At 63.4% G+C, this 55,015-nt stretch carries 57 protein-coding genes (1 of these 57 only partly in view); 35 read left to right on the top strand and 22 right to left on the bottom strand.

Going from position 1 to position 55,015, the window contains the following annotated elements:
- Positions 1 to 912: 912 nt before the first annotated feature.
- The 3 genes from CV770_RS03295 to CV770_RS03300 all read right to left on the bottom strand — a co-directional run bounded on the left by CV770_RS03295 (position 913) and on the right by CV770_RS03300 (position 1,482).
- Positions 913 to 1,095 (bottom strand): hypothetical protein, encoded by a 183-nt coding sequence (locus CV770_RS03295; protein WP_104461391.1) that lies wholly within the window; start codon positions 1,093 to 1,095, stop codon positions 913 to 915.
- A gap of 65 nt (positions 1,096 to 1,160) precedes the next feature.
- Positions 1,161 to 1,298, bottom strand: coding sequence for a hypothetical protein (locus tag CV770_RS42060; protein ID WP_161499973.1), 138 nt, complete (start codon positions 1,296 to 1,298; stop codon positions 1,161 to 1,163).
- Positions 1,291 to 1,482 (bottom strand): hypothetical protein, encoded by a 192-nt coding sequence (locus tag CV770_RS03300; RefSeq protein ID WP_104461301.1) that lies wholly within the window; start codon positions 1,480 to 1,482, stop codon positions 1,291 to 1,293. The genes CV770_RS42060 and CV770_RS03300 overlap by 8 nt, the downstream gene beginning before the upstream one ends.
- Positions 1,483 to 1,793: 311 nt before the next feature.
- Between CV770_RS03300 and CV770_RS03305 the strand changes: the two genes are divergently transcribed.
- Together CV770_RS03305 and CV770_RS03310 are read left to right on the top strand one after the other, a co-directional pair.
- Entirely contained in the window at positions 1,794 to 2,210 is a 417-nt protein-coding gene (locus CV770_RS03305) for a hypothetical protein (protein WP_245453660.1), read from the top strand.
- 250 nt (positions 2,211 to 2,460) lie between these two features.
- Positions 2,461 to 2,754: a hypothetical protein gene (locus CV770_RS03310; RefSeq protein WP_245453661.1), complete on the top strand. Its 294-nt coding sequence runs from the start codon at positions 2,461 to 2,463 to the stop codon at positions 2,752 to 2,754.
- A gap of 87 nt (positions 2,755 to 2,841) precedes the next feature.
- Here the strand turns inward: CV770_RS03310 and CV770_RS03315 are convergent, their stop codons facing one another.
- A complete protein-coding gene (locus CV770_RS03315; protein ID WP_104461302.1) occupies positions 2,842 to 3,306 on the bottom strand; it encodes a GNAT family N-acetyltransferase in 465 nt (154 codons plus the stop codon).
- Between the two features lie 210 nt (positions 3,307 to 3,516).
- On the opposite strand from CV770_RS03315, the gene CV770_RS03320 reads away from it, so the two are divergent.
- From CV770_RS03320 to CV770_RS03330, 3 genes are all read left to right on the top strand, one after another.
- Positions 3,517 to 4,254 (top strand): DUF4261 domain-containing protein, encoded by a 738-nt coding sequence (locus CV770_RS03320; protein WP_245453662.1) that lies wholly within the window; start codon positions 3,517 to 3,519, stop codon positions 4,252 to 4,254.
- A gap of 469 nt (positions 4,255 to 4,723) precedes the next feature.
- Entirely contained in the window at positions 4,724 to 5,359 is a 636-nt protein-coding gene (locus CV770_RS03325) for an imm11 family protein (RefSeq protein ID WP_104461304.1), read from the top strand.
- Between the two features lie 350 nt (positions 5,360 to 5,709).
- Positions 5,710 to 7,344 (top strand): AHH domain-containing protein, encoded by a 1,635-nt coding sequence (locus CV770_RS03330; protein WP_104461305.1) that lies wholly within the window; start codon positions 5,710 to 5,712, stop codon positions 7,342 to 7,344.
- 148 nt (positions 7,345 to 7,492) lie between these two features.
- Here the strand turns inward: CV770_RS03330 and CV770_RS03335 are convergent, their stop codons facing one another.
- The 3 genes from CV770_RS03335 to CV770_RS03345 form a co-directional block, all read right to left on the bottom strand.
- Complete coding sequence (locus CV770_RS03335) at positions 7,493 to 9,025, bottom strand: FAD-dependent monooxygenase (protein WP_104461306.1); 1,533 nt, start codon at positions 9,023 to 9,025, stop codon at positions 7,493 to 7,495.
- A gap of 241 nt (positions 9,026 to 9,266) precedes the next feature.
- Positions 9,267 to 9,611 (bottom strand): response regulator, encoded by a 345-nt coding sequence (locus tag CV770_RS03340; protein ID WP_104461307.1) that lies wholly within the window; start codon positions 9,609 to 9,611, stop codon positions 9,267 to 9,269.
- 150 nt (positions 9,612 to 9,761) lie between these two features.
- Positions 9,762 to 9,962: a hypothetical protein gene (locus tag CV770_RS03345; protein ID WP_104461308.1), complete on the bottom strand. Its 201-nt coding sequence runs from the start codon at positions 9,960 to 9,962 to the stop codon at positions 9,762 to 9,764.
- A gap of 579 nt (positions 9,963 to 10,541) precedes the next feature.
- Here CV770_RS03345 and CV770_RS03355 point away from each other — a divergent pair.
- From CV770_RS03355 to CV770_RS03390, 9 genes are all read left to right on the top strand, one after another.
- The gene (locus tag CV770_RS03355; protein ID WP_245453663.1) at positions 10,542 to 10,910 is read left to right on the top strand and encodes a hypothetical protein; all 369 of its coding nucleotides are present in this window, start codon (positions 10,542 to 10,544) and stop codon (positions 10,908 to 10,910) included.
- A gap of 2 nt (positions 10,911 to 10,912) precedes the next feature.
- Positions 10,913 to 11,062 carry a hypothetical protein gene (locus tag CV770_RS42405; RefSeq protein ID WP_201759679.1) on the top strand — a complete coding sequence of 50 codons (150 nt, stop codon included), beginning with the start codon at positions 10,913 to 10,915 and terminating at the stop codon, positions 11,060 to 11,062.
- The gene (locus CV770_RS03360) at positions 11,062 to 11,304 is read left to right on the top strand and encodes a hypothetical protein (protein WP_104461309.1); all 243 of its coding nucleotides are present in this window, start codon (positions 11,062 to 11,064) and stop codon (positions 11,302 to 11,304) included. Before CV770_RS42405 ends, CV770_RS03360 begins: the two co-directional genes overlap by 1 nt.
- Positions 11,304 to 11,687, top strand: coding sequence for a hypothetical protein (locus CV770_RS03365; protein ID WP_104461310.1), 384 nt, complete (start codon positions 11,304 to 11,306; stop codon positions 11,685 to 11,687). The genes CV770_RS03360 and CV770_RS03365 overlap by 1 nt, the downstream gene beginning before the upstream one ends.
- Entirely contained in the window at positions 11,684 to 11,983 is a 300-nt protein-coding gene (locus CV770_RS03370; RefSeq protein ID WP_104461311.1) for a hypothetical protein, read from the top strand. The genes CV770_RS03365 and CV770_RS03370 overlap by 4 nt, the downstream gene beginning before the upstream one ends.
- A gap of 61 nt (positions 11,984 to 12,044) precedes the next feature.
- On the top strand, positions 12,045 to 12,473 hold the full coding sequence (locus CV770_RS03375) for a GNAT family N-acetyltransferase (protein ID WP_104461312.1): 429 nt from the start codon (positions 12,045 to 12,047) through the stop codon (positions 12,471 to 12,473).
- A 240-nt stretch (positions 12,474 to 12,713) separates the two neighbouring features.
- Positions 12,714 to 13,982, top strand: coding sequence for a CaiB/BaiF CoA transferase family protein (locus tag CV770_RS03380; protein ID WP_201759680.1), 1,269 nt, complete (start codon positions 12,714 to 12,716; stop codon positions 13,980 to 13,982).
- Positions 13,983 to 14,134: 152 nt separating this feature from the next.
- Positions 14,135 to 15,340 carry an acyl-CoA dehydrogenase family protein gene (locus tag CV770_RS03385; protein ID WP_245453664.1) on the top strand — a complete coding sequence of 402 codons (1,206 nt, stop codon included), beginning with the start codon at positions 14,135 to 14,137 and terminating at the stop codon, positions 15,338 to 15,340.
- A 9-nt stretch (positions 15,341 to 15,349) separates the two neighbouring features.
- Positions 15,350 to 15,913, top strand: a complete 564-nt coding sequence (locus CV770_RS03390; RefSeq protein WP_104461314.1) for a flavin reductase family protein — start codon at positions 15,350 to 15,352, stop codon at positions 15,911 to 15,913.
- Positions 15,914 to 15,938: 25 nt separating this feature from the next.
- Here CV770_RS03390 and CV770_RS03395 read toward each other — a convergent pair whose 3' ends face one another.
- Positions 15,939 to 16,847 carry an NAD(P)-dependent oxidoreductase gene (locus tag CV770_RS03395; protein WP_201759681.1) on the bottom strand — a complete coding sequence of 303 codons (909 nt, stop codon included), beginning with the start codon at positions 16,845 to 16,847 and terminating at the stop codon, positions 15,939 to 15,941.
- Positions 16,848 to 17,015: 168 nt separating this feature from the next.
- Between CV770_RS03395 and CV770_RS03400 the strand changes: the two genes are divergently transcribed.
- The 6 genes from CV770_RS03400 to CV770_RS03425 all read left to right on the top strand — a co-directional run bounded on the left by CV770_RS03400 (position 17,016) and on the right by CV770_RS03425 (position 23,364).
- On the top strand, positions 17,016 to 17,996 hold the full coding sequence (locus CV770_RS03400; protein ID WP_091959605.1) for an ABC transporter substrate-binding protein: 981 nt from the start codon (positions 17,016 to 17,018) through the stop codon (positions 17,994 to 17,996).
- 74 nt (positions 17,997 to 18,070) lie between these two features.
- Positions 18,071 to 19,765, top strand: a complete 1,695-nt coding sequence (ilvD, locus tag CV770_RS03405) for a dihydroxy-acid dehydratase (RefSeq protein ID WP_104461316.1) — start codon at positions 18,071 to 18,073, stop codon at positions 19,763 to 19,765.
- Between the two features lie 123 nt (positions 19,766 to 19,888).
- Positions 19,889 to 20,734, top strand: coding sequence for an ABC transporter ATP-binding protein (locus CV770_RS03410; protein WP_104461317.1), 846 nt, complete (start codon positions 19,889 to 19,891; stop codon positions 20,732 to 20,734).
- Positions 20,731 to 21,516 (top strand): ABC transporter permease, encoded by a 786-nt coding sequence (locus CV770_RS03415; protein ID WP_104461318.1) that lies wholly within the window; start codon positions 20,731 to 20,733, stop codon positions 21,514 to 21,516. The genes CV770_RS03410 and CV770_RS03415 overlap by 4 nt, the downstream gene beginning before the upstream one ends.
- The gene (locus CV770_RS03420) at positions 21,516 to 22,280 is read left to right on the top strand and encodes an ABC transporter permease (protein WP_430649269.1); all 765 of its coding nucleotides are present in this window, start codon (positions 21,516 to 21,518) and stop codon (positions 22,278 to 22,280) included. Before CV770_RS03415 ends, CV770_RS03420 begins: the two co-directional genes overlap by 1 nt.
- Positions 22,281 to 22,317: 37 nt before the next feature.
- On the top strand, positions 22,318 to 23,364 hold the full coding sequence (locus CV770_RS03425; RefSeq protein ID WP_104461319.1) for a 2,5-dihydroxypyridine 5,6-dioxygenase NicX family protein: 1,047 nt from the start codon (positions 22,318 to 22,320) through the stop codon (positions 23,362 to 23,364).
- Here the strand turns inward: CV770_RS03425 and CV770_RS03430 are convergent.
- The 5 genes from CV770_RS03430 to CV770_RS03450 are packed head-to-tail and all read right to left on the bottom strand — an operon-like array spanning position 23,361 to position 29,097.
- Entirely contained in the window at positions 23,361 to 24,353 is a 993-nt protein-coding gene (locus tag CV770_RS03430) for a 3-hydroxybutyryl-CoA dehydrogenase (RefSeq protein ID WP_104461320.1), read from the bottom strand. The genes CV770_RS03425 and CV770_RS03430 overlap by 4 nt on opposite strands.
- 3 nt (positions 24,354 to 24,356) lie before the next feature.
- Positions 24,357 to 25,445, bottom strand: coding sequence for an NAD/NADP-dependent octopine/nopaline dehydrogenase family protein (locus tag CV770_RS03435; RefSeq protein ID WP_104461321.1), 1,089 nt, complete (start codon positions 25,443 to 25,445; stop codon positions 24,357 to 24,359).
- Positions 25,442 to 26,977, bottom strand: coding sequence for a class I adenylate-forming enzyme family protein (locus tag CV770_RS03440; protein ID WP_104461322.1), 1,536 nt, complete (start codon positions 26,975 to 26,977; stop codon positions 25,442 to 25,444). The genes CV770_RS03435 and CV770_RS03440 overlap by 4 nt, the downstream gene beginning before the upstream one ends.
- Positions 26,978 to 26,979: 2 nt before the next feature.
- Positions 26,980 to 28,269: an acyl-CoA dehydrogenase family protein gene (locus CV770_RS03445; RefSeq protein ID WP_104461323.1), complete on the bottom strand. Its 1,290-nt coding sequence runs from the start codon at positions 28,267 to 28,269 to the stop codon at positions 26,980 to 26,982.
- Between the two features lie 12 nt (positions 28,270 to 28,281).
- Entirely contained in the window at positions 28,282 to 29,097 is an 816-nt protein-coding gene (locus CV770_RS03450) for an alpha/beta fold hydrolase (RefSeq protein WP_104461324.1), read from the bottom strand.
- Positions 29,098 to 29,292: 195 nt separating this feature from the next.
- Here CV770_RS03450 and CV770_RS03455 point away from each other — a divergent pair, with 195 nt between their 5' ends.
- The 4 genes from CV770_RS03455 to CV770_RS03470 all read left to right on the top strand — a co-directional run bounded on the left by CV770_RS03455 (position 29,293) and on the right by CV770_RS03470 (position 34,690).
- Positions 29,293 to 30,054, top strand: coding sequence for an SDR family NAD(P)-dependent oxidoreductase (locus CV770_RS03455; protein WP_104461325.1), 762 nt, complete (start codon positions 29,293 to 29,295; stop codon positions 30,052 to 30,054).
- A 43-nt stretch (positions 30,055 to 30,097) separates the two neighbouring features.
- Positions 30,098 to 30,934 carry an enoyl-CoA hydratase family protein gene (locus CV770_RS03460; protein WP_091959430.1) on the top strand — a complete coding sequence of 279 codons (837 nt, stop codon included), beginning with the start codon at positions 30,098 to 30,100 and terminating at the stop codon, positions 30,932 to 30,934.
- Between the two features lie 98 nt (positions 30,935 to 31,032).
- Complete coding sequence (locus tag CV770_RS03465; protein WP_104461326.1) at positions 31,033 to 33,384, top strand: bifunctional salicylyl-CoA 5-hydroxylase/oxidoreductase; 2,352 nt, start codon at positions 31,033 to 31,035, stop codon at positions 33,382 to 33,384.
- Between the two features lie 55 nt (positions 33,385 to 33,439).
- Positions 33,440 to 34,690 carry a flavin-dependent oxidoreductase gene (locus CV770_RS03470; RefSeq protein WP_104461327.1) on the top strand — a complete coding sequence of 417 codons (1,251 nt, stop codon included), beginning with the start codon at positions 33,440 to 33,442 and terminating at the stop codon, positions 34,688 to 34,690.
- Between the two features lie 9 nt (positions 34,691 to 34,699).
- On the opposite strand, the gene CV770_RS03475 is transcribed toward CV770_RS03470, so the two are convergent.
- Together CV770_RS03475 and CV770_RS03480 are read right to left on the bottom strand one after the other, a co-directional pair.
- Positions 34,700 to 35,155 carry a cupin domain-containing protein gene (locus tag CV770_RS03475; RefSeq protein ID WP_091959420.1) on the bottom strand — a complete coding sequence of 152 codons (456 nt, stop codon included), beginning with the start codon at positions 35,153 to 35,155 and terminating at the stop codon, positions 34,700 to 34,702.
- 29 nt (positions 35,156 to 35,184) lie between these two features.
- Positions 35,185 to 36,360: an ABC transporter substrate-binding protein gene (locus CV770_RS03480; protein ID WP_104461328.1), complete on the bottom strand. Its 1,176-nt coding sequence runs from the start codon at positions 36,358 to 36,360 to the stop codon at positions 35,185 to 35,187.
- Between the two features lie 252 nt (positions 36,361 to 36,612).
- On the opposite strand from CV770_RS03480, the gene CV770_RS03485 reads away from it, so the two are divergent.
- The 3 genes from CV770_RS03485 to CV770_RS03495 all read left to right on the top strand — a co-directional run bounded on the left by CV770_RS03485 (position 36,613) and on the right by CV770_RS03495 (position 39,440).
- Entirely contained in the window at positions 36,613 to 37,131 is a 519-nt protein-coding gene (locus CV770_RS03485; protein ID WP_165637473.1) for a MarR family winged helix-turn-helix transcriptional regulator, read from the top strand.
- Between the two features lie 137 nt (positions 37,132 to 37,268).
- Complete coding sequence (locus tag CV770_RS03490; protein WP_104461329.1) at positions 37,269 to 38,960, top strand: benzoate-CoA ligase family protein; 1,692 nt, start codon at positions 37,269 to 37,271, stop codon at positions 38,958 to 38,960.
- Positions 38,961 to 38,981: 21 nt separating this feature from the next.
- Positions 38,982 to 39,440 carry a RidA family protein gene (locus CV770_RS03495; protein WP_091959599.1) on the top strand — a complete coding sequence of 153 codons (459 nt, stop codon included), beginning with the start codon at positions 38,982 to 38,984 and terminating at the stop codon, positions 39,438 to 39,440.
- A gap of 38 nt (positions 39,441 to 39,478) precedes the next feature.
- Here CV770_RS03495 and CV770_RS03500 read toward each other — a convergent pair whose 3' ends face one another.
- On the bottom strand, positions 39,479 to 40,207 hold the full coding sequence (locus CV770_RS03500; protein ID WP_104461330.1) for a CBS domain-containing protein: 729 nt from the start codon (positions 40,205 to 40,207) through the stop codon (positions 39,479 to 39,481).
- Positions 40,208 to 40,420: 213 nt separating this feature from the next.
- On the opposite strand from CV770_RS03500, the gene CV770_RS03505 reads away from it, so the two are divergent.
- Entirely contained in the window at positions 40,421 to 42,274 is a 1,854-nt protein-coding gene (locus CV770_RS03505; RefSeq protein WP_104461331.1) for a PHA/PHB synthase family protein, read from the top strand.
- Here CV770_RS03505 and CV770_RS03510 read toward each other — a convergent pair.
- Together CV770_RS03510 and CV770_RS03515 are read right to left on the bottom strand one after the other, a co-directional pair.
- A complete protein-coding gene (locus CV770_RS03510) occupies positions 42,271 to 43,242 on the bottom strand; it encodes a CHAD domain-containing protein (protein WP_104461332.1) in 972 nt (323 codons plus the stop codon). The two genes, CV770_RS03505 and CV770_RS03510, sit on opposite strands and share 4 nt — an antisense overlap.
- Before the next feature lie 25 nt (positions 43,243 to 43,267).
- Positions 43,268 to 44,800 (bottom strand): bifunctional aminoglycoside phosphotransferase/ATP-binding protein, encoded by a 1,533-nt coding sequence (locus CV770_RS03515; RefSeq protein ID WP_104461333.1) that lies wholly within the window; start codon positions 44,798 to 44,800, stop codon positions 43,268 to 43,270.
- A 194-nt stretch (positions 44,801 to 44,994) separates the two neighbouring features.
- Between CV770_RS03515 and CV770_RS03520 the strand changes: the two genes are divergently transcribed.
- Positions 44,995 to 45,834 (top strand): universal stress protein, encoded by an 840-nt coding sequence (locus tag CV770_RS03520; protein ID WP_104461334.1) that lies wholly within the window; start codon positions 44,995 to 44,997, stop codon positions 45,832 to 45,834.
- A gap of 66 nt (positions 45,835 to 45,900) precedes the next feature.
- Positions 45,901 to 48,594, top strand: coding sequence for a bifunctional acetate--CoA ligase family protein/GNAT family N-acetyltransferase (locus CV770_RS03525; RefSeq protein WP_104461335.1), 2,694 nt, complete (start codon positions 45,901 to 45,903; stop codon positions 48,592 to 48,594).
- 11 nt (positions 48,595 to 48,605) lie between these two features.
- Here CV770_RS03525 and CV770_RS03530 read toward each other — a convergent pair whose 3' ends face one another.
- A complete protein-coding gene (locus tag CV770_RS03530; protein WP_104461336.1) occupies positions 48,606 to 49,094 on the bottom strand; it encodes a hypothetical protein in 489 nt (162 codons plus the stop codon).
- Entirely contained in the window at positions 49,095 to 49,370 is a 276-nt protein-coding gene (locus CV770_RS03535; RefSeq protein WP_104461337.1) for a hypothetical protein, read from the bottom strand.
- A 174-nt stretch (positions 49,371 to 49,544) separates the two neighbouring features.
- Between CV770_RS03535 and CV770_RS03540 the strand changes: the two genes are divergently transcribed.
- From CV770_RS03540 to CV770_RS03550, 3 genes are read left to right on the top strand one after another with little or no spacing between them, the layout of a single operon-like run.
- Positions 49,545 to 50,681, top strand: a complete 1,137-nt coding sequence (locus CV770_RS03540; protein ID WP_091959388.1) for an ABC transporter permease — start codon at positions 49,545 to 49,547, stop codon at positions 50,679 to 50,681.
- 2 nt (positions 50,682 to 50,683) lie between these two features.
- Positions 50,684 to 51,451 (top strand): ABC transporter ATP-binding protein, encoded by a 768-nt coding sequence (locus CV770_RS03545; protein ID WP_201759683.1) that lies wholly within the window; start codon positions 50,684 to 50,686, stop codon positions 51,449 to 51,451.
- 3 nt (positions 51,452 to 51,454) lie between these two features.
- The gene (locus tag CV770_RS03550) at positions 51,455 to 52,558 is read left to right on the top strand and encodes an ABC-type transport auxiliary lipoprotein family protein (RefSeq protein WP_104461339.1); all 1,104 of its coding nucleotides are present in this window, start codon (positions 51,455 to 51,457) and stop codon (positions 52,556 to 52,558) included.
- 6 nt (positions 52,559 to 52,564) lie between these two features.
- Here the strand turns inward: CV770_RS03550 and CV770_RS03555 are convergent, their stop codons facing one another.
- On the bottom strand, positions 52,565 to 52,882 hold the full coding sequence (locus CV770_RS03555; protein ID WP_104461340.1) for a c-type cytochrome: 318 nt from the start codon (positions 52,880 to 52,882) through the stop codon (positions 52,565 to 52,567).
- A gap of 154 nt (positions 52,883 to 53,036) precedes the next feature.
- Between CV770_RS03555 and CV770_RS03560 the strand changes: the two genes are divergently transcribed.
- Positions 53,037 to 53,750: a helix-turn-helix domain-containing protein gene (locus CV770_RS03560; RefSeq protein WP_104461341.1), complete on the top strand. Its 714-nt coding sequence runs from the start codon at positions 53,037 to 53,039 to the stop codon at positions 53,748 to 53,750.
- Positions 53,751 to 54,013: 263 nt separating this feature from the next.
- Positions 54,014 to 54,742, top strand: coding sequence for a Crp/Fnr family transcriptional regulator (locus CV770_RS03565; RefSeq protein ID WP_091959373.1), 729 nt, complete (start codon positions 54,014 to 54,016; stop codon positions 54,740 to 54,742).
- Here CV770_RS03565 and CV770_RS03570 read toward each other — a convergent pair.
- Positions 54,739 to 55,015 carry the end of a cyclase family protein gene (locus tag CV770_RS03570; RefSeq protein ID WP_091959596.1) on the bottom strand. The gene runs 500 nt beyond the window's last position, so the window shows 277 of its 777 coding nt (coding positions 501-777); its start codon lies beyond the right edge, outside the window; its stop codon occupies positions 54,739 to 54,741. The two genes, CV770_RS03565 and CV770_RS03570, sit on opposite strands and share 4 nt — an antisense overlap.

A 55,015-nucleotide genomic window follows, 5' to 3' on the forward strand; every position in this document is an offset into this window, starting at 1 on the left:
GCCTGGTCATCGGCGAACGCCTCGCCGTTGACGAAGCCGCAGCGCCAGGCAGTGTGGAACGCTTTGCCAATTGCCAGGTTTTCCCGATGCCCTTCCCCAAGGGCTTACCCCGCTTGGCCCCAGTTCCACCGCCCCGTTGCCAAAGGAGCTGGGGCCTTTTTTCGTGCCTCGACCCAGACCTGACCACTGGGTTCGAACCAGCCCCTGGGGTTCGAAACGCGCCAGCGCGGGCGCCTGATTTAGCCACAGGACGGCAAGCACCCCGACGATGGCCAAACCAGCCCATGTGTGCGTTCAGGATTGCCCTCGGAATAGCAGAAGTGCGGCAACCAGTATCGCTAGCCATACCAGCGAAACGATAAAGGTGCGAATTGCTGATCCACGTCGCGGCGCCTGGGCGGCATCGCGTCTTGTGAGCGGTACTCTTCAGCAAGCTTGCGGCAATCGGCAGCGTTAAGAACTTCGCTGGCTCTTTTCAGGGCGCTGACCTCCCTCCCGTCAGGCGAGGAGTTGCTTGAGTCCATCTTCAATCGTTCGCAGATCATCGTGAAGAGCATGGCGGGCGTCGTGGTTCGGCGAGTTATGGAGGTCATCAAGCAGCCTGCGCCGGAGTTCTCTCATCTCCTCGAGCGCTCGCCGATTCTTCAAGCGCACGTAAATGGACACGAGCGATTCGAGGGAAGTTCGCACAGTAGCGGCTCCAAAAGCGCAGGCGCCCTTTAGGCCAACACCGCTGGACGGTCGACTGTTCCTGTCGCTGGCCTGGCGTGACTCGCAGCGGACACAGAAGGAACCTCTCTGTCCGCTCCCTCAGGAGCGTCACAACTTCTGCCGCAGCTTCATGATGATCTCGCGGAGGTCTGCGGCGTACTTCCTGATGACGCGCCGCGCCTCGTCCAAGCGCGATGTCGGTTAGCGCGCCAGTTCGGACGGGCTCGGGGCCGGCAGCCCATAGTCCTTTGCCCGTTTGGCGGCCAGCTTCCGATACGCCAGTGCCTGTGCAAGCAGTTGATTTTTGAAGCCCGCATCGCGTTCGGTCTCTGCCAAACGTTCAAGCTGAACAGCTCGCTCCAGATATTCGACCAGAAGCTTCATCGCGCCCTCCACGGGCTGGACTAACCTGTCGAGCGTCGCCTCGTTCCTATCCCGGAATCCCACGGTCAGCTTGGACGTTCCCGCGGTAACGGCTTCAGTGCCATCCGCCTTCGTTCGCGCGCGGCTTTGAGTTCGAAGAGGGCGACAATCGCCACCAGCAGCCCGCCGCCGGAGGCAAGCAACAATAGGATCATCTCAAGCACGGCGGGCGAGCCTCTTGGCTTCGTCCTCCATGGCCTTTTCGACCTCCGCTGCGAGAGTGTCGAGGTGCTCTGCCAATCGATTGAACAGCTCTCGCTTGTGCGGCTCGGTGGCAAGATCCCGAATGAGCGCGCATTCGGCGGCGTCGGTCCGTAGCTTTTCCGCCTGCGCTTTAAAGTCCTTCATGATGGGCCCTGTTTTTTGTTTTTCTGCCCGAAGATTGCATGTTTTCCCCGATCTTGCGAGTCGTCGGCCAGGCAGGTCGTTTATCCCCGCAGGGGGCACCGCGGCGTCGCTCTCAGGACTGTGTACGGAAGGTCGGATTTCCGTCGCGAGGACCTGACGCGGGTGCACTCGTAAAGTCAGCTCGGGGCCAAGAGGCGAAATTGACCTCGGGTCACGCGAAAAAGCAAAGCCCTGCCGATGAAGTGATGGCACCTTGAACCTTTGCGCGTTTTCGATGACCCACGCACGTGGGCAGGGAAACGGAGGTTTCCATGACCAGTTCCAATGGACGCCAGGTGCATCTTTATCGGTTGATGGTAGCGCGCACGGTGGGATTGTTTGCGATCACATCTTTCGGCATCAACACAGCCCATTCACATGACCTGATGCGACCAGAACTGAACGCTTGGTTCAAAAGTCTCAAGAACAAGGCAGGTGAGCCGTGCTGTGATGGAGGGGACGGCCAATATGCGGAGGCCGAGTGGGATACGGCAAAGAATGGCTATAGAGTCCTTCTGAAAAATCCGCAGCGGCCAAGCGAACGCGGGCAATGGTTTGACGTGCCAAACTCTGTCGTGCTCAACGGGCAGAACCTCAGCGGCAGGGCGATGGTTTGGTGGTGGCCATCCTACGCCGATGGAAGAATGACTCCTTTGTGGCGCTGCTTCATTCCCGGACCGGAGGGATGATCCTCCCTTGGAAAACAGCATCCTTAAGTCCGCTACGGGTTACAAGGCGCCCATGCCGCGATAGTCGCCACAGGTCCGCTAATGAGGGCGGAGCCGACCCGCCAATACCGGGTCGCCTCTCTAGGGGCTGCCGTCACTCCCTTCAGTTTTCAGCACATCAGGGGCAGGTCGTTGTTGCCGCGAAGGGAGCTGACCATGCGGGTTGTCAGACGTTCGGGAAAATGTGGCATCGGTCGGAACATCCGAGAAGTTGGCTGAGTTGAAAGTTTTTGCCGCGTGCTTCTGCTCTGCAGACATGCAATCGCAACACACTCGCGCCGAAGTCGTGATGGACCAGACTGCATTATTTGACGAGTTGAGGCGGATCGAGAGCGATGTGGTCGAGGGTGAACGGCGGCTTGCCGAGCAAGAGGCTCTGATTGTTGATTTGAAGCGCCAGGGCCAGGACACAGCCAAAGCCGAAGCCGAACTTGAACGGATGCGCCAAGATCAGCGACGTCGCGATCAGGATCGACAACGTCTCCTCTCGCGGATGCAACCCTGAACGTCTTCGGGCCAAGGAAACTTCCCAAGGAAACTTCCCAAGCAAACTTCGCCGGCCACTCCCGCAGAGTGGCGTCGGCGCGCCGGCTCAGGCGCGAAGCGCAAGGTGCAGGAATTGGTTGAAGGCGCTCGCCTGGTAATCGCCGAACGCCTCGCCGTTGACGAAGCCGCGCTTGCGGTACAGCGCCAGCGCCGGCTCGAACGCCGGGCCGCTTCCGGTCTCCAGGCTCAGCCGGGTCAGCCCGCGCGCCTTGGCTTCATGCACGATGTGGTCCAGCAGCAGCGCCGCAACGCCGCGGCGCAGATGATCGGGGTGGGTCCGCATCGACTTCACCTCGGCGCCGCCGCCCTCCAGCTCCTTCAGCGCGCCGATGCCGACCACGTCGTCACCCTCGCGCACCGACCACACGGTGACCCCGGGCACCTGCAGCCCCGACAGGTCGAGCGCGAACACCTGGCCCGGCGGCGAGCTTGCATGCATGCCGGCGAGATGCAGCGCGAGCAGGCGGCGGGTCGGTTCAGAGGTGAGATCATCGGGATGGATTGAGAACATGGGGGACCGTTTGGGGGCTGTGTCGGCACTCGGACTGCGCCAGCCCAATATGAAGCAAAAGACGCGCTGGTTGACAATGTTCCCGTTTTGTTCTAGTCTTCCCGAAGACTTCAACTGTTGGGCGAGCGCAGAGGATCGCGTCTCGTCCCAAAATTTCGCGGGCAGTCGATGAGTAGCTCCCTTCTCGCTTTGATCTTGTTGGATAATCCGGTGACGCCGGACATGTCTGCGGTTGCAGAGGTCCTTCACGCCCGACATCCGGAGTTGGCAACGGAGACGATGGATGACGGGCGTGCACCGCAGGCTCGAGCAAACTCGCCGCTCATTCGTTGCGGCAACGAGCTTGTCGCCGTCATGTCGATGCCGGCACCCATCCCGGACGATCAGGGACTGTGGGCACGCGCTGCGACGACGTGGCCGGAGAGCAAGGCGGTGGCCGCCCGGCATCGAGGTCATCTGATCGTCTCGATGCTCGGTAAGAGCGAACAGCCGCTGGTCGCCGCGCGGGTCACGACCGCGGTCATCGGTGCGTTGATTGCGACGATGCCTGAGTGTTGCGGCGTGGTGTGGGCGGGCCGGGTCGCGCGGCCTGCCCAACTGTGGCTGGAGATGTCCAACTGGTCGTTTGCGCAATTTCCGGACTATCCCTTCACGTTGTGGATCGACACGCTTCCGTTCCGATCAGACGCGAAGATCGGGGCAATCACGATGGGATTGTCCGCGTTCGTCGGCCGTGAGATCGAGTTTGTGACGGGTAAGCTCACGCTTGCCGCGATGATCGACAAAGTGGCTGGACTGTCCGTGTATCTGATCGAGCACGGAAACGTGGTCAAGGACGGCGACACGATCGGGGCAACTGAGAACGAGCGCATCGCTGTTCGTTATGAGAACTCCGATGTGCTTGGAGGTTTGCCGGTGTTCTACTGTACCGATGACTTCAAACATTGATCTCAATGAGCTGCTTCCGATCCGTATATGACGTTGCTGCACTGCTCGAGCTCGATCGTTTGACACGTCGGGCAAAACACTGGCAGAATGTCATCATCGACAGAGTTTGGATCGAGCCCGCGGGATGCCGCGGGCTTTATTGTTGCGCAGCTCATCGTGGTCTCCGCCCGGTGTCGTTGCAGGCGCGATGGTCAACGAGGCTCAATCATGAGTGACGAGAAAGCAAATTCCGTTGCCAGGCCACCCAGAGCACACAGCGCCGCGACTACGTGCGATTTTTACGGCGTCTCTAAGACTTTCTGAGCGTAACGAGATTAAACTACGTGAAGGCGTCAATGCATTGGCTGGACATTTTCAGAGTCGCTGGCGTTTGGGTGAGCTCCGATCAGGACGGTCGATTGCTGTTTTCGGCCGACGGTTGGGCAATGAGGGTGGTGAGCCCAGCGTAATTGGAAAGGAGCAATAATTCATGGCCGCGTCCGATAATAAAGGGCGAAAGCCAAAGGCGCCGAAACTCTATAGTGTCGGGCTGGATTTCAGAATTCACACGCCTCCCGGTTTGGAAATTGAGAATTTGCCCGCCCTTGGCGCCGGCCGCGTGCTGCTTTCACCGCGGGGCAAGCGAGGCTTTCCTCCGCTCGCTGAAACACCACGCTTTCTGATCGACAAATCTCTCGGCCGGCCGCCCGTCGATTGGGAGCTGTTTCATGATTTTTGGCTCGTGTCTGATCGGATGAAGAACCTTCTGGAGGCGGTCGACAGAGACGGTGTGTCGTTCTTGAGGTGCGAAACGCGGTCGTTGAAGGGGGGTGCGCCTGTTTATTGGCTTTGCGATATCGTGCGCCGGCTCGATGTCATCGACGAGGAAAAGTCGATCGTCGAAGTCCTGGATGATGGAACGGATTTCAGGCGGTACGATAACATGGCGATCTCCAGCTTTGTCTTTAGAGAGGAGGCCATTGGCTCCGCCCGTATTTTCCGGCCACGGTTTCTAGAGTCGCGCATTATTTGTGACCAGGCAATGAAGGACGCCTGTAAAGCTGCTGGTGTTAGAGGTCTGAGATTCGGAGATCCCTACGGCAACTACAAGAGGCTTCGTCCTTAGCTTCCTCACGTCGAGATTCGCGGAAGATCTGGCTTTGTCCGGCCGTGGGCTGGTCGCAGAATCGCTCTCTTACCGGAGACATTTCCACGACTCCAGTCGAGCGGCGGATGACCCGATTTTATTTCAGCAATGTGGAGCGCAGCCGTCGTTACGCCGACCTTAAGGCGGCGACCTTTTAGGCGCTGTTTCCCGAGCGGCGATGCCGGGCGCAGCAGCGGCACGGATATCTAGCGCGCACGCAAAGAGGCCGGCTCTCGCGGCCGGCCATCCACCAAGCATTTCAGACCAGATCCGCCGGCTGCGATTACCAGCAGCTCGGATGCGGTTCTGCGCCAGGAAGTAGCAGTCGCATGTTCCAAGATCATCATGTTTTGCCGCAGAAATTTCGAAGCCATCCGGTCATCGGTCTCTTGGGGGGACGGTTCAACCATGATGCGATTCGAAATCTAATAGCGATGCCGTCCAGGCAGCGGCTGGCAACGGAGCTTAGTGCGAGTCCGCATACGGGGGGACATCTCGGAACGTACTACGAGGGATTTTGCGAGTATCTGAAGAAGCTCAAAGAGTCTCCAAGGTTTGTCGCGGCCAGTGCAGGCGATGCACGTGCGCTGGATGAAATTGCCTCCGACGTGAACGCGCTTGTAGCCGCTGCCAAGTACGCGCTAGCGAACGGCCATCTGTTTCCGAATACTCCCAAGGGAATGACGCCTGAGGAGGCAAATGCTGAGAACTCCAATTGGTTCACAAACTGGAGGAAATATGCCGCGGACAATGCAGAAGAAATCCGGCATATGCAGGAAACGGTCGACCAGTTTGACCGCGCCGGTCAGCGGGAAGCGGCCTTGCGTTTTCCGCTTCTGTCCCCGACCAGTGGTCTCACCATGGCAGAGAGAATCAAGATTTTAGAGGGGCTTCCGGAAGGTTCTCCAATCTCGCTGCAGTCCACCGCTGTCGGCCCTGTTCCCAGTCTTCCGGGACTTATTCCCTCCCTGATCGACACTCGTTTGCGGGGCTACTCCCAACCAACTCACTCCGATCTAAGCGAGAAAGAAGGGCTAACACGGAGTGATCCGCGCCTCTCGGGCGGATTGCCGGCCTTCCCAACGCCGTCTCCAGATGAGCAGCGACTTGGTCAGTTGCCTCCCAGCACTGCCATGCCGCCGCCACCACAAGTTTTGCAATTCCATCCCGAGACGGGCGATCTGCTGAAGCTTTCGGATGGATCGCCTCTGATGGGACCGGACTCGTACAACATGCCGCATGATCCTGCAGACGGTCCAGCGGTTCTGCGCGGCATGGCATTGTTCGCGGCGGCCATGGCGACACCAGCATTGCTGCCGCTGTTGCCGGCCTTGGCCCCAATAGCGGCTCTAGGATTAGCGGGCGCAACGGCTGCTCGTGCGCAGCCAGCGGGCGACGGAAAAGGTGGTCCACGCGCCACAGAGGCGTCTCCTTATCCTCCATTCGATCCGAATGACGACAGGTCCAGGGGCGGCAACGATGGCCGCCCGGTGGGATCTCGCTCCGCTTCATCCGAAGCCGCGGGCAACCCGTTCGATCAAGGCCCGATAGACGTTGGCACCTTTGCAGATCGCTTCGGAAGTTGGACCGACAGGCCAAGCGGGACTGTGCCTGCCCGGGACGTACAAGCACCGACAGCTCCCGCCGCAGGAGCCGTTGCACCAGCCGAGGTTCGCCGTCTCATGCGCGTGAACGCGTTAAACGCGGACAGCGTCTTCACATCGGGAAGTGCGCCGGTCGCATATCTCCCTTCCACCGAATTCAACGAGCGGTTTGGCGACTGGACGAGGCCGACTGCTGATGGCCGGCCACCGAAGGCGAGCCGGCCGATCGGCGCGTTCGTGGATGAGCCGAGCTATCTCATTCCCCCGCCGATTTTCGGTATGGATGATCCGAGCAATCCGCGAAGTGATGCCGAAGAGTGGTTCTCGCGCTGGATACGACCGCTTCTTCGACCGGAGTGAGGGCGAGCGATGGAGTCTCGCAGGTGTTGCTCGAGCTCGATCGTTTGACACGTCGGGCAAAACACCAGCAGAATGGCATCATCGAAAGAGTTTGGATCGAGCCCGCGGGATGCCGCGGGCTTTCTTTCGGCGGGTAACGCTCCCTGCGTTACGCAGCAGCCGGTCCGAACCACTTCGTCAGCGCGTCCTCGAGTCCATGTTGGTTTTCGTTTCCCACCCATGCAACATGGCCATCTGGCCGTACCAGCACGGCTGTTGGCGCGGTGACCTGCCCGATGGAAGGTAACTCCCACGCGCCATCATACCCAGCGTTGATGCGTCTGACGCGATCAGCCCAGGGTGCGATGTCGGAATCCCGCGCGTCGCGGAAATCAATCAACAGCGCATGCGCGCCGTGCAGCAGCGTGAACAGTTTCAGCTTCCGTTCTTCGACCGTCAGATCGAGATCCGGCATGCGCCGCCCCAGCAGCGCGTGGCCTTCGCCGAGATCGTAGTGGATGTCGAGCCCGCTCATCATCGCGCCAAGACGTTTGCGCGGCTCGTCCATGCCGAGCAGCTCGGCGACGACGTCGCGCGCGGCCTTGAGGCCGTCGTCGCCGCGGCGGAGCAGGGCGATCTGCGCCATGGTGTTCTTCAGCACGCGCGCGCCGACGGGATGGCGCTCGGCGTGGTAGCTGTCGAGCAGGCTGTCCGGCGAGATGCGATGGACCACCTGCGCCAGCTTCCAGCCGAGATTGACGGCGTCCTGCACGCCAATGTTGAGGCCTTGCCCGCCGACGGAGTGATGGATATGCGCGGCATCGCCGGCGAGCAGCACGCGTCCCTTGCGATAAGTGGTGGCCTGCCGGGCCGCATCGGTGAAACGGGAGATCCAGGCGGGATTCTTGACACCGAAATCGGTGGCGTAGACCGCGACGAGGGCATCGCTGAGATCGCGCAAGGAGGGCTCGCCGGTGCGCGCGAGCGTTGCTTCCGTCACGACGACCAGCACGCGGCCGCTCTCGGTCTTGCTGAGGCCGTGAAAGCCGAGCGCATCATGACGCAGGCCGAATTCCGGCGCCTCGCGCATCTCGACCTCGGCCATGAGGTTGCTGAGCGTCGGTGAGGTGCCGGCGAAATCGATGCCGGCGGCCTTGCGCACCAGGCTGCGACCGCCGTCGCAGCCGACGAGATAGTCTGCGCGCAAGGTCTCGCCGCTGGAGAGCGCCACGTCGATGCCGGTTTTGTCCTGCGCAAAGCCCGTGACCTCGCGATTGCGATAGAAGGGGACCGCGAGCTCCGCGACCCAGTCGGCCAGGATGCGCTCGATGTGGGTCTGCCGCAGCGCGAGCCCGTAAGCGTGCCTTGTGGGGAGGTCGCTGATGTCGAGCCGCGTCCAGGCAAAGCCCGCGAGCTGGACGCGCTGCCCTTCGCGCAGGAAACGGTCGGCGACGCCGCGCTGATCGAGCAGCTCGATCGTGCGTGCGTGCAGTCCGCCGGCGCGCGTCTCGACCAGTGCCTGGTCGGCACGGCGCTCGACGATGGCAACGTCGACATCGGCGAGCGCGAGCTCCGCGGCCAGCATCAGCCCGGTCGGGCCGCCGCCGGCGATCACCACGGCATGGTCGGGCGGCATCCGGTTCCGCGCGTCGGCTCCCTGTGGCTGGCGGCGTGAACGGGACGTCGGAAGCAGTACAGGCATGTCGTGACCCCTCGGCTGGTTGCTTTGGATGTTTCCCGGGTCGGGGGTTCTACGGCAGAGGCGGGGACTTGAAGCAAGCCCGTTGCGCACCACATATTGAGTTGGGAGGAGGGACTTCCTCTTCCGCGTTCGCCGCGTTGACACGTCGGGCAAAACACCGGCATAAAGGCATCATCGAAAGAGTTTGGTTCGGCCCGCGCGGAGCAATCTGCGGCGGGTTTTCTTTTGCGGCATTGGATGGTCAGCTGAGGCCGGTGGTCCGCTGCATGATGTCGGCGAGCTCTTCGAACGAAAATGGCTTCCTGATCATCGGAAGGCCGCCGCGCCGGGGCTCGCGACCCGACAATTGCAGCATCTTCAGCTCCGGGCGGACGCGCTTGGCCAGCTCGGCCAGTTCATGACCATCCATGCCGGGCATGTTGATGTCAGTGATGAGGATGGAGATGTCCTGGTTCTGCTCGAGCCGTTCGAGTGCATCCAGGCCGCTTAGGGCGCTGATCACCTCGCAGCCGAGATCTTCCAGCATGCCCACGATCACGTCGAGGACGGCGGGATCGTCGTCAACAACCAGGACAGTGCGGCTCATCGCAGGAACGTTCCTTCTGACGAAGCATTCAACGCGCCTCTCGTCGGATAAGTTCCAGCAAAGGCCCGGCAGCGTGGACTGATGTTTGTGGCCTCGGGCAAGACACCGGCAGAACGGCGTCATCGAAACGGCCGCCGGGCGCCGGTCCGCCTAATCGTCCTTCGACAGATCGCCGGGTTTGGCGGGAACGTCGATGGTGCCGCCATCGCCGTGAACGAGATCGCGATCGCTCTCCTTTGCCTCGCCGGCGTCTTCGATGATCGCCTCCTGCGTCTCGCGCTCCTTGTCGATGCGCGGCTTGGCTCCGGGCAATTCTCGCGATGTCTCTGGTGACGTCATCTCGAATGTCATCTCACCGATCCTCCTGATCGGCTAACTTTCGCCGGGCCGGTAAGTTCGTTTGACGTGTCGGGCAAAACACTGGCAGAATGGCATCATCGAAAGAAGTTTGGTTCAGCCCGCGCGGAGAATATCTGCGGCGGGCTGTTTCATTTCAACGGGGCTTTGACACGTCGGGCAAAACACCGGCATAATGACATCATCGAGACGAGTTTGGTTCACCCGCGCGGAGCACATCCGCCGCGGGTTTTTTCGTCTCGATTTTCGAGATCGGACGGCGGCGGCGCATTACGGCCACGCACTCGTCACACCTGGAGCGCCGATCGGCGCGCCGCCGTCCGAACCATTGCCGGCCGTGCACGCGCGAACGTGCCGGCCCGCGGCGCTGGGGCCAGTTGCCCGCGCCGCTGCGGTCTCCGGAAGACACGGAGATAGGGTTCGCGCCCGAAACGATCGCGCCTCGCCTGGCGCGATCTGCCGCGCATTTTCTTTCTTATGGAGGGATGATGACTGCCTATCTGATATCGCTCGCGCTCGCGGGCCTCGTCGCAATCGTGCTGTGGGAGACGCTGTCGTGAGCGAGGACGTCGAATGCGAGCTTGCAAGCGAGCCGTCCCCCAAGCCCGCGGCCAGGAAGACGTCGAGGGCGCGGAGCCTGACCGATACGCGGCCCGTGGCCTGCCGTCGCCCTATCTCTGGTCCGGCACCAACCAATATCGCGCCGGAAAATATGTCCGGGACGGCGTTTTCGATCCAGGCAAGGTCGATCCGCAACTGGGATGCGCGGCGCTGATGATCGCCCTGATGGAGCTCGATCCCGACGTCAGCTTTGCGGAAGGGAAGATCGCAAAGAGTCCGTCTGCCGGCGCTTCAGCGAAGCCGTCACCGACGAACCCGTCGAAGGGCTCGATCGGCGCGTTCGTGATCGACCTGGTCAGAGCAATTCTTGGAAGGAAGTGAACATGCGGACGATGCTCGATATCATCCTCTTCTCTGCCGGTTTTGGCGTCTGCTGGTATTGCAAGGATCCCGTGCTCCGGCTTGTGACCGGCATCGACGCTCTGATCAAGTCGCTTGAGGCAAGACTTGCAGTGCTGCGAGGCAAATCGTGATGCTCGCAAGGATCAAGGCGGTCTGCCTGCACTCAGTAACCATTGCCTGGAGCTATTGCATAGCGCTCGCCGGCGCACTGGCTTCGATCATCGACGATCTCGCCGACACGCTCGGCGATCCCGGCGTCAAGGATCAGATCAGCGCGGCCATCGGCGACGTCAAGACAACGGGACGCATCCTGCTTGCGATCTCCGTGGTGACGATCATCGCACGGCTGCGAACTCTCCGGAGGACAAACTGATGTGGATGACCATCATCTCGTTTCTTGGCGGTCCCGTCGTCAAGGCGCTGATCGAAGCCTACAGCGCCAAGCTGAAGGCTGAGAATGTCGACAGCAAGATTGCGGCCGATCTCGCGGCGAGCGAGATCGCATCGCAGACGGCCGAGACCAAAGCCGTCATGCAGTACCGCATCGCCGAGATCGGGCATTGGTACGAGCCCGACAAGCTGATGGGCTATTGCGTGGCGCTGTACTTCGCAAAGCTGCTGGTCTGGGACAAGGTCCTTGGATTTGGCTCGACTGACGCTTTGGCTGGATTTGCGGCGATCACGGCCAATCTGGTCGTCTCTTTCTATTTCGCCAAGCGCGGTTTCGAGAATGTTGCGAGGATCATCAAGCGGTGAAGATTCAAGACGAGGAGATCCGGGCGATTGTCGCGGAGACACTGGCCGAGCAGCACCGAGTTCAGCAGGAGAGCGTCGATGCCATCGTATTGAAGGCGGTGGCATCGGTCCTGGCCTCGTTCGGGATCGAAGGCGATGACCGGAAAGAGCTCAGAGCTGACTTCCAGCACCTGCGGCGCTGGCGAAAGAGCGTGGAACAAGCGCAGAGCTACACCTTCAAGGCGGTGATCACAGTCATTGCGACCGGTCTGATGGGTGCGGTTTGGCTCGGTGTCAAGGTCGTGCTGGGCAAGTGAGCCTCGACCGCTACGGGGTCGCAGGTCGCGCACTCCCGATTACCCCGCCAATAGGTAACCCATGTACAGAATTCGTATCGTCGATGCGGACGATGATGAGACTGCCGAGATTCTCGGCGATTTGCACCGGCTGACATTCTTCGGTGGGGCGTCCCTGCCGCAGTTCGAATCGGGTACGTGGTGGCTCGCCTATCACGATGATGACGCGGTTGCCTTCGCCGGCGTTGTGCCGTCGACGCATGCGCGAAAAAGTGGATATTTTTGTCGGGTCGGCGTCTTGCAGCGGCATTGGGGGCGGGGACTTCAACTCAGGCTGATGCGAGCGATCGAGGCGCGAGGGCGGCGTCTGGGATGGGACAGCATCGTCTCCGATACGACGGACAATCCCGTATCTGCCAATAATTTCATCCATGCGGGTTATCGGCTGTACGAGCCCGAATCGCCCTGGGCCTGGTCGCATACGCTTTATTGGCGAAAGTGGCTGCGCTGAGCAATTGGAGTGGTTTCCCGTGATGCGGAACGTGACCTTCTCAGACTAGAATTGCTGCGCAAGATGCGCGCAGCCTCCATACGCTCAAATATCTAACGGCCCGGCAGCTTGACGCTGCCGGGCCGTTTTTGCGTTTCAGGTGAAGCCAGCGAGGCCCTTGCGAAGTTGGCGGCGCCGGGCTTTAAGTTTGCTCTTGCAGGAAATTCGGCGGCCATAAGCCGATGTAAGGGAGCACTATCGATGCCGACCAAGCCTCAATTGCCGGAACGTTCGTCGCGAGCGATGGAAGGGCCGAGTGCGCTCGACGGTCTGCTGGTCATCGATTTCACGCGTGTCGTCGCCGGCCCGGCCTGCACCCAGACGCTCGCCGATTTTGGCGCGCACGTCATCAAGATCGAAAACCCCGACGGCGGCGACGACACACGCGCCTATGAACACGCCGAAATTGGCGGCGAAAGCGCCGCCTATCTCAGCCTGAACCGCAACAAGCGCGGCATTGCGCTCGACCTTGCCGTGCCAGAGGCCCGCGAGATCACGCTGGATCTGATCCGCAAGGCGGATGTGGTCGTAGAGAATTTTTCGAGCGGGGTCATGAAGAAGTTCGGGCTCGACTATGACGCGGTCGCCCCGCTCAATCCCCGGCTGGTCTATTGCTCGATCTCCGCCTACGGACGCTCCGGACCGTTCGCCTCGCGCCCCGGTTTCGATCCCATCACGCAGGCGGAGAGCGGCTTCATGTCGCTCAACGGATTTGCCGACGGTCCGGCGGTTCGTACCGGCCCTCCCATCGTGGACATGGCGACGGGGATGTCTGCCTGTAACGCCATCCTGCTGGCGCTGTTGGCCCGGGACCGGCTTGGCCGCGGGCAGCATGTCGAAGTCGCCTTGTTCGACGTTGCGATGGGGATGACCGGCTTCTACGGCATGGCGTATCTCATCAACGGCGAAAATCCCGGCCGGTTCGGCAATTCACCCAGCGGGTCCCCCACCGTCGGCGTCTATGAGGCCTCCGATGGGCCACTCTACATGGCCTGCGCCAACGATCGGCTGTATCGCCGGCTCGTGGTCGAGGTGCTGAACCGGCCTGATCTCATCACCGATCCGCAGTTTGCCACGCGCAAGGCCCGTTCCGAGAACAAGGAGCTTTTGCGGGCAGCCATTGCGGAGGTCTTTGCCAGCGATACGCTCGAGAACTGGATGGCGAAAATGAAGCTGGCCAATATTCCAGTCGGCTATCTCCGTACGGTCGAGGAGGGGTTCAATGCGCCAGAGGCTCGCGAGCGCCATCGCTTGAGCCGCATTCCGCACCGTACAGCGGAATGGGTGCCCAACATGGAGCCGCCGATTACCATGAGCCTGACCGCCGCGATCGATCCCGTTGCGGCCCCGCTGTTAGGTGAGCATACCGAGGACGTCTTGCGCAGCATGCTCGGTTATGACGAGCGTCGGATCGCGGAGTTTACCCGGAAGGGCGTCTTTGGCTCGGGCAAGCCCTCTACTCCGGTTTAAGCCGGAGCCGTCAGTCCCCTGGCAACAGGCTCGCGCGGCATTCGGAATCGATGCTTCGTGATGCCTGCTGCATTGGCTTGATTTGGTAAGGGGCCGGCCGCATAAATACGCCAAAGTGAGGGAAGCGAATGGCGCCTGGTCGAAAGCCGAGCATGGGTCAGCCCACCGGGCCGGAAGCTGGCGAACGCGCCTATGCGGCGATGATCGCGAAGGCCCGGGCCCTCGTGCCGCGACTACGAGAGCGGGCGGCGCGGACGGAGGAGCTGCGGCATCTCCCGTCGGAAACCGAGATGGACCTCCATGAAGCCGGCCTGTTCCGGATGCTCCAACCGGCACGGATTGGCGGCGCCGAGCTCGACTATGTCGCTCTTGTCGACTGCGCTGAGCTGCTCGGACAGGCGGATGCATCGGTAGCTTGGAATCTCGCCAATCTGGCTAGCCACCACTGGATGCTCGGCATGTTCGAGCAAAAGGCGCAGGATCTGGTCTGGGGCCGTGATCCGGATGCGCTGATCGCATCCTCGTTCATTTTTCCCGCCGGACGCGCCACGCGAGTCGAGGGCGGTTATCAGCTGCGCGGCAGCTGGCCATTCTCCTCCGGCGTTGCCTCCTGCGAATGGAACATGCTTGCAAGCGTGGTCTACTCCGACGACGAGGCCGACGGCATCGAGTATCGCATCTTTCTGCTGCCGAAGGGCGATTACAGCGTGCTGGACACATGGAACGTCGCGGGATTGCGCGGGACGGGGTCCTGCGACGTGGAGGTCAGGGACGTCTTCGTGGCTGACCATATGACAGTCGCCGTCGGCGACCTCTCAGGCGGCCCGACGCCGGGAAGCACGGTCAATCCAAATCCGCTTTATGCGCTGCCCGTATTCTCGCTGTTCCCATACGTCCTCTCCGGTGTCGCGCTGGGGAATGCGCAAGCGTGCCTCGACGATTATACGGAGGTCGCACGTCATCGTATTTCAACCTACAACCGGGCCAAGTTGAGCGATTTTCAAAGCACCCAGATCAAGATCGCGGAGGCCTCGGCGAAGATCGACGCCGCGCGCCTGATCATGCGGTCGGCGTGCCTCGATGCCATGGAGGATGCGCGGCTTGGTCACATCCCTGGCATGGCAACCAAGACCCGTTATCGGCGCGACGGATCTTTTTCGGTGAACCTGTGCACGGACGCGGTCTCGATGCTGTTTGCCGCGAGCGGCGCGCGCGGTCTGTTCACGACCGGCGTGTTGCAGCGGCAGTTCCGCGATGCGCACGCGATCAACTCGCATCTCGCATTCAATTTCGATGCGGCCGGGACCAACTATGGACGGGTGGCGCTGGGCCTGCCGTCCGAAAATCTCACGCTGTGAGGCCGGCCGATGAATGATCTGCCGCAGCAGCCCGGCGCTCCCGATCCCGCCAACGAGTTCGCGAGCGACAGCTCGTCGATCGATCCTCGCGACTTTCGCAACGCGCTCGGAACTTATGCAACGGGCGTGGCGATCATCACGGCCGCGGCGCCTGACGGCAAGCCCTACGGGTTGACTTGTAATTCGTTCGCCTCCGTCTCGCTGAACCCTCCGCTGGTCCTATGGAGCCTGGTCGTCTATTCCGCTAGTCTGACCATCTTCCAAAACGCCAGCCATTTCACCGTCAACGTGCTTGGTGCTTCGCAGCAGGCGCTTGCGACAAAATTCGCCAAGTCGTCGGACGACAAGTTCACAGGTGTGGACTGGGCGCCGGGCCTCGGCGGAGCGCCGGTGCTTGCGGAGAGCGTCGCCAATTTTCAATGCCGCTCCGTGAATCGCTACTATGGCGGCGACCACGTGATCTTTCTCGGCGCGGTCGAGGCCTACACCTACAGTACGAAGGAGCCGCTGCTCTTCGCGCGGGGGACGTTCGGCCGATTCCTCGCAGATGACGAGCGCAAGACGTCGCCTTGACGTGCTTCAGAGCTCGCTCGACGGCTTAGCGCTCTGCCGCTGAAAGCTTGTAAATCTCCAGCGCGTCCGCTTCCGCGCCGCGCGCGGCCTTGGCGAGCCTGAAAAGTTGTCCCGCAAGAGAGGCCATCGGCACCGGTGTCGATGTCGCCTGCGCGACGTCGGCGACCGTATCGAGATCCTTGAGCATCGTGGCAATGTGGCCGAGCGGGGGCGAGTGAATGCCTTGCACCATTCTGGGCACGAAAAGCTGAAGCGGGATCGAGTCCGCGAAGCCGCCAGCGAGCGCTTCGGGCAGGCGATTGGCGTCAATACCGGCGTTGACGGCCAGGCGCGTGGCTTCTGCCAGCACGGCCATCGCGCATCCCACGATCACCTGATTGCAGAGTTTCGTGGTCTGGCCGGCGCCGGTCGGGCCCATGTGGGTGAACCTGCGCGCCATGGCCTGCACGTAGGGGCGAACCCTCTCGATCTCGTCTGCTTCTCCGCCGGCCATGATTGCAAGGGTGCCTTCCTCGGCGCCCTTCGTTCCGCCGGAAACCGGTGCATCGATCCAGCCGGCGCCATTGGCGGCTTTCAGTCGCTTTGCCAGATCGCGGGCGGCGTCGGGATGTATCGACGAGAAGTCGACGACAAGCTTGCCTGCGCCGGGCGCTGCCGCGAGCCCCTCAGGCCCGAAGATCACCTCCTCGACGGCCGCGGCATCCGTCACGCACATGAAGGCGATATCGGAGTTCGTCAGGAGATCACGAGGCGTGGCTGCGCGCCTGGCTCCGGCCTCGGCGAGCGGAGCCACCTTGCCCTCCGAACGGTTCCAGACAGTGACCTGATAGCCGGCCTTGAGCAGGCGTCGGGTCATCGGCGTTCCCATCAGGCCAAGGCCGAGATAGCCCAGCCTCTCGACGCCTTGCGGGTTTGCCTTGCTCGCATCAGCCATAGGTTGCCTCCTTCTGCCGCAGCGCGACGTGGCTTTACCATACATTGCGCGTCGGACGGCAAAACCGCCGGGCTCGCATGGCTTGCCTGATTGTTTGAACCATGAAAGATTTGAGCCCGGTCGGGGTTGGGTGGCGCCTGTCGGCGCCGGAGCAGCGGAGTGGGCACGATGCGAACCGTTTCGAGATGGATCCTGGCTTTGGGGGCGGCGGCCGTGAGCGCGGGGGCAAGCCCGTCATGGGCGCAGCAGACGATCCGCGTCGGCTGGACGATCCCGGCCGAGGAATCGAAGTACTGGATGATGCGCCGCCCGGCTGAATTTCCCAGTATCGGCAAGACCTACAATATCGAATGGACCCAATTCCAGGGCACCGCGCCGATGACGCAGGCCTTGGCGGCCGGCGCACTGGACTGCGCGACGCAGGCGCCGCTGTCGCTCGCCAATGGTGTGGTCGGCGGCAATCTCAAAGCCTACATCGTGGCGCAGCACGTGTTCGAGAAGCCCGGCGGCTTCTCGGTCTATTGGGCCGTCATGGATGACTCGCCCATCAAGACGATCGCTGATCTCAAGGGCAAGACGGTCGGCATTTCCGTGATCGGCGGCGGTACGCAAGGCCCGTTCAACCTGCTCCTGAAGCAGAATGGCGTCGATCCAACCAAGGATATCAAGCTGGTCGAGGTCGGCTTTGCTGTCTCCGAGGATGCGCTGCGCCAAGGCCGCGTCGATGCGGTGAATATGAACCAGCCGTTCGCCGCGCGGGCAGAGGCAAAGGGCGGCACAAGGAAGCTCTTCTCGCTGTCCCAGGCCATGCCGAACATCGTGCACATCCTGGAAGCCTGCCGTGCCGATTTCGTCGACAAGAACCCGGAACTGGTCAAGACCTATGTCCGTGACATCACCTCGGGCATGAAGAAGGCGCTGGCCAACCGCGAGGAGACCTTGAAGGTCGTCAATGAAGTGCTGAAGGCGCCGCTCCCGGTGCTCGAGACCTACCTGCTCAAGGATAACGATTTCGGCCGTGATCCAGGCGCGGCGCCGAACTTCCCCGCGATCCAGAAGATGCTGGACATCTATGCGGAGACCGGAATGCTGCCAAAACTGGATGTCGCGCAGTTCAAGCATCCGACAATCGTTGCTCCGCTGCAGTAGGCGAGCGAACGATCCGAACGTGGAGTTTGCGGCGTCCCGGATGATCCGGGACGTGGCACGAAGAAGATGCACGTATGAAGAAGTTGCGATCACGCGTCACCACAGACGGCCTCGACCGGGCTCCGCACCGCGCATTCATGCGCGCGATGGGGCTCGACGACGCTGCGATTGCCAAGCCGATGGTGGGCGTCGTCAGCATGAAGGGCGAGCAGACGCCCTGCAACATGACCCACGATTTTCAGGTGGCCGCGGCCAAGACGGGTATCGAAGAGGCCGGCGGCACGCCGCGCGAATTCTCGACGGTGTCGGTCTCTGACGGCATCAGCATGAACCACGAGGGAATGAAGTTCTCGTTGTTTTCGCGTGAACTGATCGCCGACTCGATTGAGGCCGTCGTCCATGGTCTGGCCTACGATGCGCTGATCGGATACGGCGGATGCGACAAGACGCTTCCTGGCGTGATGATGGGCATGGTTCGCTGCAACGTGCCCTCCATCTTCATCTACGGCGGTAGCTCGCTGCCGGGCCGCGTGGATGGGCGCACGCTGACGGTGCTCGATTCCTATGAGGCTGTCGGCAGCTTCATGACTGGTGAGATCGATGGCGCCACGCTCGAGCGGATCGAGCGTGCCTGCTTGCCGACGATCGGCGCCTGCGCCGGCCAATTCACCGCCAACACCATGGGAATGGTCTCGGAGGCGATGGGCCTGACCATTCCCAACGTTTCGATGGTGCCCGGTATCTATGCCGAGCGTGCGCAGATATCGCGGCGCGCCGGACGCCTGATCATGGAGATGCTGGAACGCGGCGGGCCGCTGCCTCGCGACATCGTGACGCGGAAGTCCCTCGAGAACGGCGCGGCGATCGTTGCGGCGACGGGTGGTTCAACCAACGCCGCGCTGCATCTGCCGGCGATCGCCAACGAGGCCGGCATTGCATTCACAATCGATGATGTGGGCGAGGTCTTCGCCAGGACGCCGTTGATCGGAAATCTGCGCCCCGGGGGCAAATACACCGCAAAGGATGTCTACGACATCGGTGGCGCGGCGGTCGTGATCCGTGAGCTGATCCAGAGCGGGCACATCGATGGCGGCTGCCTGTCCATCACCGGCCGGACACTTGCCGAAGAGTATGGCACCGCCAACGCGCCCGATGGAGAAGTCGTATACGCGGCGGGCGCGCCGATCATGCCTGACGGCGGCGTGGCGGTGCTGAAGGGAAATCTTTGTCCCGACGGTGCGGTGATCAAGGTCGCAGGTTTGAAGAGTCAATTCTTCGAAGGCGTGGCGCGCGTTTTCGAGGACGAGGAAGCCTGCGTCGCATCGGTTCGTGACCGCAGCTACAAGGCGGGCGAGGTTCTCGTCATCCGCAATGAGGGGCCGGTCGGCGGCCCCGGCATGCGCGAGATGCTCGGCGTCACCGCGTTGATCTACGGGCAGGGCATGGGCGAAAAGGTCGCGCTGATCACCGATGGCCGGTTCTCCGGCGCGACCCGCGGCATGTGCATCGGCTACGTGGCCCCCGAAGCATTTGTTGGTGGTCCGCTGGCGCTCGTTCGCGACGGTGACAGGATCCGGATCGATGCCGCAAACCGGCGGATGGATGTGCTGCTCGATGAGCAGGAACTCACAGCGCGGCGACGAGATTGGAAGCAACGTCCGCCGCGTCACCGTGCAGGCGCGCTCGCAAAATATGCGCGACTGGTGGGGCAGGCGCCGGGCGGAGCCGTGACGCATGAAGGCCCGGCTGAATGGCCGTGGTTCGAATGACGCACCGCACGGGTGCGAAAACGACCGCCTGTCTGGCAGGTTTCTTGCTAAGCTCGTGCCGCTGACGGAGAACGTTCAGCAGGTTCGTCGAGGAATGTTCGCGCGAGTGAGACGAGAGACGGGATGACGGTAGTGCCTGCGAGATCGAGCGAATGGGTGAGACCGGTGAGATCACAAGAGCCGGCTTCTGCAATCATCGAGATCGACCGCGTCTCGCAGGTCTTTCAGACTTCGGCGCGCAAGGATCATGTGGCGCTTTCCGAGATATCGCTGACGATCGAGGAGGGCGCCTTCGTCTCCATCCTTGGGCCGTCCGGCTGCGGCAAGTCGACACTGCTTTATATCGTCGGCGGTTTTGTCAGCCCGACCAGCGGCTCGGCGAAGATCAAGGGACATGCGATCACGGGTCCCGGTCCGGATCGCGGACCGGTGTTCCAGGAATTTGCGCTGTTTCCCTGGAAGACTGTGCTGGGCAATGTGATGTATGGCCCGCGTCAGCAAGGAGTGCGCGCCGCCGAGGCGGAAGCGCTGAGCCTGGCCTTGATCGAGATGGTTGGCCTCAAGGGCTATGAGAGTTTCTACCCCAAGGAATTGTCGGGCGGCATGAAGCAGCGCGTGGCGCTGGCGCGGACGCTCGCCTACCATCCCGAAGTGCTGCTGATGGACGAGCCTTTCGGTGCGCTCGACGCGCACACAAGGACGCGCCTGCAGAACGACCTTCTCAACATCTGGGAGCGTGACCGCAAGACGGTGCTGTTCGTCACCCATTCGGTGGACGAAGCCGTCTTTCTCTCGGATAAAGTCGTGATGATGTCGAAATCGCCCGGCCGCATCCGCGAGGTCATCGACATCGATCTGCCGCGACCGCGCCGCCGCAACGAGCTGTTGCTCGACCCGCGCTATCAGAAGTACATCGTCGATATCGAGCGCATGTTCGATGAAAGCGACGAAGCCGGACAGGCGTCATGATGTCGTCGGCCACCTTGATCAGACGGGCCGCTCCGGTGCTGGCCTGCATCGGGTTGCTGGCCGTGTGGCAGGTTGCGTCGCTTGCGCTGAAGAACGACAGCTTCCCGACGGCGATCGAGGCGATCCGGGCAATTCCGGATATTCTCGGCGACAAGGAATCCTTGATCAACATCCTGGCCTCGCTTCGCCGTATGGCGATAGGGTTCGGTGTGGCGGTGCTGGTTTCGATTCCGCTGGGCCTGTTGATGGGACGCAGTCGGGGCGTCGCGGCCTTTTTCAATCCGCTCCTGATGGTGATTTATCCGGTGCCGAAGGCCGCCTTGATGCCGATCATCATGCTTTGGCTGGGCGTCGGCGACATCACCAAGACATTGGTGATTTTCCTGGGCGTCAGTCTCCCCGTGATCTATCACAGCTTCGAGGGTGCCAAAGCCGTCGAAGAGAAGATGCTGTGGTCGGGTGCCGCGATGGGGCTTTCGCCCGCACGACGCCTGGTGCGGATCGTGTTGCCCGCGGCGCTGCCGGAGATCCTGACCGGCTGCCGCACGGGACTGGTGCTGGCGCTGATCACGATGATCACCAGCGAGATGATCGCCCGCCAGTCCGGCGCCGGCAACATCCTGTTCAATGCGCTCGACATGGGCCAATACGACACCGTCTTTGCGATGATCATCATCGTGGGTGCGATGGGAATCTGGCTCGACGCGATTTTTGAAAGGGTTCGTGCCAGGCTCGTGCGTTGGTCCGAACCTCAGTTCGACATGCCGCTGAGCTTTTCGTGATGACGCGCCTTCTCTCCGCAAACGTGTTTCTTGGGATTGCCCCGATCGTGCTGGTCATCGCCTTGTGGCAGGGCCTGGTGTCATTTGGCTTTGCGCCCGCGGTCTTGCTGCCGCCGCCGGGCTTCGTCTTCAGCCGGCTGCTCCAGCAGCTCGTGACGTGGACGTTTCAGCAGGAGATCGCGGCAACCCTGATCCGGCTGTTTGCAGGCTTCGCGATTGCGGTCGTGCTGGGTGTCAGTATCGGCATTGCCGCCGCCGCCAATCCGGCGATCAATGCCGTGGTTCGGCCCATCGTCCGCGTATTGGCCCCGCTGCCCAAGGTCGCGCTCTATCCGGCGCTCCTGCTTTTGCTCGGATTCGGCCACGGGTCGAAGATCACATTGGTGGCCGCGGACGCGCTCTTTCCCATTCTGCTCTCGACCTATTACGGCGCGTCGACCGTCGAACAGAAGCTGATCTGGTCGGCGATGGCGGCGGGAACGCCGCGCTACGAAATCCTCTTCAAGGTGGTGCTGCCGGCGGCGATGCCGTCGATCCTGACCGGATGCCGGATCGGGCTTGTCATTTCCTGCATCGTGGTGTTTCTGGCCGAGATGATCACGTCGACGGACGGATTGGGGCACGCGCTCGTGACCGCGGCGCGAACCTTCCAGGCCGTCGACATGTTCGTGCCTCTGATCACGATCTCGCTGCTGGGCCTGATCTTGAATGGCCTGCTCGGCGCGCTGCGCTCGTACCTGCTGCGGGGCTTTCCCGAGGCGTGAACTGACCAAGAAGAAACCAGAAGACCGGGAGTGTACCATGCTGGCTGATCGCATCGAGGCAAAATGGATCGACGCATTTTGCGAGATCTTTGAACGTTGCGCCGTCAAGGCCGGCGATACCGCGGCGATCCTGTCGGAAACCCAGTCGCGTGCGTTGAATGTGCAATTGGCGGAGCTCGCGCTGCTACGCATGGGCGCTCGGCCATTTCACGTGGTGATGCCGACACCGCGCAACCGGAATATCGTTCCGGTTCGCTCAACGGGGGCGAGCGAGGCGATCCAGAAGCTTGGTCCGGTCATCACCGCGCTTCAGCAGGCCGGCTTCGTGGTGGATTGCACCGTCGAGGGCCTGATGCATGCGGTGGAGACGCCGGAGATCCTCAAGGCCGGCGCGCGGATCCTGGTGATCTCGAACGAGCATCCCGAGGCGCTGGAGCGGATGGTACCGGATCCCGCGCTCGAGAAGCGCGTTCGTGCGGCGGCCAAGATGTTGCGCGGGACCAAGCGGATGCGGGTGACGTCGAAGGCCGGCACGGCGCTCGATGTCGACATGGTCGGCGCGTCCACGGTCGGTGTGTGGGGCTGGACCGACAAGCCCGGCACGCTGGCGCATTGGCCCGGCGGAATCGTCGTCAGCTTTCCCAAGAGCGGGACCATCAACGGCACGCTGGTGATGGCGCCCGGCGACATCAACCTGACCTTCAAGCGCTATCTGACGTCGCCGGTGACGATGACGCTGAAGGACGATTATGTCGTCGAGCTGGAAGGCGAGGGCACGGATGCGGCCATGATGCGCGCCTATCTTGCTGCGTGGGGCGATCGCGAGGCCTATGCCGTCTCGCATGTCGGTTTCGGCATGAACCCCGGTGCGCGTTATGAAGCGCTGTCGATGTACGACCAGCGCGACACCAATGGTACCGAGATTCGGGCCGTCTCCGGCAATTTCCTGTTCTCGACAGGCGCGAACGAATTCGCCGGCCGCTACACGGCGGGGCATTTCGACCTGCCGATGATGGGAACGACCATCGAGCTCGATGGCGTCGCGGTCGTCCGCGAAGGCGTTTTGCAGGACGTCTTCGGCTAATTGCGGTCGAGCACGGGTGGGCGAGCCAGGTCGAAGTGGCGCAGCAGATCCACCATGGCCTGAAGCCGCTTTACGCGATAGGCGTCAACGTCCATGCCCGAATAATCGAGAAAGCCGGCGCCCGTGCGCAAGCCGATCCGGCCTTCATGCATGTTGCGTGAGATGACGTCCGGCGCGCGGTAACGGTCGCTGCCGAGCGCGCCTTCGAGATAGCGACTGGCATAGTACAAGATGTCGCCGCCACCCCAGTCGATGAATTCGAGCAGTCCGAGCACGGCATAGCGGAAGCCGAAACCGTAACGGATCGCCTTGTCGATCTCCTCGGCACTCGCGACGCCTTCCTCAACCATGCGCGCGGCCTCGTTCATCGCCAGCGCCTGGATGCGCGGGACGATGAAGCCGGGCGTCGCCGCGCAGACGACCGGAACCTTGCCGATGCCTTCGAGCAGCCCCTTGACCTCGTCGACGATGGCGGGATCGGTGGCTCTGCCGGGCGAAACCTCGACCAGCGGGATCAGGTAGGCCGGGTTGAGCCAATGCACGTTGAGGAAGCGGCGAGGATTCACGATCGCGCCGGAGAGATCATCGACGAGGATAGTCGACGTCGTCGATGCAACGATCGTGTCGGGTCGGACCTGCCGTGAGGCTGACCCCAGCACCTCGCGCTTGAGCTCGACGACCTCCGGAACCCCTTCGAAAACCATTCCGGCGTCGGAGAGCGCTGCCTCGCTCTGGCTGGCGGGCACCACCGAGACGCGCGCGATGAGCGGATCGACATCGGCCTCCGTCAGCAGCCCCAGCTTGGACAGGCTGGCAAAGGTCTTCGTGACCTCGGCGAGCGCGTCCGCCTCAAGCTTGGCGAATTCTTCTGCGCTACGGGCCTTGACGTCGATCATCGTGACCTGATGCCCGGCGTAGGCAAACGCGACCGCGATGCCGCGCCCCATGCGGCCAGCCCCTAGACAGGCGATATTGGCGCGATTGGTCATCGGTCAGAATCCATTGCGAAGCAGCGTCTGCAATTCAGCCTTGCTGAGATTGGCGAGCCCCAGCGTCTCGAGCGTTCGGCCACCTTGCGCAAAATCCTCGCCGCAGACCGCGCCGCCGATCGACAGGAACGCTTTCGCCAGCGGCGTGGCCACGCCGGCCAGGCCGGCAACGGAGACCAGCAGCGACAGCCCAAGCCGCAGGTCCTCACGCATATAGCGGTGCTCCGTCAGCACGATCCGCTCGCGCCAGTCGCCTGAATCCGTCAGCCGGTCGTGCGAGCCGCGGCCATACATCCAGATCTCGCCTTCTTTCGCATAGTGATGAGCGAGCGGGAAATGCGGTGCGCCGTAACCAAGTGCCTCGCGCACCGCGATGCGTTCCGCGTCGAGCGCGTCGGTCACCCGCCGGATCGCGGCTTGTGTGCCTTCCTTATGAATGTCCCAGCGCTCGAAATGTTCGATCGGGCCGGCATTCATCACGATCAGCGGCGGATGGATGATGGGTCCTGCATTCATCAGCGCCCCGGACAGCGCATCTCCGCACGGCTCGATCGCATCGGGGAAAGCGCGTCCGATGACCTCGAGCGCATGCGGTGCGTGGTCGAGCGGGAACACGCCGACTGGAAGTCGCTTGGCGCGGATGGTGATCGCGACCTCGAACGGTCCGTGCTTGCGGGTGAGCCACGGCAGTGTGCCGGTTTCGGCAAAGCTTGCCTTGGCCTGGTTCCCGGCCTCCCGCGCGGCGTCTGCGAAGATCATCGAGCCGAATGTCGCTGGCGGCAGAAAGACGACCTGACCGTCCCGCAGATGCGGGGCGAGCAGGCGAGCGATGTCGGTCTGTGCGAAGGCAGGCGCGGGGCACAGGATCAGCTCGGTGCCGTTGACAGCTTCGGCGATGTCGGTCGTGACCAGCGCGAGCTTCACGTCGTGGCGGCCGCTGTGGTCCTTGACCAGGATGTGCGAGCCGGCGGCGCGATGTGCCGCGACCTGACCGGCATCGCGGCGCCAGAGCCGCACCTCATGCCCCGACAGTGCAAAATCGCCGGCGGCCGCGAAAGAGCCGTTTCCCCCACCCAGTACTGCAATCTTCAAGACGCTTCTCCTTGCGCGCGGGACTGCGCATCAAGCTGCTTCAGCAGGAAATGCTGGACCTTCCCCAGTGCGGTGCGCGGCAGGTCGGTGACGAAGACGATGTCGCGCGGCACCTTGTAGCGGGCCAGCTGCGCCTGGATGTGTGTCTTGAGTTCATCCGCTTCGAGCCGGGAGCCGGATTTCCGGATCACATAAGCGATCGGAACCTCGTCCCAGCGCGGGTCCGGCCGGCCGATCACGGCGCATTCGCTGACATCGGGATGTTCGAGCAGGACGCGCTCGACCTCGGCCGGATAGACGTTTTCCCCGCCTGAAATGATCATGTTCTTCTTGCGCTCGCGGACCCAGAAATAGCCGTCGGCGTCGCACAGGCCGATGTCGCCCGTGCGATACCAGCCGTCGTGCAACGCATCGTGCGTTGCCGCCTCGTTGCCCCAATATTCGAAGAACACATTGGGTCCGCGCACCGCGATCTCGCCCGGCGTGCCCGGCGGCAGTTCGTTGCCAGCCTGATCGATGATTTTTGCCTCGCAGCACAGGCCGGCGAGTCCGGTCGATCCCACCCGCGAGAGGTCGCCGCCGAGGCGCGTATAGATCGCGATGGGGCAGGTTTCCGTGGAGCCGTAGACCTGAAGCACCGGGACACCGCGTGTGGTGAACCGATCAATCAGGTGCGGCGGCACGATGGTCGAGCCTGTCGCGACGGCCTTCAGTGACGAGAGATCGGCCGCCGTCCAGGCGGGATGCTCGCTCACGGCCTGGATGATTGCCGGCACCATCACGGTCAGCGTCGGCCGCTCCTGTTCGATGGTCGCGAGTGCGGTATCCGGCGTGAAGCGCGCGTGGACCGAGACGGTCGCGCCAAGCTGCAGTGCCGGCGTGGTCTGGATGTTGAGGCCGCCGACGTGGAAGAATGGCAGCACGGTCAGCACGTGGTCATCGGACGTCATGTTGTGCATGTGCTGGCTCATGACGCCGTTCCAGAACAGCGCCTCCTGGCGCAGCACCGCGCCTTTCGGCCTCCCGGTTGTTCCCGATGTGTAGACGATCAGCAGCGGGCAGGAGAGATCTGTGTGCGGATTTCGGCTGGTGCCGTCACTGCGCGCGAGCAGGCTTTCGAATGTCGTGCCGCGAGATGGCGTGAAGTCGAGGCCGACGACGGACGTCCCCGGCGCGGTGCGGGCAAGCTCGGAAAGAACGCCCTCGAAGGCCCGTTCGAGCACCAGCACCTTGGCGCCTGCATCGGTGAGAATGAAGAGCTGCTCGGCTACCGCCAGCCGCCAGTTCAACGGCACCAGCATCGCGCCAAGTCGCGCGCATGCGTAGAGCAGAACCAGATAGTCCGGCCGGTTCAGGCTGAGGATAGCGACGCGGTCGCCGCGGCCGACGCCGAGCTCCTGCTTCAAGGCCGTCGCGGTGCGTTCGATGCGTGCGGCGAACGCCGCATAGCTCAGCCGTTCGCCTTCGAAGGCAATGGCTGTCTTGTCTGGCGCGAACGCCGCATTGCGATCGATCAGACTGCAGAGGTCCACCGTCAGTCGTCCGTCTCGCCGGTCTCATACAGCGCCTCGCGTCCGATCCGGTCGAGGCAGAGCTCGGCGGTCCAGGGCAGCATCAGCGAGCCGCAGCGGCTGTCGCGATAGATCCGCTCCAGCGGCAGCGATCGAAGCATGGCCTGGCCGCCGCAGGTGCGGATCGCGAGCGCGGCAAGCTCGTTGGCGCCTTCCATTACCGAATATTGCGCGGCATAGGCCCGCAGCACCTGCTCCTTGCTCGGATTGGCGCAGGCTTCGGTGACCGCCTGGAACCAGATCGCCTTGATCTGTTCCAGCTTGATCTGCATCTGCGCGACCGCGATCTGCTTGGTCGGATACATCCGGCGCTTGACCGGCGGCATGCCCGGCACTTCGCCGCGCAGATAACGCACGGTGAAATCATAGGCGGCTTGCGCCAGGCCCATATAGGTCGGCGACAACGTCAGGAACATGTGCGGCCAGCGCATCGCGGCCTGGAAATAGACGCCGCGCGGCATCAGTGCAGAGTCGGTCGGCACGAACACGTCCTTGAACAGAAGCGTCCGTGAAACCGTTCCGCGCATGCCGAGTGGGTCCCAGTCGCCGACGACCGAGACGCCTTCGGACTTGGCTGAGATCGCGAGGTAAAGCGTGTTGCGGCGCGACGCCTTCTCGCCTTCCTCGATCTCGGTGCAGAGCACGCCGTAATAGTCGGCGTGACCAGACAGCGATGCGAAAATCTTCTTGCCGTTGACGATCCAACCGCCCTCGACCGGCCTTGCTTCCGTGCCGAAGGCGACACCGCCTGCGGCGGCCGCTCCGCCCTCGGAGAAGGGTTGCGAATAGATCGCACCGTCCTCGACGATGCGCTTGTAGTGAACCGCGCGCCGCCGCTCGTGCTCGGCGCGGGTGTCCGCGTCCATATCGAGATCGTCGGCGAGGGGCCCTGACCACAGGGTCGAGCACACGTGCATGTTCCAGGTCAGCGCGGTCGCGCCGCAATAGCGGCCGATCTCGGCAGCTGCCAAAGCATAGGTCTGGTAGTTCGCGCCGAGCCCGCCGTGTTTCTTGGGCACGGCAATGCCGAGCAGGCCGACGCGGTGCAGGTCGCGATAATTCTCGATCGGAAAGGTCGCCTCGCGATCGTATGTGGCGGCGCGAGCGGCGAACACGGTTTGGCCGATCTCCCTTGCGCGGGTGATGATGCCGGCCTGCTCGTCGCTGAGGCGGAATGCAACGGGATCGAAGATCGGCGCATCCAGTGCAACCTTGTCGGTCGTGCCGATCGTCTTGCTGACTTGCATGGTCATTGCGCAGTCACCTTACGCTTTGGTCGCGAGAGAGTTCAGGAACCGGCCGAGGGCCTCGTCAAAGGCCTCGGGGCGCTCGAGGTTGGCGAGATGGCCGACGCCGGCGAGCTCGACATATTCAGCACCAGGGATGTAGCTCGCCGTCTTTGCCATCATCGGCGCGGGCGCATTGTTGTCCTTGGAACCCGACAGCAGCAGCGTCGGGATGGAAATATTCGCAAGCGTGCTGCGCTGATCGAAGCCGATGAGAGCCAGCATCATGGCGCGATAACTTGCCTCGGGCACGCTTGCCATGCATTCGCGTGCGAGCTCCATCCCGTTCGGATCGGGATCGTCGCCGACAAGCTCCTTCACCAACGAGGGCGCCAGCGACTTCATCGTCTCCCCGCGATCGAGCGGCCCGAGCCGCGCCGCGATGAACGATTTCTGCCAGTCGCCATCGGCCTTGCCGAAGGCTGGGCTGGTCTGCGCCAGCACGACCGCGCGTGCCAGCTTTGGAGACTGCACCAGCCACTTCTGCACGATCATGCCGCCGATCGAGTGACCGACCAGAACGGGTTTGGCTGCGCCGAGTTGTTCGATGAATTGCTGGAGCGCCTCAGCCAGGGCAGCGATGCTGACGCTGGCGAGCGGTGCCGATCTGCCGTAACCCGGCATATCCCATGCGATTGCGCGGAAGCGGTCACCGAACGTGGCAAGTTGCCGCCGCCAGGCCCGCGCTGCGCCGCCGATGCCATGCAGGAAAATCAGAGATGTCGCATTCGGATCGCCCGCGGCTTCGTAGGCGAAGCGTCCGTCCTTTGTTATCATTGGCGCAGGCTGCGACACGCGACATCCTTTTGCTTGGCCCTTGATGCTAACAGGCCTGTGGGGGATGGGAAGCGATAATTTTATACTTAAAGCAATTTTCGGGCCGCCCGCTCGTGCCGTGACGTTTGAGGTGGCGAGCGCCGCTTTCGTTGCAAAAATTTGAAGGTTAAAATATATCGGAGGAACGATCATCGGATTTGAGGGAGCCAGCGCATGTCCGGATTGCCGCACTCGCCGCACGCACTGGTGACCGGTGGTGGCCGCGGCATCGGCCGCGCGATCGCGGCGTCTCTTGTCGGTGCCGGGGCCATCGTGACGGTGCTTGGCCGGAATGCGGCGACTCTCGCAGAGGCGGTCGACGCCGGCGCCGCGCATTTTGCGGCCGTCGCCGATGTTTCGGACGAAACGTCGTTGAAGGCCGCCATTGCCGAGGCCAGCGCGCGGCAGCCGATTGATATCCTGATTGCCAACGCAGGCAGCGCCGAATCGGCGCCATTCGCGAAGTCGGACGCCGCTCTTTTTGCGCGCATGATGGATGTCAATTTCATGGGCGTGGTTCACGCCGTCCGTGCTGTGCTGCCGGGCATGAAAGATCGTCCCTATGGCCGAATTGTCGCGGTCGCGTCGACGGCGGGGTTAAAGGGTTACGCCTATGTCAGCGCATACAGCGCGGCCAAGCACGCCGTGATCGGTCTGGTGCGCTCCCTTGCCATCGAGATGGCCGGAAGCAATGTCACCGTGAACGCGGTGTGTCCCGGCTTTACCGACACCGATCTCGTCGCCGGCAGCATCGAGAACATCATGAACAAGACGGGGCGTAGTCGCGAGCAGGCGATCGCAGAGCTCGCGAAACACAATCCGCAAGGACGCCTGATCGCGCCTCGGGAAGTGGCAGACGCGGTTCTCTGGTTGTGCGGCGACGGTGCCGGCGCGATCACCGGGCAGGCGATTGCCGTGGCCGGGGGCGAGGTCTAGCCTGAATGGCGCAGGCGCCGAACAAGGAAGCCAAGGAGATCGCATGAGCAGACCAGCAAATCCCGTCACCATTCCGCTCGCGGACTATTCGCCGCAGCACTTCGTGCTGGCGGTGGTCGACGGCGTCGCGACGGTCACGCTCAACCGGCCCGAACGAAAGAATCCGCTGACGTTTGAAAGCTACCGGGAACTGACCGATTTCTTCCGCGCTTGCGCCTTCGACGACGAGGTCAAATCCATCGTCGTCACCGGCGCCGGCGGCAATTTCTCGTCCGGTGGTGACGTGTTCGAGATCATCGGCCCGCTGGTGAAGATGGACACCAAGGGGCTGACGGCCTTCACGCGGATGACCGGCGATCTCGTCAAGGCGATGCGGGCCTGCCCGCAGCCGATCATAGCCGCGGTCGAGGGCATCTGTGCCGGGGCCGGTGCGATCGTCGCCATGGCCTCGGACATGCGCCTCGCAGCGAGCGGGACCAAGGTTGCGTTCCTGTTCAACAAGGTGGGCCTTGCCGGTTGCGACATGGGCGCCTGCGCGATCCTGCCGCGGATCATCGGGCAGTCCCGCGCCTCCGAGCTGCTCTACACCGGCCGGTTCATGACCGCGGAGGAGGGTGAGCGCTGGGGCTTCTTCAGCCGCATCGTGACGTCGGAGCAGGTGCTGCCCCAGGCGCAGGTCCTGGCCAAGCAGATCGCGGAAGGGCCGACCTTCGCCAACACCATGACCAAGCGGATGCTGGCAATGGAATGGGCCATGTCGGTGGAGGAGGCGATCGAGGCGGAAGCCGTTGCCCAGGCCCTGTGCATGACCACGGCCGATTTCGAGCGCGCCTTCGAGGCCTTCGCCAACAAGGTCAAGCCGGTATTCAGGGGCGACTAAACGGCGTCTTTGTCCGAGCCGGCCAGCAACGGGGGACTTGCGCGAAATTATTTTAGGCTTAAAATAGTTTCATGGCCGGGTGAATTGGCGAGGCTCCCATGAAAGTCGCGATCATCGGTGGCGGACCTGCGGGTCTCTACGCTGCGATCCTGCTCAAGAAGCAGCGCCCGGGCGCCGATATCACGGTGTATGAGCGCAATCGGGCCGATGATACGTTCGGCTTCGGCGTGGTGTTCTCGGATGCCACGCTGGACAATTTCGAAAAACACGATCTGCCGAGCTACCGTCGTATCACCCAGGAGTTCGCATACTGGGACGACATCGCCGTGCATTTCCGCGGCACGGTCCACCGGGTCGGCGGTAACGGCTTTTGCGGCTGCTCGCGGCGCAAGCTGCTCCTGATCCTTCAGGAGCGGGCCCGCGAGCTTGGCGTCGTCCTGCATTTCGAAGTGGATGTCGACGACGAATCCCGCTTCGCCGATGCCGATCTCGTCCTGATCGCCGACGGCATCAACAGCCGCTTCCGCGAGAAATACATCGATCATTTCCAGCCGGAGGTCGACCTCCGCTCCAACAAGTTCGCCTGGATGGGCTCGACCAAGCCGCTCGATGCCTTCACCTTCATCTTCCAGGAGACCGAGTGGGGGCCGTTCATCGCCCACGCCTATCAGTATGAGGCCGGACACTCGACCTGGATCTTCGAGACCGATCCCGAGACGTTCGAGCGGGCTGGCCTCACGGGGCTGGACGAGACGCAGTCCGCCGCGCGGATGGCCGGGATTTTTGGCTGGTTCCTCGATGGACATAAGCTGCTCATCAACCGTTCGATGTGGCGCAATTTCCCGATGATCCGCAGCAAGCGCTGGGTCAGGGATAACATGGTGCTGCTCGGCGATGCCAAGGCGAGCGCGCATTTTTCCATCGGCTCCGGCACCAAGCTCGCGATGGAAGACGCGATTGCGCTGGCCGAGGCGATGCACAACGCTCCCAGCATCAAAGCGGCACTTGATGTCTACGAGCACGGCCGCCGTGAGGAGGTCGAGAAGACGCAGCATGCTGCCGACGTCTCGCTGGTCTGGTTCGAGCATGTCGACCGCTTCTGGGATTTTGATCCCGTGCAGTTCGCCTTCGGTGTGATGACGCGCTCGAAGGCGATCACCTATGACAATCTGAAGCTCCGCGCGCCCGATTTCGTGGCTGAAGTCGAGAAGTCATTTGCCAAACAAGTTCGCGACAGCGGCTTTGACGTCGACACCAAAAAGCCGGCGGTGCCGTTGTTCCAGCCGTTCCGTCTGCGCGAGATGGAGATCGCCAACCGCGCCGTCATGTCGCCGATGTGCATGTATTCGGCCAAGGAGGGCGTGCCGACCGACTTCCACCTCGTGCACTACGGATCGCGCGCGATCGGTGGCGCCGGCCTGATCTTCACGGAGATGACCTGCGTCAGCCGCGATGCCCGCATCACGCCCGGCTGCGCCGGCCTGTGGAACGACGAGCAGGAAGCGGCGTGGCGGCGCATCGTGGACTTCGTCCACGGCAATTCGGCCGCAAAGATCTGCCTCCAGTTGGGCCACGCCGGCCGCAAGGGCGCGACCAAGCTGATGTGGGACGGCATGGATCGCCCGCTGGACGAAGGCGGCTGGGACGTGTTCTCCGCATCGCCACTACCCTATTTTCCCGACAGCCAGGTGCCGCGCGAGCTCGATCGCGCCGGCATGAACGCGGTGAGGGACGCTTTCGTTGCGTCGGCTGAGCGCGGCGAGCGCTGCGGCTTCGACATGTTGGAGCTGCATTGTGCCCACGGCTATCTGCTCGCCAGCTTCATCTCGCCGCTGACGAACACCAGGACGGACGAATACGGCGGCTCGCTCGAAAACCGTCTGCGTTTCCCGCGCGAGATCTTCGAGGCGCTCCGCGCGGTCTGGCCGTCGCACAAGCCGATGTCGGTACGTATTTCCGCGACCGACTGGGCTGACGGCGGCATCACCGGCGACGACGCGGTGGCGGTTGCGCGCGCTTTCGCCGAGGCTGGTGTCGATCTCGTCGACGTCTCGACGGGACAGACCGTCCGCGATGCGCAGCCGATCTACGGCCGCATGTTCCAGACGCCGTTCTCGGATCAGGTCCGCAACGAGGCGCGCGTCGCCACGATGTGCGTCGGCAACATCACGACCGCGGACCAGGCCAACACCATCCTGGCTGCTGGCCGGGCGGATCTCGTGGCGCTTGGGCGGCCGCATCTGGTCGATCCGTTCTTCACCATGAGGGCGGCGGCCTGGTACGGGGCAAAGGACGCGTTCTGCCCGCCGCAATATCTGCCCGGAATGGATCAGATTTTCCGCAACAGTGTCCGCGACCGGCAGGATCTGGATGAGCTGCGCATTAAGGCTAAGCCCAAGACCCGGGCTGAGCTCAAGGCGGAGGCGACAAAGCCGCTTGCGGCGGAGTAACCGCCCGTGCGACGTTAACCTCATTGCCTGGCATGTTTCGAGTGGAGTAAGGGCGATGAAGGCGATTATCGTCGGTGGCGGTATCGGTGGCCTCACCACGGCGCTGATGCTGCGTTCGCGTGGCATCGGATGCGAAATCTTCGAGCAGGCTGATACCATTCGTGAGCTCGGCGTCGGCATCAATACGCTGCCGCATGCCATGCGCGAGCTCGCCGGACTCGGCTTGCTCCAGAAGCTCGACGATGTCGCGATCCGCACCGATCAGCTCTATTACCTCAACCGCCATGGCCAGGAGGTCTGGCGCGAAGCCCGCGGCATCGACGCCGGTCACGACGTGCCCCAATTCTCGATTCATCGCGGCCGGCTTCAGGGCGTCATCCACGGCGCCGTCGAGGAGCGGCTCGGGCACGAGGCGATTCACACCGGCTGCCGCGTCGGCGCCTTCACGCAGGACGAGGGCGGCGTCACCGCTTACTTCTTCGATCGTGCCGGCGCGCATGTCCACACGGCGCGCGGCGATATCCTGATCGGCGCCGATGGCATCCATTCGCGCGTTCGCGACACGCTGTTCCCGAGCGAGGGGCCGCCGTGCTGGAACGGCCTGATGCTGTGGCGCGGTGCGCGAGACTGGCCGCTGTTCCTCACCGGCAAATCCATGATCGTGGCCGGCGGCCTCAACGCCAAGGTGGTGATCTATCCGATCGCGGAGGGATCGAGCCCGGCGAGCCGCCTGACCAACTGGGCCGTGCTGGTGAAGGTGGGCGAGGGCAATGCGCCACCGCCTCGGAAGGAAGACTGGTCGCGGCCGGGCCGCCGCGAGGAGCTGATGCCGCACGTCGCCCGCTTCTCGGTGCCCTATCTCGACGTGAAAAGCCTGATCTCGGCGACGCCCGAATTCTACGAATATCCGACCTGTGACCGCGATCCCTTGCCCTATTGGTCATCGGGACGCGTCACACTGCTCGGCGACGCCGCGCATCCGATGTATCCGGTCGGCTCCAACGGCGCCTCGCAGGCGATCCTCGATGCGCGCTGCCTTGCGGACGCGCTGGTGCGTGCCGAGCATCCGCGCCAGGCGCTGCTCGAATACGAGAAGAAGCGCCTGCCGATGACGGCCGACATCGTCCGCTCCAACCGGCGCGGCGGCCCTGAAGGCGTCATCGACGCCGTCGAGCAACTCGCGCCGGATGGATTCGACAATGTCGACAACGTGCTGAGCTATTCCCAGCGCGAGGCCATCGTGCGCGGCTACGCGACCAAGGCAGGCTTCGCCGCAGTGCCGGGGCTTGCGGCGGTGCGCGCCTGACGCGCGCCGCTAGCCGCCGGGAGGCGGCGGCAGGAAGTGGATGTTGAACTCGGCCGCCATCGCCACCACGTCCTCCGGCTTCTGCTCCTTCATGTTGTGAAGGCCCCAGAACAGGTCGAACAGTTTTCTGGTCGGCGACACCCAGAACAGCACTTTTGCGGTCTGCTCCGACTTGTTGAAGATGCCGTGCGGCACACCCATGCCGAGGCGGATCAGGTCGCCGGCGGTGGCCTGCGACTCCGAATTGCCCAGCATGAAGTCGAGCTTGCCCTCCAGCATGTAGAGATATTCATCTTGGTCGGGATGAATGTGCGGCGGCACGAACGTGCCCGGCGGCAAGGTCGCGTGCCAGGAGAAACTGTGCTCGGTCTTGCTCTTCGGCACGTAGGTTTGACCGAGGATGTTCCAGGAAATGCCCTGGATCCCCTCATTGGCGCGCGTGATGCCGGTGATTTCGCTGCTCATTGAAGTCCTCCCTTGACGCGACGCTCGGCTCAGTTCGCCGCCTTGCAATCCTTGGCATAGCGGTCGCCGTAATTCTCGAAGACCTTCTGCACGATCTCCGTCTGGAACTTGCCGTCCGGACGCTTGGCGACCTTGGTCAGATAAAAATCCTGGATCGGATAGCCGTTGGTGTTGAACTTGAAGGTGCCGCGCAGCGAGGTGAAGTCGGCCTTCTTCAGCGCGGCCTGGACGGCATCCTTGTTCGACAGGTCGCCCTTCACGGCCTTGACCGCGCTGTCGATCAGCATCGCGGCGTCGTAGGCCTGGAAGGCGTAGGTGCCGGGCACGACGTTATAGGCGGCTTCATAGGACGCGACGAACTTCTTGTTCTGGGGATTGTCGAGATTGGGCGCCCAGTTGGCGCCGCCGAACATGCCGACGGCCGCGTCCTGCTGCGCCGGCAAGGTCGATTCATCCACCGTAAACGCCGAGAGCACCGGAATGCTGTCGGCGAGGCCGGCCTGCCGGTATTGCTTGACGAGATTGACGCCGAGGCCGCCGGGCATGAACGTGAAGAGCGCATCGGGCTTCTGCGAGGAGATCTTGGAAAGCTCCGGCTGGAAGTCCAGCGTGTTCAGCGGCATGTAGGATTCCTCGACGATCTCGCCCTTGTAGTCGAGCTTGAAGCCCGCCACCGAATCCTTGCCGGCCTGATAGTTCGGCACCATCAGGTACATGCGCTTGTAGCCGCGATCCTGCGCGACCTTGCCGAGGATCTCGTGCACCTGATCGTTCTGGTATGAAGTCACATAGAAGAACGGGTTGCAGTCCTTGCCGGCAAAGGTCGACGGGCCCGCGTTGGGGCTGATCAGAAAGGTCTTCGATTCCGTCACGGGCCGGTGGATCGCCTGCAGGATGTTGGAGAAGATCGGGCCGATCACGAAGTCGACCTTGTCGCGTTCCAGCAGACCCTTGACCTTGATCACCGCCGCGTCCGGCTTCAGTTCGTCATCGACTACGACGACCTCGACGTCACGGCCGCCCATCTTGCTGCCGAGGTCCTTTACTGCGAGCGCAAAGCCGTCGCGAACCTGCTGGCCAAGCGCGGCGGCTGGTCCTGACAGGGTCACGATCACCCCGAGCTTGATCTTCTCCTGGGCGAGGGCGGGGGTCACGGCGGTGCCGAGCAGCAGGGCAGTTGCGGCCAAGGTCAATTGCGTCTTCATGATCTGTCCCCCGTGACATCAGGGCTTGCGCTGCAAGCCGCGTACTCTGATCCAAGCTTATGCCGATGATGGCGGCCGCGGCAAGCAGCGCTCAAAGTGTCGCCATCCTGAGGGCAGCGGTGCATGCAAGCGGCGCGCCAATTATTTGAAGCCTAAAGAAAGTGGCGTGCGGTCGATTGTTGCAGCTTTGGACTTGCGGCCGGCGTCGATTTATTTGAAGCTCAAAATGTTGGGGAATCCGTGCCGGCGCCAATGCCCGCCGAGAGTGAACGCACCGAGATGCTCGATTCCGAGACCAAGGCCGTCGAAACGCCGGAAGACCATGCCGACGAGCTTCGGCTGTGGCTGCGCCTTCTGACCTGCACGACCCTGATCGAGGGCGAGGTTCGCGGTCGGCTGCGGCAGCGGTTCGACGTCACGCTGCCCCGCTTCGATCTGATGGCTCAGCTCGACAAGGCGCCTGACGGCATGACGCTGTCCGATGTCTCCAAGCGCATGATGGTGTCGAACGGCAATGTGACCGGTCTCGTCGAGCGCCTCGTGGAATCCGGCCATCTCGATCGTCGTACCTCGGAGACGGATCGCCGGGTCCAGGTGATCCGCCTCACGAAACTCGGTCGCGCCGAGTTCCGCAAGATGGCTGCGGAGCACGAGACCTGGATCGCCGATCTCTTCGCCGAACTCTCGCCAAAGGATGTGCGCGAATTGATGCGGCTGCTCGCCAAGACCAAGGCGTCGGCGCAGAAATCGGCCGCGCGCCGCCGGCCGTAAGAACCGCCGCCCAACCCCTTTTGCCGCAGGAAAAAGCACGGGGTGCCCAAAATCCGCTATTGCGCCAAATTGTTTTAAGCCTAAAATGTTTCCCAGATCGTGCTGCCGGGTGCAATCCATGCTGAAAGGAGCGTGCGATGGCCAACGCCGCCAAGATTCAAGTGTCGGGCTCGCATGACGGCAACGCCGCGACGGCCCATGTCGATACGTTTGCGCGGCAGCATCTGCCGCCACGCGAGCTCTGGCCGGAGTTCATCTTCACGCGGCCGGAGCTGCGCTATCCGCCGCGATTGAACTGCGTCAGTTATTTCCTCGATCGCTGGGTCGAGCAGAGACATGGCGAGGCTCCCTGCGTCGTCAGTCCCGCCGTCAGTTACACCTATCGCGAGCTGCAAGCGCTGGTGAATCGCATCGCCAACGTGCTGGTCGGCAAGCTCGGTCTCATCCCCGGCGGGCGTGTGCTATTGCGCTCGGCCAACAACCCGATGATGGTCGCGACCTATCTCGCAGTCATCAAGGCCGGTGGCATTGTCGTGGCCACGATGCCGCTCTTGCGCGCCAAGGAGCTGTCCTATCCGATCCAGAAGGCGGAGATTGCGCTGGCGCTGTGCGACGGAAAGCTCGCCGAGGAAATGGAGAAGGCAAAAGCTGCGGCGTCGAATCTCAAGCGAGTTGTTTATTGGGGCAATGGCGCGGCGGACTCGCTCGAAGCGCTCAGCGCCGACGCGAGCCCGGAGTTCAAGGCCATCGATACCGCCTCCGACGACGTCTGTCTGATCGCCTTCACCTCCGGCACGACAGGCGATCCCAAGGGCACCATGCATTTCCATCGCGACATGCTCGCGGTGTGTGACGGCTACGCACGTAACATCTTGCGGGCGGAGCAGAACGATCGCTTCGTCGGCTCGGCGCCGCTCGCGTTCACGTTCGGCTTCGGCGGTGTGCTGTTTCCGATGCATATCGGCGCCTCTTTCGTGGTGCTGGAGAAGACGACGCCGGACGATATCCTGACGGCGATCGAGCAATACAAGACCACGGTCTGCTTCACGGCGCCGACCGCTTACCGGGCGATGATCGGCAAGCTGCCTGGCCGCGACATCTCCTCGCTTCGCAAATGTGTTTCGGCGGGCGAGACGCTGCCCAAGCCGACCTTCGACGCCTGGCTCAAGGCCACGGAGATCAAGCTGATGGACGGCATCGGCTCGACTGAATTGCTGCACATCTTCATCAGCGCGACCGAGGACGAGATCCGTCCCGGCGCAACGGGCAAGCCCGTGCCGGGCTATGAAGCCAAGATCGTCGACGATGACGGCCATGATTTGCCGCCGGGCACGATGGGGAACCTCGCGGTGCGCGGACCGACCGGATGCCGCTATCTCGCCGACGAGCGGCAGCGCAAATACGTCAGGAACGGCTGGAACATCACCGGCGACACCTACCTGATGGATAGTGACGGCTATTTCTGGTACCAGTCGCGCTCCGACGACATGATCGTGTCGGCCGGCTACAATATCGCGGGTACCGACGTCGAGGCGGCGCTGCTCACGCATCCGGCGGTCGCCGAGTGCGGCGTGGTCGGCGCCCCCGACGAGGCGCGCGGCATGATCGTGAAGGCCTATGTCGTCGCGACCCCCGGCGTGACGCCGGACGCAGAGCTCGTGACCGAGTTGCAGGAACATGTCAAACGCGAGATCGCGCCGTACAAATATCCGCGTGCCATCGAATTCGTGACACAACTCCCCAAGACCGAGACCGGAAAATTGAAGCGCTTTGCCCTGCGGCAACTGGCGCAGGCTGCCGCAACGTCCTCAGGCGTAGCGGCGGAATGAGAAGAGGATGAAGAATTGTCCGTGACGACGCCGAAAGGCCCGCAACTCGCGGTGCTGCCGACAGCAGCCGAGGATGACACCCGTTCGCGGGTGCAGGTGCTCCAGCCGTCGGGGTGGCCGATGCCGAAGGGCTATGCCAATGGCATGGCCGCTGAGGGGCGCATCGTCGTCACCGGCGGGGTGATCGGCTGGGATGCCGAAGAGCGTCTTGCCGACGGCTTTGTCGCGCAGGTGGGGCAGACCTTGAGCAACATCGCCGCGATCCTGGCCGAGGCAGGCGCGAGGCCCGAGCACCTCGTGCGGTTGACCTGGTATGTCGTCGACATGGACGAGTACCTGTCCAGCCTGAAGGAGCTCGGTAAGATCTACCGTGCCATCTTCGGCGCAAATTACCCGGCGATGGCGCTGGTGCAGGTGGTGCGCCTCGTGGAGAAGGCGGCGCGCGTCGAGATCGAGGCCACCGCCGTCATTCCGCGCTGAATCGCGTCTGGTTCAGCTCGCCTTGTCAGCTTGCCTTGCTAGCTTGCCTTGGCGAGCTCGTCGTCCTCGGGCGAGTTCAGATAGACGCCCGACATGGTGTCGACCCAGCACAGATGGTCGTGCACCTTCTTCACGCCGTCGACGTTCTCCGCGGCGACCATCGCGGCCTGCCGCGTGCGCTCTTCGGTGATGACGCCGCTGAGGTGGACGATGCCGTCGCGGACGATGACGTTCAGCCCGAACGGGCACCAGTCGTTCTTCTCCATGGTGTCGATGATGCGGCTGCGAATGTGGTCGTCATCCGCTGTCGGATCACGCACGTCGCGGGCGAGCCCCGCCACCGCCTGCAGCAGATTGGCGCGGGATACGATCCCGACGACCTTGTCGCCGCGCACCACCGGCAGCCGCTTCACGTTGTTCCGCTCCATGAGGTCGACGATCTCTGCGAGCGCGGTGTCCTCCGTGATGGTTACGGGCGAGTCGGTCATCACTTCCGCGACCTTGCGGCCATGCTCATGGACGAAATCACTGGCCGACTTGCCCGGACCGAGGATGAACCGCAGCCAGCGTCCGCGCTTGCGCCCGGTGCCGATCTCGCTGCGGCGGATGAAATCTCCTTCCGACACGACGCCGACCAGCTTGCCGGTATCGTCGACGACCGTGAGACCGCTGACATGCCGCTTCAGCATGATATTTGCCGCCTCGACGATGCTTGTGTCGGGGGTGACCGAGATGACCGACCGGGTCATGATCTGGTGGGCGCGCATGGACAACTCCGCTGGCTCTATCGAATTTCGATGCGCCGAAAACTAGCTCGGGCATTGGGGTGCGGCTTGACTCAGGTCAATCGGACGAAGCCCGTCCGTCCTGATTAAGCAATCGTGATCCGCGCCCCGGATTTGATGCAGCTCAACGCCTCTGCGAAGCCTCGCCATATCCTGCTGCCCACGTAGACCAGAAGCCCTCGGGAACATTGAGCCATGAGCGTCGTGCAGATCTTTCCACGGGCCGAAGAGCCGACGGTGCAGGTTCTTCCCGTCAATCCCGTCGCGGGTCCCGAAGCCTCGACGGTGAGCCCCGAAACTCCCGCAGGAGCGCCTGCCGCCGCCGATCCTCCGCCTGCATTGGAGCCATATCCGCTCGACCGCGCATTTCACGCGATGCTGGCGCGGTTCACAGGCGGGATTTCGCCGCTGGCCTTGTCGCTGGCCTGGCTCGACTGGAGTTCGCATCTGGCAGCGGCGCCGCAGCGCCAGCTGGAAATGTCCCGCAACGTCCTGCGTGACACCGGCCGGTTGGCCGAAGCCGTCGCGCACGCGGCGTCACCGGAGCAAAAGCCGTGGTCTGTGATCCAGCCGCAGGGACGCGATCGCCGCTTCAGTGGACCGCAATGGGAGACTGCGCCGTTCAATCTGCTGGCGCAGGCGTTTCTGCTCGGAGAGCGCTGGTGGCACGATGCCACGACCGGCGTGCGCGGCGTGTCGCATGCAAATGAGGCCATCGTCGAGTTCTCGATGCGCCAAACGCTCGACATGCTGGCGCCGTCGAATTTTGCGGCGACCAATCCGAAGGTGCTGGAGAAAGCGTTCCAGAGTGGCGGGGAGAATTTCGTTTTCGGATGGCAGAACTGGTGCAGCGACCTGATGCGCCTGCTCCCCACGTCGAAAGCGGCGGACGGCGAGCAGTTTTTGGTCGGCAAGTCGGTGGCGGCTTCGCCCGGCAAGGTCGTCTACTGTAACGAGCTGATCGAGCTGATCCAGTACCACCCGACCACGGCGCAGGTGCGACCAGAGCCGATCCTGATCGTGCCGGCCTGGATCATGAAGTACTACATCCTCGATCTCTCGCCGCAGAACTCGCTGGTCAAATATCTGACCGGTCAGGGTTTCACCGTGTTCGCGATCTCCTGGCGCAACCCGGATGCGACGGATCGGGACCTCGCCTTCGACGACTATCGCAGGCTGGGGGTCATGGCGGCGCTGGACATGGTCGGCCGCGTTATGCCGGGTCGGAAGACCCATGCGCTCGGCTATTGTCTGGGAGGTACATTGCTGTCGATCGCTGCCGCCGCGATGGAGCGCGACGGTGACAAGCGCCTTGGCACTGTTACTCTCCTTGCCGCCCAGACAGACTTCACCGAGGCCGGAGAGCTGACGCTCTTCATCAACGAGAGCCAGGTCGCCTTTCTCGAAGACATGATGTGGCAGCGCGGTTACCTCGACACGACCCAGATGGCCGGCGCCTTTCAGCTGCTGCGCTCCAACGAGTTGATCTGGTCGCGGCTGTCGCACGACTATCTGATGGGCGAGGGCGCGCCGCTGAACGATCTGATGGCGTGGAACGCGGACGCAACGCGGCTGCCTTATCGCATGCATTCGGAATATCTGCGAAAGCTGTTCCTCGACAACGATCTGGCCGGCGGGCGCTATCACGTCGGCGGCAGGAACGTTTCGCTGTCCGATATTCACGCCCCGATGTTCGTGGTCGGCACGCTGGCCGATCACGTGGCGCCGTGGCGATCGGTCTACAAGATTCACTATCAGGTCGATGCCGACGTGACGTTCCTGTTGACCAGCGGCGGTCACAATGCCGGCGTCGTCGCGCCCCCCGACGAGCCCGGCCACAGCTATCAAGTGCTGAGCAAGGCCGAGGACGCGCCCTATGTCGGTGCGGACGAATGGCTGAAGCTGGCTCCGCGCGTCCAGGGGTCGTGGTGGCCGGAATGGATCAAATGGCTGGCGGCGCGCTCCGGTGCGCCCGGCGATCCTCCGCCGATCGGACTTGGAGACGCTCCCGACCTGCCCGATGCGCCGGGGGACTACGTCCACACTTAAACCTCCGGCTCGGAATTCGGTGCGAGGTCCGAGGAGCGGAAGGGTTTGGTCTTGTCCAGTTTGCGGTAGGCCGTTGACGCCGTCCGCAACAGCTTCTCTTCGCGCTTGCGGTTGCGAAATCGATTGCCGGCATCGAGGCCGGCGCCGTTCAATGAGGCCGCCAACGCTCGTCCCCGTGCATCGTCGTTCAATCGTCCGAGCGACCGTTGCGCCTTGCGCAATTTCTTGAGGATCGATTTCTGTTTCGTCAGCGATTCCTCGGCGAACAGGTCCTGGAGCGACTCGATCGAATAGGTCAGCCGCTTGTTGAGAATCCGCAGCTTGTGTCGTTTCTCGACGTCGAGCTCGCGGAGTTTTCGCGCCTTCTTGAGCAGCGTCGTCTCCCACTCGGTCAGCCGCTCCGTGGCGTGATCGGCGAGCGTGCAGCGGCGCAATCGCATGGCTTCCTTGCTGCGCTGGGTCGACCAGGGGCCGCTCTCGATCCAGATCGAGGTCTGCTCGACAAGGCGGCGACACCGCGCGGATTGCAGCGCGCGCGCCAGCAGGCGGTGGCTCTCGGCGCGCTTTTCGTCCCAATGCTGAAGCTCGGCGACCACCGCAAGGTCGTTGCCACTCTCGGCGACGATCCGCTCGATCGCCACGTCGAGGTCCCGAACCATGCCGAGTTGACCGTTCAGCCATTTCAGTTCGGCCCAGACCTTCGGGCGCAGGGCGTCGTCGACCATCGGCGAGAAGAAGCGGATGGCAGTTCGCAGATGCGTCAACGCGATCCGGATCTGATGCAGCGCGTCGGGATCGCCGCGGCAGGTGCCGTCATGCTGGGCGAGCACGGCATCGAGGTGACGGCGCGCGATGATGCGGAACGCGGTGTCGCAGGCCATGCCGGGGCTGAGGCGGCCGGGCAGGGCATTGCGCCGCGCCGCCGGCGTGGCGCGAGCGGCCGTCGAGGTCGTGGTAGGTCGCGCCATCTTTGCCCGCGCCAATCAGATTGCCCTATTTGCCTTCAGCGATCGCGTCCCGGCAGTTCTGGAGCGTCTGCTGTTGCGTCCCGGATGCATCGATGGTCGCCCAGCCGACGTGACCGATATTATAGTGCTCTTGCTGCGCAGCAACCTCCTGCGTGGCGTCGGATGCGTCTCCCCGGCGGCCTCCGATCCGCATCTGCCGGGTCGCGAGGTCCGCAACCAGAAACAGGCCGTTCAGCGGCACCTTGCGCTCTCGCGCCAGTGCGGCGATCGCGTCCCGTTCGTCCTCGCGGGCGAATACGCCGTCGATGATCGCCGAATGGCCCTGCGCCAGCACCCGCCGGGCGTGCTGAACCAGCGTGTCGTAGACGCGGGCCGCGTGCTCCGGCGTGTAGGCGGACGGCGGCAGGCGGTGCGTGTCCTCGACCCCGAACATCTGCTTGCGGACGAGGTCGCTGCGCAGCACGACGGCCCCCGGGGGCGGTGCGACGACGGGCGCGAGCGCATTCGCCAGGACGGTCTTGCCGGTGCCTGACAGGCCGCCGACCGCAATCAGGCGCGGAGCGGCGGGATGGATCAGCATCCCCGCGAGCTCAAAATAACGCTGCGCCTCATCCAGGATACCGGGGTTATCGGAATGCGGCGGCTTCAGCCGTGCCAGGGCCACCTGGGCGCGGATCGCCGCCCGGATGGACATGAACAGCGGCAGGGCCGAGAGGGCGTCGAGATTGTCGGCCGGCGTCGCAGCGAGATAGCGGTTCAGGACGATGTTGGCGGCAGCTGGCTGATCGTAGCGCAACAGGTCCATCAGAGTGAATGCGAGATCGTAGAGCACGTCGACGGTTGCGATCCGCGCATCGAACTCGATGGCATCGAACAGCACCGGCCGGTCGTCGAGCAGAACGATGTTTGCGAGATGCAGATCGCCATGGCAGCGGCGCACGAAGCCCTGACAGCCGCGCGCTGCGAGCAGCGGACGAACACGCAGGAACGCTTCGTGGGAGGCTTTGCCGAGCTTTTCGACGTCTGCCGCGTTGAAATGACCGCCGGCCCGCAGACCGTTATCGTTGCCGTCGATCAGGGCGGGGATGGAGGCGACCCATGCTTCGCCGTCGGCGCGTGTCGCTGCGCCGTGGGAAGCCACGATCGCGTCGGCGGCAGCCGAAGCAAGGGCCGCATTCAGCGGGCCGGCCTTTGCCAGATGATCGAGCGTCCGATTTTCGTCGAAGCGTGTCATCTCCACCGCATACTCGATCGGCCGGCCGGGTCCGTCGACCTGCACCGAGCCGTCCGGCTCTTCCGTGATCGCCACGACGCGATGATAGATCTGCGGCGCCAGCGGCCGGTTGATCCGGATCTCCTCCTCGCATGCTGCCTTGCGCTTCTCGAGCGTCGAATAATCGAGGAAGGGAAACCGGACGGCGCGCTTGATCTTCAACGCGCGCTTGCCGTCGAGGAACACTGAAGCTGCGTGCGTATCGATCCGCGTCACGTCAGGATACACGGCAGAATCGGTGAGAGCCGCAAAGATCCGGTCCTGGGTCGCAGAATCGTTTGTCATTCCCGCTGGTACATCCAGATGCGTCGGAAGGCGGCCCGTCCGCCGACCAAGGTAATCCTTAGAAGCAGATCGCGGCCAGTCCTTGACGTCGGTTAACACCTGTTACTGGTGAACTGGACGAGGTTCCCTTGGCTTGACCAGGATCAAGCATCCGGACGAACGCGGGCGTATTCTGACGCCCAAGGAGAATCCCGATGCCCATCAAGGATGTCTTTCTGCCGCTTGTCGGCCAGCCCCGCGGACCGGCCCTGGTTGCGATCGAGAAATGTGTGGCCGTCGCCGCCGACCTCGGCGCCAGGATCACGGCGCTCGCGCTCGAGGAAGACGTTTTCGAGAGGCCGAAGGTGATGCTGCCTCATGATCGCGATTCCGCGGAGGCCGGCAGTTCGCGTGAGGCGGACGACACGCAGCAGCTCCTCAATGCCTTCACCAATGCGGCGTCCCGCGCCAACATCCGCGCCCAGAGCCGAACGGGCAAGGTGCCGGCTGACCAGATCGCGGCGATCCTGGCCGAGCATGCCCGCTTCAGCGATCTCACGCTGTTTCCCGTGAAGCCGCACGACAGCCGAACGGAGCACATCATCGAAACTTTCCTGTTCGAATCCGGGCGGCCGCTGCTGCTCTGCCCGGAGCAGCATGCGGAGCAGTTGCGGCCGGAATTCGAGAACGTCATGATCGCCTGGGATCATTCTGCCCGCGCCGCGCGTGCAGTGGGCGACGCATTGCCGATTCTTCAGGCTGCCACCTCAGTCCGCGTGGTGACGGTAGTGGAGGACAAGGCTGACGCGGTGGTGCGATCCGGCGCGGCTCTCGTCGACCATCTCAGGGAACACGGGGTCTATGCTTCGTTCGAAACGGTGACCGGCAACGGCAGCTCGATCGGCAAGGTACTGGGAAGCTGGGCGAATTCCCATGGCATGGATGCGATCGTGATGGGCGCCTACCATCATTCACGGCTGAACGAGATCGTCTGGGGCGGTGTGACAAAGACCGTCATTGGCCAGCCACCGTGCTGGGTTATGATCTCGCACTAAGCTCGCCATTTTCCCGGCTTGATCGTCCATCATCGGAACCGCCGCTGACCCGGCGCATTTGCTTTCATGTCAACCTACCGTCTCAACAATCTGCTGGCGCCGCGTTCAGTTGCGCTCGTCGGCGCGAGCGCCCGTCCGGTCTCCGTCGGACGCGCCGTTCTGGAGAACATTCACAAGGCCGAATTCAAGGGGCGCTTCGGCCTTGTCAATCCACGCCATGCCGAAATCGGCGGCGTCGCGGCGGTGAAAAATCTGGACGGGTTGGACTTCGTGCCCGAGCTTGTGGTCATCACGGCGCCGGCGCGCGAGATTCCCGGTATCATCGACCAGGCCGGCCGTCGCGGATCGGCAGGCGCGCTGATCGTCTCCGCCGGGCTAGGCCACGGACCGGGATCTCTGCACGAGGCTGCAATCGCGGCGGCCAGCAAATACGGCATGCGCCTGATCGGACCGAACTGCCTCGGCATCATGATGCCCGGGGTCAGCCTGAATGCCAGCTTTGCCGCGCACATGCCGGGGGCGGGCAGCCTCGCGCTGATCTCGCAATCGGGCGCGATCGCTGCCGGCATGGTCGACTGGGCTGCGCAGCGCGGCGTCGGCTTTTCCGGCATCGTCTCGATCGGCGATCAGATCGACGTCGATATCGCCGATCTGCTCGACTATTTCGCGATGGATCACAAGACCCGCGCGATCCTGCTCTACATCGAATCCATCAAGGACGCGCGCAAGTTCATGTCGGCAGCGCGTGCCGCCGCGCGCGTGAAGCCCGTCGTCGTAGTGAAGTCGGGGCGCATGGCGCAGGGCGCAAAGGCGGCCGCCACGCATACCGGCGCGCTCGCCGGCGCGGACGCGGTCTATGACGCGGCGTTCCGCCGCGCGGGTGTCCTGCGCGTCTCAGATCTGCGTGAGCTGTTCGATTGCGCCGAGACACTCGGCCGCGTCGAATCGCCGACGGGAAAGCGTCTCGCCATCCTGACCAACGGTGGCGGCATCGGCGTCCTCGCCGTCGATCGATTGGTCGAACTCGGCGGAATTCCGGCGACCATCTCGGCGGAGGCGCGCAAGACGCTCGATGCGGCCCTGCCGCCGACCTGGTCCGGTGCAAATCCCGTCGACATCGTGGGCGATGCTGACGCCTCGCGCTACGCGGCGGCGCTGGAGGTGCTGTTGGCCGATCGCGACAATGATGCGGTCCTGGTCCTCAACGTGCAAACGGCGATCGCCTCGGCCGCCGAGATCGCCACGACCGTGACTGAGATCGTCGGCAAATATCGCGAGCAGCACCGCCGATGGGCCAAGCCCGTATTGGCGGCCTGGGTCGGGGCCGATCAGCACATCATTCAGGCCCTCTCCGGTGCCGGCGTGCCGAACTATCCGACCGAGGACGACGCCGTGCGCGGCTTCATGCATCTGGTCAGGCACCGCGAAGTGGTGGAGGAGCTGAGCCAGGTTCCTCCCGCGATGCCCGATACGTTCGTGCCGGATGCCCGGGGGGCGAGGCAGATCGTCACCGCCGCGATCGCCGATGGCCGTGAGTGGCTCGAGCCGGTCGAGATCAAGCACCTGCTCGAAGCTTACGACATCGCGATGGTGCCGACCTATGCGGCAACCGATGTCGAGCAGGCGGTGGCCTATGCGAAGGAAATCTTTGCGCAGGGCGGCACCGTGGTGCTGAAGATCATGTCGCGGGACATCATCCACAAATCCGATGTCGGCGGCGTCGTGCTCAATCTGACGACGCCCGAGGCCGTGCGAGCGGCCACCTCCGACATTCTCGCCCGGGCGAGAAAGCTGCGGCCCGAGGCCCGCATCGGCGGCGTCATCGTCCAGGCGATGGTCGTCAAGGCGAAGGCGCGCGAGCTGATCCTGGGCCTCGCCGACGATTCCACCTTCGGCACCGTCGTGGTGTTCGGCCGTGGCGGCACGGCGGTGGAGATCATCAACGACAAGGCGCTGGCGCTGCCGCCGCTGGACTTGCAGCTCGCCCGCGATTTGATCGACCGCACGCGCGTGTCGCGCCTGCTAAAGGCCTATCGTGATGTGCCGGCGGTCAAGCAGGACGCCGTCGCCATGGTGCTGGTCAAGCTGGCGCAGATGGCGGCCGACATTCCCGAGATCCGCGAATTCGACATCAATCCGCTGCTGGCGGACGAAACCGGCGTGACCGCGGTTGACGCCCGCGTCGCGGTCGGGCCGCCGCAACGAAAGTTTGTCGGCTCAGGCCCGGCCAATTTCGCCGTTCGCGCCTATCCGTCACAATGGGAGCGCCGCCTCAAGCTCAAGGACGACTGGCGCATCTTCGTGCGGCCGATGCGCCCCGAGGACGAGCCGACCATCCACGAATTCCTGCGTCACGTCACCCCGCACGACCTTCGCCTGCGCTTCTTCGCGCCGATGAAGGAGTTCACCCACGAGTTCATCGCGCGCCTGACCCAGCTCGATTATGCGCGCGCGATGGCCTTCATTGCCTTCGACGAGGCCACCGGCGAAATGGTCGGCGTGGTCCGGCTCCATTCGGATTCGATCTACGAGAGCGGTGAATACGCGATCCTGCTCCGGTCCGATCTCAAGGGCAGGGGGCTCGGCTGGGCCCTCATGCAGCTCATCATCAATTACGCCAAGTCGGAAGGGCTGAAAGGCATCTCGGGCGACGTGCTCAAAGAGAACACCGTGATGCTCGAAATGTGCCGGCAGCTCGGCTTCGAGGTCAAGCCCGATCCGGCCGAGCCGGATATCTGCGACGTCAAATTAAAGCTCTGAGCGCGCCTGCTTCAGGAGCGCGCTTCAGCCGAATTCGCTGAGGCGGACGTCTTGGAGGACGTCCGCAGGTTCCTGATGATGATCGCGATCAGCGGCACCAGCACCGGCACGATCGTGCTGAGCGGATGGTGCACCACGCCCGACACCTGGGCCTGGAGCGCGCGCGCCTCGAGCTGGAGGGCTTCGATGGAGGTGTCGTGAATTTCGTTGGCAAGCTCGATATCGCGGCCTGACGGAGCGCGGCCGGCGATCGCGAACAGAGCGGCCGCGATGGCGAAATTGACGGCGCCGAGGATGGCCGCCGCGGCAATCGCGCTCCAGATCTGCACCAGCGCGAAACAGGCCGACAGCTCCAGCATCAGAAGCCCGAACGCCGCGATCAGCGCCGCAAAGGCACGCAAGCCGAGGCCAACAAGCAGATGGCGCAGCCTGATGTCCGCGATGATCCTGTCGGTGCGCCACAGCGCACGCAGATGTTTGACCACATTCTCGGTATTCACCTAATGTCTCCTCAGCATGAAGCCGATAACGACGCCGAGCGCGAAGGCGGAGGCGAGCGACGTGATCGGACGCTCCGCAATGAGACCCTGAAGCTGCGCCTGCTCTTCGTCCACGGTCTCGCCGAGCTCGGTCAGCGCGGCACGGATCTGATCGGCGAGCGCCTCGGCGCGGTCCTTCGAGCTCTCGAACAACTCCTCGCCGGCGGTGCTCAGCAAGCTTGTGACGTCAACCTTCAGCGCCCGCAATTCTTCGCTCATCCTGTCGCTGTCGAACATGGACTGGTATCCCCATTGAATGGAAGCGAGCCTAAGGCGCACCCGCGCGATCGCGCTTGATTTGCCTCAAGCGTTGGCCACGGTGCGGGTCTTGAGACAGGTCAAGCCGGCCGCCATATGCTGGTCTAGAAATACCGTCTGAATGGGGACCGGTTGTCCCGATGAGGTGGAAGCGTGAACCACGAACCGCTGTTGCTCGCGACGCCGTCCGGCGACGCGCTGAACCTGCGCCCTGAAGGGCCCTGGACCGCCGCGAATGTGGTCACGCTGGAGACATTGTCCCGCTCGGTTGGTGCCGACGTCGATCGCTCGCGCGTCGTCACCCTGGACATGTCGGGCGTCAGTGCGCTCGACACGCTCGGTGCCTGGGTCCTGGAAAAATTGTCGCGCAGGGCCGCAACATCGGGCAGGTCGGCCGAATTCGTCGGCGTCGCCGATCATTTCAGCGGGCTGCTGGATGAGGTGCGCCAGGTCAACCGCCACACGCCGGCCCCGACGGCTGCGCCCAATCCGGTGCTGGCGAGGCTGGGCGACCTCGGCAAGTCCACGGCCGACGCGCGGGAAGACGTCACGATCTTCCTCCAGATGCTCGGCGCATTGTTCATGGCCGTGATAGGCGTGCTGCGCCGGCCGCGTTCGCTGCGGCTGACCTCGCTGGTTTATCAGCTCTACCGCATCGGGTGGCAGGCGATCCCCATCGTCGCGCTGATCACCTTCCTGATCGGCGCCATCATCGCGCAGCAGGGCTTCTTCCACTTCCGCAGGTTCGGCGCGGAATCCTACACCGTCGACATGGTCGGCATCCTGGTGCTGCGTGAGCTCGGCGTGCTGATCGTCGCCATCATGGTCGCGGGACGGTCGGGAAGCGCCTATACCGCCGAGCTCGGCTCGATGAAGATGCGCGAGGAGATCGACGCGCTCTCGACCATGGGGCTCGATCCCGTCGAAATCCTGATCCTGCCGCGCGTTGCGGCCCTGGTCATTGCGCTGCCGATCCTCACCTTCATCGGATCGGTCGCCGCGCTCTATGGCGGCGGTCTCGTCGCGCAGTTCTACGGCGACATGGGGCCGGCGATCTACATCGCGCGGCTGCACGAGGCGATCTCCGTCACCCATTTCGAGGTGGGCATCCTGAAAGCGCCGTTCATGGCGCTGGTGATCGGGATCGTCGCCTGCAGCGAGGGACTGCGCGTTAAGGGCAGCGCGGAGTCGCTCGGGCGGCAGACCACGACGTCGGTGGTGAAGTCGATCTTCCTGGTGATCGTCCTCGACGGCCTGTTCGCGATCTTCTTTGCCTCGATCGGAATGTGACGATGGACGTATCGCAGGACGAGTTCGCGATCCGCGTCCGTGACCTCGTGGTCGGTTTCGGCCGCCAGACCGTGCTCGACGATTTGTCGCTCGACGTTCGCCGCGGCGAGATTCTCGGGCTGGTGGGGGCGTCCGGCGGCGGCAAGTCGGTGCTGATGCGCACCATCATCGGCCTCATCCCGCGCCAGGGCGGGACCATCGAGGTCATGGGCCAGCCCACCGGCGGCCACGGCCGCGGCGCAGCCACGACATGGGGCATCCTGTTCCAGCAAGGCGCGCTGTTCTCCTCGCTGACGGTCCGCCAGAACGTCCAGTTTCCCTTACGCGAAAATCTCGTCCTATCGCAGGAGCTGATGGACGAGATCGCGATCGCCAAGCTCGAGATGGTCGGCTTGCGCGCCCAGGACGCCGACAAATATCCGGCGGAGCTGTCGGGCGGCATGACCAAGCGCGTGGCGCTGGCACGCGCACTCGCGCTCGATCCGCCGATCCTGTTCCTGGACGAGCCGACCTCCGGCCTCGATCCGATCGCCGCCGGCGATTTCGACGCACTGATCACGACGCTGCAAAAGACGCTGAGGCTGACCGTGTTCATGGTGACCCACGACCTTGCCAGCCTGACCACGGTCTGCGACCGCGTCGCCGCGCTGGCCGACGGCAAGATCGTGGCGATCGGCCCGATGCGCGAATTGCTGCAATCCGAGCATCCCTGGGTGCGCGCCTATTTCCACGGCAAGCGCTCGCAGATGCTGCAACACGAGATGAGATGAGACATGGAAACCCGCGCTCCCCACGTGCTGATCGGCAGTTTCGTGCTGGCCGCGATCCTCGCGGTGTTCGGCTTCGTCTATTGGCTGAACAACACCGGCGGCATCGGGCCGCGCACGAACTACCAGGTGCAATTCCAGGGGCCGGTCCCAGGCCTGCTGGTCGGCGCCGGTGTGCTGTTCAACGGCATCCGTGTCGGTGAGGTGACCCAGCTCGGGCTCGCGCCGGATAACCCGCGCTTCGTCAATGCGACGATCTCGGTTGCGACCGTCACGCCGGTGCGTTCCGACACCAGGGTTGGCCTCGAATTCCAGGGCCTGACCGGCGTGCCGGTGGTGACGTTGGAGGGCGGCGCGATCGTCGCCAAAGCAGGCGAGCCTGTGACCTTGATCGCGGAGGCCGGCGCCGGCCAGAGCATGACGCAGGCGGCGCGCGATGCGCTGCGGCGGGTCGACACGGTGCTTCAGGACAATTCCGGCCCGCTGAAGGACACCATCGCGAATTTCAAGACGTTCTCCGACGGCCTGGCGCGCAATACCGGCAAGCTCGACGGCATCATTGCGGGCCTGGAGAAGATGACCGGCGGCGGGACGCCCGCGCAGAAAATCACCTACGACCTGCGCACGCCGAAGAATCTCGGGCCGGCCGGCAAGACGCTCTCCGCCTCCCTGGCCATTCCCGAGCCGAGCGCGGTCGCAATGCTGCAGACCCAGCGCATGCTGTTCGCGCCCGTCGGGGACAGACCGGGCTTTGCGGATTTCCTCTGGGCCGACAGCATTCCGAAACTGGTGCAGGCCCGCCTGATCGACAGTTTTGAGAATTACGACATCGCCCACGCCCCGCTACGCACGACCGACCTCGGTCAGGCGGATTACCAGCTCCTGATCGACATCCGGCGCTTTCGGATCGCCACGGAGGGCGAGACACGGGTGGAGATCGAACTGTCGGCGCGGATCGTCGACAAGAACGGCAAGGTGGTGGCATCGCGCCTGATCGAGACCAGCGAAAAGCTCGACAAGGTCGAGCCGGCCGCTGCAGTCGCCGCCTTCGATGCGGCCTTCGCCCGCATCGTCAAGGAGCTGATCGGGTGGAGCGTGCAGGCGATGTGACGCCGTCTATTCCAGCGTCTTCAGGTAGGACAGGAGATCGTGGATCTGGTCCGGACTGAGTTCGAAGGCCGGCATGTCGTCGTGACCGGTGTAGATCCCTTCGGCCAGCGCCTCACCAAGGGTCTCGATCGGATAACGCTGGTGCAGCGTGCGCAGCGGAGGCGCGCCCTCGAGCGGGCTGTGAGAGACGCGGTCGATCGCGTGACAGCGTGCGCAATTGGCCCGTGCGAAGGCCTTGCCGCGTTGTTCGGCGGTCGGGGCCGCCAGCGCAGGCGTCATCAGAAGCAGCCCAATCAGGCCGTGACGCAGGGCGGCTTGCAGCATGGAAAATGATCCCGTCGAAGTCTGGACGCAGAATATGACGGGGGATGCCACTCAGATTTGATCAATGTCAATTGGCTTTGGCGCAGTGCAGTAAAATGCACCTGCGCGGTGGACTCGGCCCGGTGTCGGGAGCAGCCGGCGCGGGGAGCGGTGGATGAAGGCTTCCGTGGTCACGATTGAGCCGAACGGGCATTTCTGCAGCGATTGCGCCATACGCGGAGCGGCGGTTTGTTCGTCGCTGGATGCGGCCGAGCTCAGGGAATTCGAGCATCTCGGACGCCGCGTTCATTTTGACTCCGGCGAGACCGTGTTCTCCGAGGAGGACATCACGACCTCATTCTACAACGTCCTCGAAGGCGTCATGCGGCTATACAAGCTGCTGCCCGACGGCCGGCGGCAGATCGTCGGTTTTGCCTTGCCCGGCGATTTCCTGGGGATGAACATCTCCGGCCGGCACAATTTTTCGGCCGATGCGATCGGCGCGGTGACCGTGTGCCAGTTTGCCAAAGCGCCCTTCGGCCGCTTCATCGAGGACCGGCCGCAGCTGCTCAGGCGGATCAACGAGCTGGCCATCCGCGAATTGAGCCAGGCACGCGACCATATGGTCCTGCTCGGCCGCCGCTCGGCCGACGAGAAGGTCGCGACCTTCCTGCTCGGCTGGCGGGAAAGGCAGGTCGCGCTCAAGGGGCTGTCCGACACGGTCCCGCTTCCGATGAGCCGTCAGGACATCGCCGACTATCTCGGCCTGACCATCGAAACCGTCAGTCGCACCTTCACCAAGCTGGAGCGTCACGGCGTGATCGAGATCATTCACGGCGGCATCAGCCTGCTCGATCCTGCCCGTGCCGAGGCGCTGGCCGCAGCCTGATAGCCCGTCTGCAGACGCGCCAACAGCCGACGCTCGGCCGGCTTGGGCCTTCGCCAGCGCCTCAACGCAAGCGCGGCTTGCGCTGCCTGCAACTCTGCATCGACCGGACCGCATCGGCGCAGCCTTCGGATGCAGGCTTTCGGCTTGAACGCGGCCTTTTCGCGGCATTTGCCACAAAACGCGCGGGTGCTTTCCGGTTGAAAAGCCTGATAACGTTGACTACGCAGGAACTCAGTGCCTCGCAGTCTTAGGAGCCCCGCGGCGTGCCTCAGGACAAGACCGGCGACCCCCGACAGTCGGCGGGCAATAAACTATCGGTCCTGCGCAAGCACCCGATCTTCGCGGATCTGGAGCCGGACGCGCTCGATCAGCTCTGCCGCTATGCCAAGCACACCACGGTGAAGCGCGGCGCGACGATCGCTGCCAAGGGCGATCCCGGCAACAATCTGTTCGCGGTGATCACGGGGACAGTGAAGATTTCCTCCTCGTCGCCCGACGGACGGAACGCCATTCTCAATCTGATCGGTCCCGGAGAAATCTTCGGCGAGATCGCGGTGCTCGACGGTGCTCCCCGGTCGGCCGATGCGACCGCCAACACCAATTGCGAGCTCTACATCATCGATCGCCGGGACTTCCTGCCGTTCGTGAAGAGCCAGCCGGCGCTGGCGATGAAATTCATCGAGCTGCTCTGCGCCCGTCTGCGCTGGACCAGCCAGCAGGTCGAACAGGTCATCCTGCAGAATCTGCCGGGCCGGTTGGCGAGCGCACTGCTCGGTCTCACCGAGGAGCGCAAATTCGACTCCGGCAGCGGCACGCTCGCCATCACGCAGCAGGAGATCAGCGAGATGGTGGGGATGACGCGCGAGAGCATCAACAAGCAATTGCGCGCCTGGGCCGGCCGTAACTGGGTTCGTCTCGAGCACGGCGCCATCGTCGTGCTCGACACTGAGGCATTGCGCGAACTCGTCGAAAGCGGCCTCGACGGCAACTAACCGTCGATGATGGCGACCGCGCGGGTCCAGCCCGCGGAGGCGCGTTCGATCTTGACCGGAAAGCATGAGACCGTGAAGCCGGTCGGGGGCAGCTGGTCGAGATTGTGCAGTTTCTCGAGATGGCAATAGCCGATGTGCCGTCCCGCCTTATGGCCCTCCCAGATCAGGCCGGCATCTTTTGTTTCGGCATATTTCTTCGCGGTGTAGAGGAACGGCGCGTCCCAGCTCCAACCGTCGGTGCCGGTCAGCCGCACGCCGCGTTCGAGCAGATAC

The sequence above is a fragment of the Bradyrhizobium sp. AC87j1 genome, from assembly GCF_002936975.1.
Classification (GTDB): Bacteria; Pseudomonadota; Alphaproteobacteria; order Rhizobiales; family Xanthobacteraceae; genus Bradyrhizobium; species Bradyrhizobium shewense.

What these genes read in the sequence shown, in the direction of transcription:
- CV770_RS03295 (WP_104461391.1), bottom strand. Translation starts at nt 1,095, where the DNA reads ATGAAGCTTCTGGTCGAATATCTGGAGCGAGCTGTTCAGCTTGAACGT.
- CV770_RS03300 (WP_104461301.1), bottom strand. Translation starts at nt 1,482, where the DNA reads ATGAAGGACTTTAAAGCGCAGGCGGAAAAGCTACGGACCGACGCCGCC.
- CV770_RS03305 (WP_245453660.1), top strand. Translation starts at nt 1,794, where the DNA reads ATGACCAGTTCCAATGGACGCCAGGTGCATCTTTATCGGTTGATGGTA.
- CV770_RS03315 (WP_104461302.1), bottom strand. Translation starts at nt 3,306, where the DNA reads ATGTTCTCAATCCATCCCGATGATCTCACCTCTGAACCGACCCGCCGC.
- CV770_RS03325 (WP_104461304.1), top strand. Translation starts at nt 4,724, where the DNA reads ATGGCCGCGTCCGATAATAAAGGGCGAAAGCCAAAGGCGCCGAAACTC.
- CV770_RS03330 (WP_104461305.1), top strand. Translation starts at nt 5,710, where the DNA reads ATGTTCCAAGATCATCATGTTTTGCCGCAGAAATTTCGAAGCCATCCG.
- CV770_RS03335 (WP_104461306.1), bottom strand. Translation starts at nt 9,025, where the DNA reads ATGCCTGTACTGCTTCCGACGTCCCGTTCACGCCGCCAGCCACAGGGA.
- CV770_RS03340 (WP_104461307.1), bottom strand. Translation starts at nt 9,611, where the DNA reads ATGAGCCGCACTGTCCTGGTTGTTGACGACGATCCCGCCGTCCTCGAC.
- CV770_RS03345 (WP_104461308.1), bottom strand. Translation starts at nt 9,962, where the DNA reads ATGACATTCGAGATGACGTCACCAGAGACATCGCGAGAATTGCCCGGA.
- CV770_RS03355 (WP_245453663.1), top strand. Translation starts at nt 10,542, where the DNA reads ATGCGAGCTTGCAAGCGAGCCGTCCCCCAAGCCCGCGGCCAGGAAGAC.
- CV770_RS42405 (WP_201759679.1), top strand. Translation starts at nt 10,913, where the DNA reads ATGCGGACGATGCTCGATATCATCCTCTTCTCTGCCGGTTTTGGCGTC.
- CV770_RS03360 (WP_104461309.1), top strand. Translation starts at nt 11,062, where the DNA reads ATGCTCGCAAGGATCAAGGCGGTCTGCCTGCACTCAGTAACCATTGCC.
- CV770_RS03365 (WP_104461310.1), top strand. Translation starts at nt 11,304, where the DNA reads ATGTGGATGACCATCATCTCGTTTCTTGGCGGTCCCGTCGTCAAGGCG.
- CV770_RS03375 (WP_104461312.1), top strand. Translation starts at nt 12,045, where the DNA reads ATGTACAGAATTCGTATCGTCGATGCGGACGATGATGAGACTGCCGAG.
- CV770_RS03380 (WP_201759680.1), top strand. Translation starts at nt 12,714, where the DNA reads ATGCCGACCAAGCCTCAATTGCCGGAACGTTCGTCGCGAGCGATGGAA.
- CV770_RS03385 (WP_245453664.1), top strand. Translation starts at nt 14,135, where the DNA reads ATGGGTCAGCCCACCGGGCCGGAAGCTGGCGAACGCGCCTATGCGGCG.
- CV770_RS03390 (WP_104461314.1), top strand. Translation starts at nt 15,350, where the DNA reads ATGAATGATCTGCCGCAGCAGCCCGGCGCTCCCGATCCCGCCAACGAG.
- CV770_RS03395 (WP_201759681.1), bottom strand. Translation starts at nt 16,847, where the DNA reads ATGGCTGATGCGAGCAAGGCAAACCCGCAAGGCGTCGAGAGGCTGGGC.
- CV770_RS03400 (WP_091959605.1), top strand. Translation starts at nt 17,016, where the DNA reads ATGCGAACCGTTTCGAGATGGATCCTGGCTTTGGGGGCGGCGGCCGTG.
- ilvD (WP_104461316.1), top strand. Translation starts at nt 18,071, where the DNA reads ATGAAGAAGTTGCGATCACGCGTCACCACAGACGGCCTCGACCGGGCT.
- CV770_RS03410 (WP_104461317.1), top strand. Translation starts at nt 19,889, where the DNA reads ATGACGGTAGTGCCTGCGAGATCGAGCGAATGGGTGAGACCGGTGAGA.
- CV770_RS03415 (WP_104461318.1), top strand. Translation starts at nt 20,731, where the DNA reads ATGATGTCGTCGGCCACCTTGATCAGACGGGCCGCTCCGGTGCTGGCC.
- CV770_RS03420 (WP_430649269.1), top strand. Translation starts at nt 21,516, where the DNA reads ATGACGCGCCTTCTCTCCGCAAACGTGTTTCTTGGGATTGCCCCGATC.
- CV770_RS03425 (WP_104461319.1), top strand. Translation starts at nt 22,318, where the DNA reads ATGCTGGCTGATCGCATCGAGGCAAAATGGATCGACGCATTTTGCGAG.
- CV770_RS03430 (WP_104461320.1), bottom strand. Translation starts at nt 24,353, where the DNA reads ATGACCAATCGCGCCAATATCGCCTGTCTAGGGGCTGGCCGCATGGGG.
- CV770_RS03445 (WP_104461323.1), bottom strand. Translation starts at nt 28,269, where the DNA reads ATGACCATGCAAGTCAGCAAGACGATCGGCACGACCGACAAGGTTGCA.
- CV770_RS03455 (WP_104461325.1), top strand. Translation starts at nt 29,293, where the DNA reads ATGTCCGGATTGCCGCACTCGCCGCACGCACTGGTGACCGGTGGTGGC.
- CV770_RS03460 (WP_091959430.1), top strand. Translation starts at nt 30,098, where the DNA reads ATGAGCAGACCAGCAAATCCCGTCACCATTCCGCTCGCGGACTATTCG.
- CV770_RS03465 (WP_104461326.1), top strand. Translation starts at nt 31,033, where the DNA reads ATGAAAGTCGCGATCATCGGTGGCGGACCTGCGGGTCTCTACGCTGCG.
- CV770_RS03470 (WP_104461327.1), top strand. Translation starts at nt 33,440, where the DNA reads ATGAAGGCGATTATCGTCGGTGGCGGTATCGGTGGCCTCACCACGGCG.
- CV770_RS03475 (WP_091959420.1), bottom strand. Translation starts at nt 35,155, where the DNA reads ATGAGCAGCGAAATCACCGGCATCACGCGCGCCAATGAGGGGATCCAG.
- CV770_RS03480 (WP_104461328.1), bottom strand. Translation starts at nt 36,360, where the DNA reads ATGAAGACGCAATTGACCTTGGCCGCAACTGCCCTGCTGCTCGGCACC.
- CV770_RS03485 (WP_165637473.1), top strand. Translation starts at nt 36,613, where the DNA reads ATGCCCGCCGAGAGTGAACGCACCGAGATGCTCGATTCCGAGACCAAG.
- CV770_RS03490 (WP_104461329.1), top strand. Translation starts at nt 37,269, where the DNA reads ATGGCCAACGCCGCCAAGATTCAAGTGTCGGGCTCGCATGACGGCAAC.
- CV770_RS03500 (WP_104461330.1), bottom strand. Translation starts at nt 40,207, where the DNA reads ATGCGCGCCCACCAGATCATGACCCGGTCGGTCATCTCGGTCACCCCC.
- CV770_RS03505 (WP_104461331.1), top strand. Translation starts at nt 40,421, where the DNA reads ATGAGCGTCGTGCAGATCTTTCCACGGGCCGAAGAGCCGACGGTGCAG.
- CV770_RS03510 (WP_104461332.1), bottom strand. Translation starts at nt 43,242, where the DNA reads ATGGCGCGACCTACCACGACCTCGACGGCCGCTCGCGCCACGCCGGCG.
- CV770_RS03515 (WP_104461333.1), bottom strand. Translation starts at nt 44,800, where the DNA reads ATGACAAACGATTCTGCGACCCAGGACCGGATCTTTGCGGCTCTCACC.
- CV770_RS03520 (WP_104461334.1), top strand. Translation starts at nt 44,995, where the DNA reads ATGCCCATCAAGGATGTCTTTCTGCCGCTTGTCGGCCAGCCCCGCGGA.
- CV770_RS03525 (WP_104461335.1), top strand. Translation starts at nt 45,901, where the DNA reads ATGTCAACCTACCGTCTCAACAATCTGCTGGCGCCGCGTTCAGTTGCG.
- CV770_RS03535 (WP_104461337.1), bottom strand. Translation starts at nt 49,370, where the DNA reads ATGTTCGACAGCGACAGGATGAGCGAAGAATTGCGGGCGCTGAAGGTT.
- CV770_RS03545 (WP_201759683.1), top strand. Translation starts at nt 50,684, where the DNA reads ATGGACGTATCGCAGGACGAGTTCGCGATCCGCGTCCGTGACCTCGTG.
- CV770_RS03550 (WP_104461339.1), top strand. Translation starts at nt 51,455, where the DNA reads ATGGAAACCCGCGCTCCCCACGTGCTGATCGGCAGTTTCGTGCTGGCC.
- CV770_RS03555 (WP_104461340.1), bottom strand. Translation starts at nt 52,882, where the DNA reads ATGCTGCAAGCCGCCCTGCGTCACGGCCTGATTGGGCTGCTTCTGATG.
- CV770_RS03560 (WP_104461341.1), top strand. Translation starts at nt 53,037, where the DNA reads ATGAAGGCTTCCGTGGTCACGATTGAGCCGAACGGGCATTTCTGCAGC.